Origin of the sequence: Fulvimarina endophytica (assembly GCF_003403015.1) — a bacterium.
Classification (GTDB): domain Bacteria; phylum Pseudomonadota; class Alphaproteobacteria; order Rhizobiales; family Rhizobiaceae; genus Fulvimarina; species Fulvimarina endophytica.
The window spans coordinates 230,057-285,274 of record NZ_QURL01000005.1; the positions used below are offsets into that span (position 1 = coordinate 230,057).

The following is a 55,218-nucleotide window of genomic DNA, read 5'->3' on the forward strand; positions in this document are numbered from 1 at the left end:
CTCTTCCACATTGTCCTGGTTCACGCCGAGTTCCTCGGCATTGAGCAGGGCGTAGTGGGTCCAGCGGACGATGTTCGCCCAGGAGTCGTCACCCTGGCGCACGGCAGGTCCGAGGGGTTCCTTCGAGATGATCTCGGGCAGGATGGTGTGGTCGTCCGGATTGGCCATCTCCAGACGCGAGGCGGCAAGGCCGGATGCGTCGGTCGTCAGAACGTCGCAACGTCCCGAATCATAGGCCGAGTTCACGTCGGACTGGGACTCGATGACGACCGGATTGTATTCCATGTTGTTGGTCTTGAAGTAGTCGGCGAGGTTCAGCTCGGTCGTCGTGCCGGACTGAACGCAGATCGTCGCGCCCGACAGTTCCAGCGCCGAGCTGACGCCGAGGTCGTTCTTCACCATGAAGCCCTGGCCGTCGTAGTAGTTCACGCCGACGAAATCGAGACCGAGCGCGGTGTCGCGATCCATCGTCCAGGTGGTGTTACGGGCGAGGAGATCGATCTCGTTGTTCTGGAGGGCCGGGAAACGCTGGACGGCCGACAGGGGCGAGAAGGTGACCTTGCTCGGATCGCCGAGGACGGCGGTCGCGACGGCGCGGCAGTAATCGACGTCCAGACCCTGCCATTCGCCCTGATCGTTCTGCGATGCGAAGCCCGGCAGACCGGTGTTGACGCCACAGCGCAGCGTGCCTCGATCCTTCACCGTCTGGGCCGTCTGCGCCGCTGCACCGCTCGCGACGAGGGTGGCGACGGAGAGTCCGAGGGCGGCGGTCAGGAATTTGAGCGACATATACACTTCCCCTACACGGTTCTTGTTATCGTATTTCTGGAAGATCGACCCGCGAACCCCTATGGATGGGCTCTCGCAATTCGATGCGGACGGCGGCGCGCGGCACCAACCCGTTTCGCTTCTCGTCCGGTCGCTATGTCATGATAAATTTTTGTGCAGGTCAACCTTGTGCATAAATTCCGGAAGGCGTTTCCTCATCAAAATGGTGGGAAGCGTTAACGAAGAAGACCCGGGGTCCATTTCTTGAGCCATAAGAACAATCCGAACAAACCGAAACGCGGCGTCGAGACGCGGCTGGCCCATCCGCCCTACGACCCGATGACCATGCACGGTTTCGTCAATCCGCCGATCGTGCGCGGCTCGACGGTCCTGTTCGAATCGACCGCGGCGATGGAGGATCGCCAGTCGCTGAGATACAGCTATGGTCTTGCCGGTACGCCGACGACGCGTGTCCTCGAGGATGCCCTGAGCGACCTCGAAGGCGCATATGGCACGGCCCTCGTTCCATCGGGGCTCGCCGCGGTGACGCTGCCGCTTCTCGCCTTCGCCTCGGCCGGCGATCACGTGCTCGTCGTCGACTCGGTCTATGCGCCGACCCGGCGCTTCTGCCATCAGGTGCTGAAGCGCATGGGCGTGACCGTCGAATATTACGATCCGCATATCGGATCGGACATTGCCGGCCTCATGCGCCCGGAAACCAGCGTTGTCTTCCTCGAAACGCCTGCCTCCAACACGTTCGAGATCCAGGATGTCCGCGCGATCTGCGATGCGGCGCATGCGGGCGGTGCGGTCACCATGCTCGACAACACCTGGGCGACGCCGCTCTTCTTCCGCCCGCTCGACCACGGGGTCGACCTCTCGATCCACGCGCTCACCAAGTATCCGGGCGGACATTCGGACCTTCTGATGGGCTCGGTCTCGGCGAACGAGGCCAGCTGGGGCAAGCTTCTGAAGATGCAGACGGCGCTCGGCATCAATGCGGCACCGGACGACTGCTCCCTCGTCCTGCGCGGCTTGAAGACGATGGCGGTGCGCCTGCACCATCACCAGCAGGCGGCCCTCGATCTCGCCCATTGGCTGGAAGCCCGCGAGGATGTTCTCGAAGTCCTCCACCCGGCGCTCGCCTCGTTCAGCGATCATGAGGCCTTCAAACGCCAGTTTTCGGGGTCGACGGGGCTTTTCGGCGTGGTCGTCGACGGCGACCGCGACGCGGCGAGACGCTTCCTCGACGCCCTCGAGATCTTCGGTCTCGGCTATTCCTGGGGCGGGCACGAAAGCCTTGCCGTGCTCGTGGATCTCTCGGACCGCACCATCGCGAAGGGTCCCGACAGAGGCTCGCTTCTTCGGCTCCAGATCGGCCTCGAAAACGTCGGGGATCTCCAGGCCGATCTCGAACGGGGCTTTGCCGCCATGGCCGGCGGAGACGCGCAGTAGACGGGTCTTCGGCCCAGACGGGCGGGCTGGCTCAGGGGGTCAGCCATTCGCCTTCGACTTGCGCATCCGGACCGCGCCGGAAACGTGAACGGCGATGGCCCTCCCGGGCGAGGTAGAGAACCTCGATCTCCTCGCAGTCGACGGTGATCGCGGCGAAATTCGGCGCCCCCGGATCCGCATCGGGATCGCCGTCCTCGGTGCTGGCGACGTCGGCGTGATCGTATCCGCCCGGCTCGTCGAGCCGCGTGCCGGGACCGGGGCGCACCCTGTAGCAGACGCGGCTCATCGAATTGGCATCGGTGAAGGCCCGGGCGGCAACCGGCGCACCGCCCTGCCCGGCATCCCCGATCGCGTGGACCGTCGCCCGGCCGCGAAGGCGCAGCTGAAGCTTCAAATCCTTGTCGTGGAACAGGAGAGCGACGCGGCCTTCCCGTTCGAGTTCGCCGATCTTGGCGGAGCGAAGATCGGAGTTGAAGCGAAGCCGCCAGGCGCCCTCCTCCACCTCGCGCAATACGACGACCCGGGACCGCGGTGATCCATCCTCGGCAAGCGTCGCGAGCGAGAAGGTCCTGAACCCGTGCTCTCGCTCATCGACCGCGCTCGCCATTTCCCGCAGCGCATTGGCGAGCGTACCGTCGAGGTCGTCATACCAGTCGGGGCGGCCGGCCGTGGTCATCTCGTTTTCCCGTCCATCGCGTTCCGTAATGGCATCGGGATGGTTCGAATTCGCCGATGCCTCGACGATCAAACTGGGAGAAGACGGCGCGGCGACCATCCTCGGCAACGAGGATGCTCTTCCTCGATCCGCGTGGATTGCGCGTTCGCAGCGCCTGCCGATGACGACGGGCAAAAAAAGAGGCGGCTCGGAGGCCGCCTTAGAGTTTGGCTGGAGTATCAGGTCATGAGAAACCTGATGCCGGTCAATGCGCGATGTGATGCAAGGTTGCGACGGTCGCGATATTTTTCCGAACACGGTGAATCAGCCGCTGCGACCACGTGACCGTGGAACCCGCCTTCCCAACGAGCGCAGCGGTTTTTGTTCCGCATCGCAACCAACTCCACAGGCTTGGCGTTGGCGGTGGGAGATTGGCCGTTCGCTTTCTGAAGAGAAGCCGGACGGCAGAGAGACACCAGACCGAGCAGGAGTACGAGATGAGCCGCGATCGTTCAATTATGGACGGATTGTCCGACAGCATGCATTCGATTGGTGAACGACTGGCGGATCTGGAACACGACCTCGCCCATCGCTTCGACCCCCGGCCCTCGCGCTTCGAGCGTGTTCGCCATGCGGTCGCGCGCGCGACCCCGTTCTACAACGAACCGGCCTATGGCAGCTATCTGCCGAGCTTCCTGACCGGCTGGCATACGCCGTCGAAGTCCGATGCCAAGCGCCAGCTGAGGGCTCTCCGCGACACGACGGAGGACGGTTACGATTCGGCGCGCGGCGCCCTTGCCTCGCTGGCATCCTCCATGCCCGACCTGCGTCTGCCCAGGGCGACGAGCTTCAAGCGCGGCATGCAGAGCCAGCGCGGGATCGACAAGCTGCGCAATAGCGCCCGCGATCACGACCGGGAACTGACCGCTCTCCTCATCGCAGGTGGTGCCATCGCGGCGGTCGGCGCGGCCTACTACATCACCAAGAAGATCCAGGAAAGCACCGAGGAACCCGGTTACGACGTCGTTCGCGAGGATGGTGACATCGAGATCCGCGACTACGAGTCGATGATCATCGCGGAGACGGTGAAGAGCGGATATCACGAAAAGGCCCGCAGGGCTGGCTTCGACACCCTCTACGACTACATCGCGGCCAAGAATCGCGGCGGCAAGTCGATCAAGATGACGGTGCCGGTGCTCCAGCAGCTCGCCGACTCCGATGGTCACACGAAGGGCTGGGCCATTCGCTTCGTCATGCCGAAGAAGCACACGATGGCGACCCTTCCGTCACCGGAGCAGGGCGATGTCGCCTTGAAGGAAGTCGCAGCGCGCCGCGTCGTCTCGGTGCAGTTCAGCGGAAACTTCAGCGCGACGCTCGCATCCAAGAAGCTGATGACCCTCTACAATTACATCGCGGACAACAACCTGACCCAGAAGGGCGATCCGGAATACGCCTTCTACAACCCGCCCTGGACGCCCGGTTTCATGAAGCGCAACGAGATCATGATCGAGATCGAGCGCTGAGCCGTCCGAGACCCGAACCGCGAAGGACATTGAAACATGGCTGAACGAGACGACACCGCTCCCAAGGGCGGCGACAAGCCGGCCGGTACGATCGATCCGGATATCCTCAGCGAGGATCAGATTGCATCCGACCGGATGGGCGACAACAAGCTTCAGGCCAAGGACCAGATCGCGCAGCACAACGAGCGCAAGGCCCAGGCCGGGGTCAAGCGGGAACCCGACGAGAACACCCTCGACGCGTTCCGCAAGATGGACGACAAGTAACCGTTCCGTCGGATCGCATCAGACGAGAAAAAGCCCGGTTCAGGCCGGGCTTTTTCGTAGGCGATAGGCAAGGCCGAGTAAGGCGGATCAGAACGCCGCCAGGGCCTGATCGAGATCGGCGAGGATATCGTCGATCGCCTCGATCCCGACCGACAGCCGAACCACGTCCTCGCCGGCTCCGGCGGACTTCCTCTGCTCCTCCCCCAACTGCTTGTGCGTCGTGGAGGCCGGGTGGATGACGAGCGAGCGCGTATCGCCGATATTGGCGAGGTGCGAGAACAGCTTCAGGCTCTCGACGAAAGTGACGCCGGATTGGTAGCCGCCCTTGACGCCGAAGGTGAGAACCGCGCCGGCTCCGTTCGGAGCGTAGCGCTTCATGTTCTCGTGGCTCGGATCGCCTTTCAGACCGCCATAAGAGACCCAGGAAACCTTGTCGTGAGACTTCAGGTGCTCGGCCACCTTCACGGCGTTCTCGCAGTGGCGCTGCATGCGCAGCGGCAGGGTCTCGATGCCCTGGAGGATCATGAAGGCGTTGAACGGCGAGATGGCCGGCCCGAGATCGCGAAGACCGAGGACCCGTGCAGCGATCGCGAAGGACATGCCGCCGAAGGTCTCGTGGATCTTCACGCCGGCATATTCGGGCCTTTCCGCGGACAGCATCGGATACCGCCCCGAGGCCGACCAGTCGAAATTGCCGCCATCGACGATGATGCCGCCCATCGAATTGCCGTGGCCGCCGATGAATTTGGTCAGGGAGTGGACCACGATATTGGCGCCGTGTTCGAGCGGACGGCACAGATAGGGGGTCGCCATCGTATTGTCGACGATGAGCGGAAGGCCGTGCTTCCTCGCGATCTCCGCGATGCCCGCGATATCCGTGACGACGCCGCCGGGATTGGCGATCGATTCGATGAAGATCGCCTTGGTGCGATCGGTGATCGCCGCCTCGAATGTCGACAGATCCGTGATGTCCGCCCACTTCACGCGCCAGTCGAAACTCTTGAACGAGTGGCCGAACTGGTTGATGGAGCCGCCGTAAAGCTGGCGAGCGGCCACGAATTCGTCGCCCGGCGACATGATCGTGTGGAAGACCAGAAGCTGGGCCGCGTGACCGGAGGCGACCGCGAGGGCCGCAGCGCCGCCTTCGAGCGCGGCGACGCGCTGCTCGAGCACCTCCTGCGTGGGGTTCATGATGCGCGTATAGATGTTGCCGAAGGCCTGAAGGCCGAACAGCGAGGCGGCATGGTCGACGCTGTCGAACTGGTAGGATGTCGTCTGATAGATCGGTGTCACCCGTGCGCCCGTCGTCGGATCGGCTTTCGCACCGGCATGGATCGCCTTGGTCTCGAAGCTCTGCTCGCTCATCGTCGGTCTCTCCCCGTCTTGTCCCAATCCGCCATCCCTAACCCACGAGGCCGGGCTTGGACAGGACCGGCGTGGATGTCGCACGCCAAGCTTGCCTGCCGGGTGGTTCAAAGCGCGGCCCCGCGCACTACCATCGCAGGCAATGCCCGCCCACTCCGAGGCGGCCAGACATTCACGGAGTTGTCCCATGCCCAGTTTGGAAGGCAAGATCAGATACGGCGTCGTCGGCGCCGGCTGGATCTCGCAATGCGCCTTCATGCCCGGTGTCGCCCAGACATCGAACTCGATCCTGACCGCCCTCGTTTCCGGAACGCCCGAGAAGAACGATCGGCTCGGCAAGGATTACGGGCTCGAAACCTACACCTACGAGCAGTATGACGAACTCCTGAAGAGCGGGACGATCGACGCGATCTATATCGGCCTACCGAACGACCAGCATCGCAAATTCGCCGAGCCGGCCCTGAAGGCCGGCATCCACGTGCTTCTGGAAAAACCGATGGCGACAAGCCTTAAGGACGCGGAAGCCATCGAGGCCGCGGCCAAAGCATCGGGCGCCAAGCTCATGATCGCCTATCGTCTCCATTGCGAGCCTGGCACGATCTCGATGGTGGAGGCGGTTCGCAAGGGCGAGATCGGCAAGCCGCGCTTCTTCACCTCGACCTTCTCCCAGCGGGTGAGAGCGACGAACTACAGGGCGAAATCCGGCTATTGGGGCGGCCCGGTTCCCGATATGGGCAATTATCCGCTGAACGCCGTGCGCAATCTGTTCGAGGCCGAACCCATCGCGGTCTCGGCGACGGGGACGCGGACGGAGCGCGGTCTCGATTGCGAGGATATCGTCTCGGTGACGCTGACCTTTACCGAAGGCCGGCAGGCGAGCTTCACCGTCTGCTATTCGGGCGCCGGCGCCGACACTTTCCACCTCATCGGATCGGAAGGCTCCATTCGCGCCGATCCCGCGTTCGGGTTCTCACCGGACCTTGCGATCACCTATGAGATCGAGACGGCAGCCGGTGAAAGCGAGACGCGGAAGGCGGCCGTCACCGATCAGTTCGCCGGAGAGACGGACTATTTCTCCGACTGCATCCTCAACGATCGCGAGCCCGAGCCGAACGGCGAGGAAGGCGTCCTCGACGTGCGCGTTCTGGAAGCCATCCAACGCGCGCTCGAGACGGGAGAAGTCCAGACGCTGGAACCCCGGTCGCGCCAGCGGCGGATGGATGCCTCGCTGAAGCGCGAACTGTCCTACGGCAAGCAGCCGGACATGGTCGCGGGCGAGCCGCCAGTGGAGTGAAAAGCGTGAGGCGGGGCGTTCGCAAGGATGCGAACCGCCCTGCCCTGATTCCGCCGGCTGGTCGTTCGGGCGGTTACGCCTGTCGACCGGCTGCGCAGTCTGATCTTCCGGCCGCTATTGCCCGGTCCATTCGGGACTGCGCTTTTCCAGGAAGGCACCGATTCCCTCCTCGGCGTCCCTTGCCAGCATGTTCTCCACCATCACCTGCGCAGTCTGCTCGTAAGCCTCAGAAAGCGGCAGTTCGAGCTGGCGATAGAAGGCCTCCTTGCCGGTCCTCACCGTCAGCGGCGATTTGGCGGCGATCGTCGTTGCGTATTTGCCGATGATCGTTCCGAGATATTCCGGCGGCACCACACGGTTGATCAGACCGAATTCTCGCGCCGTGCGCGCGTCGATCCGCTCGCCCGTCAACAGCATCTCCATGGCGTGCTTGGGCGCGACATTGCGCGAAAGCGCGACCATGGGCGTCGAGCAGAACAGGCCGATATGGACGCCCGGCGTCTGGAACTGGGCTTCTTCCGAAGCGATCGCGAGGTCGCAGGAGGCGACGAGCTGGCAACCGGCCGCCGTTGCGAAACCGCCCACCTCCGCAATCACCGGCTGGGGCAGGCGCACGATCGTCTGCATGAGATCCGAGCAGAGCCGCATGGTCCTCTCGAAGAAGGCACGGCCCCGGTCCTCGTCGGAACGATGCGCGGTCAGTTCCTTTAGGTCGTGTCCCGCACAGAAGGTCTCGCCCTTCGCCGCGAGAATCACGACGCGGCAGTCCGGATTGGCGGCGCAAGCCTCGAAGGCCGCCTTCAGAGCCTCCATCACCTCAATGGAAAGCGTGTTGGCCGGCGGGTTGGACAGGACGAGCCGGGTGATGCCTGGTCCCTCCTGCACCTCGACCGGGCCGGTCTTGCGCGGTTCGGGCGACAGTTCGACGATCTCGGCCATGGCAGGAAGTCTCCGTTTCGAGGCGCTCTGTTCGCCGGCCGCGAACCATCTGCGACCGGATGAGCCGTTCCTTGCCGAAGCGCTTCGACGCTTTCAAGACCGAGCGCCTCGACCTCAGAGCGTCACCAGCCATAACCATCGGGGTTCGCCGTACAAACGAGCGGCCTCGGCCCGGAGAGAGCCGCACCGGGTGGTCATCCATCCCTCTGCAGGCGATACAGGGCAAAGCTGCCCGAAGCGGGCGCAAGGGGAGACAAGCCAATGCCGGGCATCGATGACATCGACGCAATGAACGCCTTCCTCGCGGACCAGTTTCCCGAACTCGAACAATCCCTCGGTGGCTACACGGTCGTGGAGCTTTCCCCGGGGCACCTGACGGCGAGGCTCGACGCGGGCAGCCGGCATCTTAGACCAGGCGGCACCGTATCGGGCCCGACCCTCTTCGCCATCGCGGACGTGACCCAGTGGCTCGCCATCCTGACGCAGATCGGACCGAAAGCCCTGACGGTCACCACCAATCTCAACATCAACTTCCTGCGCAAGCCCCAGCCCGGCGCCCTCCTCGGCAAGGGGTCCGTCCTGAAACTCGGCAAGCGCCTCGCAGTGACCGAGATCTCGATCCTCAGCGAGGCCGATGGCGAAGCGGTCGCCCACGCGACCGCGACCTATTCGATCCCCCAGACCTGATCGGGGATGCAGGCACGCCCGCGCGCCCGCACCGGAAGCCGACGGTCCGAGAGGCGGAGGGCAAGCAGGTTCGGCCCAATTCGTTGCGCCGCCCCGCCGGTCTGACAGACAAGCCGGAACCGCCTCGGATCGATGCGGTATCCAAATACCAATGCGGCGCGAACCGCGCAGATATGGGTTCTTCGGCACGCCAGTCATTTCCATTTGAGCTTGACAGGGCGTCTCTGAGCCCGTAGTGCGACCGTCATGAAGCGCGGGTCGATGGCCCGCTCTTTTTTGTATGGCGCGCGATCATGCCGGCGCCGACCGCAATTCCAAGCACCGGGATCACCCCATGAAGACTTTCATCCAGAAGGTCGAGACGATCGAGAAGAAGTGGATTCTGATCGATGCCGAAGGCCTCGTCGTCGGCCGTCTCGCTTCCCTCGTCGCGCTCCGCCTCCGCGGCAAGCACAAGGCCACCTTCACCCCGCACGTGGACGATGGCGACAACATCATCATCGTCAATGCCGAAAAGGCCGTGTTCACGGGCAAGAAGTTCTGGAACAAGACCTATTACTGGCACACCGGCTATCCGGGCGGCATCAAGGAGCGCAAGGCGCGCGAGATCATGGAAGGCCGCTTCCCCGAGCGCGTCCTCGAAAAGGCCGTCGAGCGCATGCTCCCGCGCGGCCCGCTCGGCCGTCGCCAACTCAAGAACCTGCGCGTCTATGCCGGCGCCGAACATCCGCATGAGGCTCAGCAGCCGACGACCCTCGACGTCAAGGCGATGAACTCCAAGAACGCGAAGGCCGCTTAAGACCCATGTCCCAGCTCTCCTCTCTCGAAGAACTCGGCTCGGCCGAAACGGGCCTCCAGTCCGACGCGCCGGTTCATGTCCAGAAGCTCGACGCCTACGGCCGCGCCTATGCGACCGGCAAGCGCAAGGATGCGGTCGCCCGCGTCTGGGTGAAGCCCGGCACCGGCAAGATCATCATCAACGACAAGGACTTCTCGGCCTATTTCGCCCGTCCGGTCCTGCAGATGGTGCTTCGTCAGCCGATCGTCGCGGCCGATCGCGATGGCCAGTTCGACATCATCGCCACGGTCGCCGGCGGCGGTCTCTCGGGTCAGGCCGGTGCGGTTCGCCACGGCATTTCCCGCGCCCTCACCTTCTACGAGCCGGGCCTGCGTCCGGTCCTCAAGAAGGGCGGCTTCCTGACCCGCGACAGCCGTGTGGTCGAGCGTAAGAAGTACGGCCGCGCGAAGGCCCGTCGCTCCTTCCAGTTCTCCAAGCGCTGATCGAGGGCGCCCGCGCGGCGCTTCTTTCGAATGCTTCCTTCAAAGGGCCGCCGGTCGACACCGGCGGCCCTTTTCGCATCCGCGACCGGACCGGCGGGAGATCGCGGGCGAGCCTCAACGGGTCGTCAACCCTCTTCATTTCGGAAGGCTTAGGACAGAACCGCTATTCCAGTCGTCGAGACGAATGCTCACGAACGGATATGCGCATGTCGACGACGACGCTCAACGATCCCGCAAGCTGGTCCAAGCCCGACCCCATGAGCGACCCGAAAAGCCTCGAACGCGGCTTCCGGTCGAAGCGCTTCGCCCATGTGCGCGAACTCATCGAAGCCTCCGTTGCGAGGACCGGCCGGGCCGACATCCTCGATCTCGGCGGCACCGAATCCTATTGGGTCATCGGCGCCGACTACCTGAAGAGCCTCGGGGACCGGGTGTCGATCACCATGGTCAACAACGAGGAAGCGCCGGACGCGGTGGGCGCCCAGTTCACCAATATTCTCGGTGACGGGTGCGCGCCCGATCTCTTCGCCGGCCGCCAGTTCGACATCGTCCATTCCAACTCGGTCATCGAGCATGTGGGCGAGCGCGACAAGATGAAGGCGTTCGCCGACAATGTCCGCCGGCTCGGCCGCAACTATTACGTCCAGACGCCGAATTACTGGTTCCCGCTGGAGCCCCATTTCCGCGTCGTCGGCTTCCAGTATCTCCCCCTCGCGGTGCGCGCGGGGCTGATGCGGCGGTTCAACATCGGCTTCTTCCCGCGCGCCAAGACCGCGGAGGAAGCCTGGGACAATGTGCGCGAGGTTCGCCTCCTCGACCGGCGCATGATGCGCGAATTCTTCCCCGATGCCGACATCCGAATGGAGAAGGTCGCGGGCCTCAACAAGTCGATCATGGCGGTGAAGCGGGCCGACTGAACGACTTCGTCACGCAACTCGTCCGGGGCGGCCGCCCGTGCCGCCTCTTTTTGCGTTCGCCGATCTGGCGCCTATCCGTTCGAAACTGCGGCGACGTACTCCATATCGCAGGTCGTCACCGCCAGTTTCAGGACGCGCCTCCATCGTGCCCATTCCATCGCCTGACCACGCCTTCACGGCCGCGAACGATCTCGGCCCCTCCGCCGATCCCACCTATGCCGGCGCCCTGTCGTTCATGCGCCGCCGCTTCTCGAAGGACGTCGAGGGCGCGGACGTCACGGTCTGGGGCGTGCCGTTCGACGGCCTCGTCTCGAACCGTCCGGGCACGCGGTTCGGCCCGCAGGCGATCCGGCGCGCATCGGCGATCTTCGACAACGATCCGCAATATCCCTTCCATCACGACATCTTCGAACATCTGCGCGTCGTGGACTACGGCGACTGCGCGCTGGACTACCGGTTTCCCGAGCGCGCGCACGAGGCGATCCGGAAAGAAGCCGGCGATCTCCTTTCGAAGACGGGCTTTCTCCTGACGCTGGGTGGCGACCACTCGATCACACACCCGCTGCTTCAGGCCCATCACGACCGCCACGGCCCGATCTCGCTCGTGCACTTCGACGCCCATCAGGACACCTGGCCGATCCCGCGCCGGGCCGAGGACGGCACGCCCCGCTCGGATCACGGTTCCTTCCTGACCGCCGCGATCGGATCCGGCCTCGTCGATGCGGCTTCGTCGATCCAGATCGGCATCAGGACGCATGCGCCAGAGACCTGTGGCGTCGAGATCCTCCATGGCTACGATGTCGAGGAGATGAGCGCGACCGCGATCGCCGAGCGCATCTATGCCCGCACGGGCGGAACGCGGGTCTATCTGACTTTCGATATCGACTGTCTCGATCCGGCCTACGCACCGGGAACCGGAACGCCCGTCGCGGGCGGCCCCTCCTCCGCCAAGATGCTCTCGGTTCTGTATCATCTGAAGAATCTCGACTTCATCGGAGCCGACGTGGTCGAGGTCTCGCCGCCATACGACCATTCGGATGTGACGGCGATCGCCGGGGCGAGCGTCGCGATGTATGTGCTCGGCATTCTCGCCGGGAAGAAGGCGGTGGCCTGATTGTGCCGGAGCACGCCGGCGGTGGCGCATCCGACGACCCCGCAAGCTCCGCGCAAGCTGCCGTTCACGCACCGGTCCGACGCCAGAGGCGGCGTGATGACGCCATATTCGGCGCCGATAGACGGGCATCGCCATCGAAGGCCAGTCTCCCGCAACCCGTTCCTTCGCCATCTGGTAAGGAAGCGTCACGTTTTTTGACTGGCCTTATCGCGCCGTCTCGGCCACCCCTCGCGCCGAACCTTTTCATCGGACGAAGCTCATGAACCGCACCCCTCCGCCCCAGGCCATTCCCTTCATCGATCTGGCGACCCAGCAGGCCCGCATCCGCGAGAAGGTGGACCGGCGCATGGCGGCGGTGCTCGATCATGGCGCCTATATCATGGGCCCGGAAATCGCCGAGCTCGAGGAGAAGCTCGGCGCGTTCGGCAAGGCGAAGCACACCCTGTCCTGCTCCTCCGGCACGGATGCGCTCGCCCTGCCGCTGATGGCCTGGGACCTGCGGATGGGAGACGCCGTCTTCTGCCCGAGCTTCACCTTCGCGGCGACCGCCGAGGTCGTCGCCTGGCTCGGAGCGACACCGGTCTTCGTGGATGTGGACCGGGACACGATGAACATGGATCCGGCCAAGCTCGACCTCGCCATCGAGGCCGTGAAGCGCGAGGGCAAGCTCAAGCCCCGTGTCGTCATCGCCGTCGATCTCTTCGGACTGGCAGCCGACTACGCCGCGATCCGCGCGGTCTGCGACGCGCATGGGCTGAAGCTCGTCTCCGATGCCGCGCAAGGATATGGCGCGACCACGGACGGCAAGCTCTCGATCGAATGGGCGGATGTCGTCTGCACGAGCTTCTTCCCGGCAAAGCCCCTCGGCTGCTACGGCGATGGCGGGGCCATCCAGACGAATGACGACGACCTCCAGCGCATCATGCACTCGCTCCGGGTCCATGGGCAGGGCAAGGACAAGTACGATTGCGTGCGCATCGGCATGAATGCGCGCATGGACACCCTCCAGGCCGCCATCCTGATCGAGAAGCTCGCGATCTTCCCGGACGAGATCGAGGCGCGGATGCGGATCGCACGGCGCTATGGCGAGCTTTTGAAGGGACATGTCGTCCCGCAGGCGCTTGCCGAGGGCGCGGTCTCGACCGTTGCGCAATACACCGTTCGCCTGCCCCAGCCGGAGCGGCGCGAAGCGGTCCAGGCCGCCCTGCGCGAGGCCGGCGTGCCGACGGCGATCTACTATCCGATTCCGCTCCATCGCCAGACGGCCTATGAGCGCTTCGAGGTCGCTGGCGGGGAGCTGACGGAAACGGACGGATTGTCCCGCGAGGTCATCAGCCTGCCCATGCATCCCTATCTGTCCGAAGAGACCCAGGACCATATCGTCGAGGCTCTGATCGGAGCCCTTTGAGGGGTCCGACAGAAAGCCGGTTCACAGGGGTCGGTCGGATGCTTTAAAGCGGGACTTCAAGACCGGACGATCACGGGAAAGCAGCATCATGGAAAAGATCAAGGTCGGCGTCCTCGGCGCCAGTGGATATACCGGGGCGGATCTCGTGCGCCTCGCCCTTCGCCACCCGGCGATCGATCTCACGGTGCTGACGGCCAACAGCCATGCCGGCAAGCCGATGCGGGACGTGTTCAAGCATTTCTCCCATGTGGACCTTCCGGATCTCATCTCCATCGACGATGCCGACTGGAGCTCGGTCGACGCGGTGTTCTGCGGCCTGCCCCACGGCACGACCCAAGCGATCGCGCAGCAGATCTTCCGGAACGATCCGAAGGTGAAGATCGTCGACATGTCGGCCGATTTCCGGCTGCGGGACCCGGACGTCTACAAGGAGTGGTACGGCCTCGATCATGTCGCGACCGAGATCCAGCCCGAGGCCGTCTACGGCCTGACGGAACATTACCGCGACGAGATCGCCGGTGCGCGGCTCATCGCCTGCCCCGGATGCTATCCGACGGCCGTGCTCCTGTCGCTCCTGCCGCTCGCGACCGCCGGCCTGATCGACACCACCGATATCGTCATCGATGCGAAGTCGGGTGTTTCCGGCGCCGGGCGGGGCCTCAAGGAGAACACCCTGTTCTGCGAGGCAGGCGAAGGCCTGTCGCCCTATGCGGTCGGCAAGCACCGGCACATGGCGGAGATCGAACAGGAAATCGGGAAGGCCAGCGGCAGGCAGGATCTGCGCGTCAACTTCACCCCTCACCTCATTCCCATGAGCCGGGGCGAACTGACGACCAGCTATGTGCGTCTGGAAGGCGGCAGCACCGCTGCCGATCTGAAGGAGACCCTTCTGACGGCCTATGCGAGCGATCCGTTCGTCACGATCCTCGACGGGGAGACCCTGCCGCAGACCCAGATGGTCCGCGGCTCCAACTATGTCGCGACGAACGTCATTCCCGACCGCATTCCGGGACGGGCCATCGTCATCTCCACGCTCGACAACCTGGTCAAGGGATCGGCCGGACAGGCACTCCAGAACTTCAATCTGGCCTTCGGTCTCGACGAGACGCTGGGACTGGAGCAGCTGCCCCTCTTCCCCTGAGCTGGGCGCCTGAAATCGAAAAGGCTCCGCGCATCGACGGGATACGCGGAGCCTCGTGACGGGACGGTCTCAGCCGAGACCGCGACGGCGTCGCCTCAGCCGAGATTGTCCTTCAGGAACTGCTGGAATACGAGCCAGGAATTTTCGTCGGCACGCTGCTGGTAGCGGTCCGATCCGAACACCGTGAAGGCATGGGGCGCGCCGGAATAGACGTGCAGGCCGTAGGTGATGCCCTGCTTTTCCAGCGTATCGGCGAGTTCGTAGGCCTCCGAAGGCGGCGTCGAATCGTCGGCTCCGCCCTGGAGGATGAGGATCGGCGCGGTATCGTCACGATAGCTTTGGCCTTCGGGCGTCGTCAGGCCACCATGGAAGGCGGCATAGCCCGCGATGTTCTCGGCACTGATGGACCGGGCCGCCTCCATGGCCGCCGCACCGCCGAAGCAATAGCCGATGATCACGGCCTGGCCGGCATCGGACTGGCCGCGCGCAGCTTCCAGGCCGCCGACGATCCGCGCCCGCATCGCCTCGCGATCCTCGTAGAGCTTGTTCGTCTCCGCCTTCTTGGCCTCGGTCGATTCGGGACGATTGCCCGCACCATAGAGATCGACCGCGAAGGCATCGTAGCCGAGTTCGGCGAGCATGTCGGCACGCTCCATCTCGTAGTCGTTGAGGCCGTCCCAGTCATGGATGATGAGGACGAGGCCGGCAGGCTCGCCATCGCCCGAGGCCGGCGCGTAATAGCCCTGATAGTCGCTGTCCTCGACCTTGTAGTCGACGCTTTCGCCCGCGAAGGCACCACCGGGGAACAGCGCCAGCGAGGCCGTGCCGGCGGCGGCCATCAAACGTTTGCGCATCTGCATGACGTGTCACTCCTGAATAAGGTTCGATCACAGGTCAGGCTAGGGCGCGCGGGGGCCACCTCAACCCGGCGGACTGTCGCGGCCTTGGCAGGGGGCTCGCCCAAGCTTCAGGCTGCGACCCGTTCCGGCCGCGGATACTCCCCGATGAGCCCGCGCGCATGGATGACGGCGAGCGCCAGCACCGCAACGCCGCCGAACTGGTGCAGGAGGCCCCAGGAGATCGGAACGACGAGTAGAAGAGTGACGATGCCGACCATCGCCTGACACACGACGCCGGCAAACAGCAGCCAGGCCGTCAGAGCATGGCGGGTGCCGGGCGCGATCACTTGGGCGGCGATGGCGTGGACGAGCGTGACCGCGAAGAGCGAATAGGCCGTCATGCGGTGGACGAACTGGATCGTCAGATGGTCCTCGAAGAGACTGACCCAGGCCGGGTCCATCGCGAAGAGGTTGGACGGGATCCAGGCGCCGTCCATCAGGGGCCAGGTGTTGTAGATGAGGCCGGCATTGAGGCCCGCGACGAGCCCGCCGAGATAGATCTGCAGGAAGACCAGCGCGAGGATGAAGAGCGCCACCGCCAGGGAGCCCTTGGTTGGCGCGGCCTGGAAGTCCCGTCGCTTCAGACCCTCCGCCACCCACAGACAGGATGCGAGGATGAACGAGGCGATGATGAGATGGGTCGCCAGGCGGTACTGGCTGACATCGGTCCGGTCGACGAGCCCGCTTGCCACCATCCACCAGCCGATGCCGCCCTGGATCGCACCGAGAACGAAGATCCCGCTCAATCGCGGCTTGAGGAAGGGTTCGAGCCGGCCCGTCGCCCAAAAGAAGACGAGAGGAACGGCGAAGACCACGCCGATGGTGCGCGCGAGAAGACGGTGCGCCCATTCCCACCAGAAGATGGTCTTGAACTCGTCGAGGCTCATGCCCCGATTGATTTCCTGATATTGCGGAATGCGCTTGTAGAGATCGAACTCCTCCTGCCATTCGGTGGCGGAGAGAGGCGGAACGACGCCGTGGATCGGCTTCCATTCCGTGATCGAGAGACCGGATTCGGTCAGCCGCGTCGCACCGCCGACCGTGACGATCGCGAAGACCATCACCACGACGATAAGGAGCCAGAGGCGGACCGCGCGTCGGTTTTGCTCGATCCGGGTGTCGGAGGGGGCCTGTGCCCTGTCGAAAGTCGCCGTAGTCATGGAAAAAGCGTCTGCACCCGAACTTGGGCGGAAGCAAGCTGGCCGAGCGTCGCACGTCCTTGCTCGATCACAAAAATTGCGGGCCCGTGCCCGGCCGCGAACCGATGCCATCGGTCGCGGCGGGAAGGTGCTGGAAACCGCCACGATCTTCGCCCATTAAGGGCCGACGCCACGAACGCGCCAAGGAGCACCATGCCCGTCCGCCTCAAGAAGTTCATCGGCACGATCGTCATCATCGTGCTCGTGACCCTCTACGCCCTCCTTGCGACGACGATCGCCGTCGGCTTCCTCGGCGAGTCGAGCGGCTGGGTGCACCTCGCCTATTTCTTCTTCACGGGCTTCCTCTGGATCATTCCGGCCATGGTCGTGATCAAGTGGATGGAAACGCCGCCCCGGCGCGAGCGCAGATAAGGACCGCTCAGGCGGCCTTGCCCGAAAAGGCCCCCGGATTGCGCTGCCAGACCGAATAGTTGAGACAGGCGGCCGCCGTGACCCAGACGAGATACGGCACGAGAAGAAGGCCTGCCACGAGATCGATCGGCAGGAACAGGACGATGTTCGCCACGACCGTCAGCCAGAGCAGGACGACATCGCCGAAAGCGAGATCGGCGCGTCTCGCCCCGAAGAAGAAGGCCGACCAGGCGGCGTTCAGAACGAGCTGCACGCCGTAGACGAGGAAGGGAAGCGCGACGAGGCCGTCCGCCTCGTAGACGCGCCAGCCCGCGATCGCGATGAAGAGGTAGAGGACCGACCAGACCGTCGGAAACGCCCAGTTCGGCGGCGTCCACGAGGGCTTTTCGAGCCGCTGATACCAGGGCCCCGGCTTGAAGACCGCACCACTCGACGCAACGACCAGCACGATCGCGAGGAAGGCGAGGAAGCTCATGACGGAACCCGTAAACATCGCCTGATCCGATCGTTACATCATTACTGTGCCCAACATCGGCGGTCTCGGCGCCGGGCGCAAGGGTGTGCGGCTGCGAAAGCCGATCAGTCCCGGCTGACGAAGCGGCTGAACTGCTGATTGTCGCCTGAGGCGTCGATCAAAAGGGCGAGCTTCTGGTCCTCGAAGATCTCGAAGAACCGGTCCCAGGAGATCGGCTCCAGCCCGTCATTGTCCTGGCCATGGTCGAAGCGCAACAGCCCCGGCCCCTTCGATCCGTCTTCGGTATCGGCGACGATCGCCGGACGCCCTTCGGAGTCCGCCGCCCAGGCCTTGATCTTGTCGTGATCGGTCAACTGCTTGGAATCGGCCATCGGATGATCTCCTCGAAATCCCGTTTCGTTCTTTGAGTAGACGCCTCCGGCCGCGTTCCGTTCCAGCCTTTGCATCATCCGTCTTGTCGGATCGGCGCCAGGATCGCTCAGTTGTGCAGCCGGATCGACCATCTCAGCAGGAAGGGAAGCGGCGTCCACATCCCGGTCGTCGCCCCCGCCTCGCGGAGCATCTCGCCCGTCCAGGTATTGCAGCCGAACAGGACCTGGAACCAGCCGACGGCCGGATAGAACCGGTCGACCGAGCCATAGCCGGGGAAGGTGGAGCCGGCTTCCGTCGCCGCGAAACTCGAAGCGATCGCGTCGAGCATGCGCCGATAGCCGGCCTCGGTCAGTTCGATCGGCATGAGGAAAGGAGCATCGGATGCAAGAGGCCCGGCGAGATCCACATGCAGCACCGATCGGTCGCCCAGAACGGAACGCAGGACCGGCCAGACCCTGAAATCGGCCCAGGTCGGTGTCGTGACGTAGAACGTCTCCCCACCCCAGCCGACGATCAGCCAGCGCGCGTCCGGCCGGGCGATGTCGACGCCGCCCTCTTCGAGGAAGGCGAACCGGGCGCGCGTCTCGGCATCGAGGGGAACCGCGATATCCGTGTGGATCGGATTGGACAGGACGTAGATCTGCCGCGCCGGAGCGTCCGCGTCGCCGGTCCGAATACCGGCTCGCGGCACGACCACGCCGAGTGCGAGCGCGAGGACGACAAGACCGAAGACGGCCGCGATCCATCCGAGGACGGAGCGCGTGCGTGACGCCCCCCGGCTCACGATATCGGAAAGGGGTGTGCCCCCGGAAATGGACGCACCCTACTGTTCGCCGAGCTTCATGTTGGGATCGTAGGTCTTGCCTTCCACTGTCTTCACGACGGCCTGGCCGCAGCGCATCGTCCCGCTCGCCTGATCATAGGCATAGGTCGGCGACCCGTAGAGGTCCCAGCCCTTCGACAATGCGAGCGAAACCTTGTGGCAGAACGAGGAGTCGTCCGGGCCGGACAGAAATCGGTAGAGGATCATCGAGGCTCTCTGTTCGTCGCGACGCGGGCGGCGATCGCATCCTTCAGCTTCAAGATATGGTCGGCGACGCCGAGATGAAGGCGGTCGATGCTGCGACCATCGAGGCTCGCCGTTCCGCTTTCGAGATCGGGCGAGGACTGGAAGGCCTCGATGACCCGCTCCGCCCAGGCGACCGCATGGGGTTCCGGGCTGAACCGTTCGTTGACGGTCGCGATCTGCGTCGGGTGAACGACGATCTTGCCATCGAAGCCGAGGCGGCTTGCGGCCGTGCATTCGCGTTCGAGCCCATCTGCGTCGGACACGTCGCCGAACGGCGCGTCGATGGCATCGAGCCCTGCGCTCTTGGCGGCAAGGATCAAGCTTGCGAGCCAGGGCAGGAGCTCGGTCCGCTCTGCGTCGGGGCGGATCCCGGCCGCGAGCTTCAGGGTCGCCGTCCCCGCGACGAGCGCGCTCAGGCGGCCGGGAGCCTCCTCTGCGATCGCGGCGACATTGACGATGCCCTTCGGGGTCCCGATCAGAGCCCAGAGCTTCAACCCCTCTGGGGCATCCGTCTCCGTGAGCGCCGTCGCGATCTGGGACACGACGCTTGCATCCTCCACCTGCGGCAAGAGGATTGCGTCCACGCCGGCACCCCGTGCGGCCAGGAAATCCTCCGTTCCCCAGACCGTATCCAGCCCGTTGATCCTGACGATCCGCTCGCCCCGGAACCGGGATTGGCGAAGATGGTCGCGCAGCCGCTCGCGCGCGGCCGGCTTTTCGCCCGGCGCGACGCTCTCGGTCAGATCGAAGATCAGGCCGTCGGCGTCGAGAGTGTCGGACGCTGCGAGCGCCCGCTCGTTGCCGGCGGATACGAGAAGCAGGGATCGGCGGGGACGTGGGGTATTCGGCATGGTCTCACATCGGGATCGTTACGTTTTCAGTCGGCAACCAAATCGCCGCTCGGTGATCTCGGCATCGCGCCTGCTCCGCCTTAGGTAGGACGGCGGTGGTTCGAGGACGGGAAGCGATCGAATGGGGTTCTGGAGCTGGATCGAGGAGCATACAAGTCTCGTCGGCCTCTTCGTCAACATGGCGATGCTGGTCGTCTGGATCATGTATCTCCAGCTGCTGCTCAACGGCTATCGCCGCCTTCGCCAGGCCTCGATCCTCGTCACGCGCGGGGCGGGTTCCGGCCTCGGCGCGCGCTGCCTGATCACGAATATGAGCCAGGAGCCGATCTACGTCACGAGCCTCATCGTCGAGGTTCGATCGAACGGAACATGGAACGAGACCCAGCTGACGGATATGCGCGATCTGCCCGAAGAGCTGGGTTCCGATCCGACCTCGGCGATGCGGCAGGGCAGTCTGGAGCGGGGACAATATCTCGATATCGGCCATTTTAGTTCGCTGCTCGATCAGCTGGCGAGCAACGATCCCGAAATCAGGAGTGCCCGCGATATCGACGCCGTGAAGATCACGGTCGTCGCACTCTACGGACCCGAGACGCTTCCCGTCGGGGCAAAGCGGATGTTCACGATCGACCGCAATCACGAGAACGGCTCGCGTGTCATACCGAACAGCGTGAGGACCGAGCAGATCTACCGCAAGAGGGAACGTCGACGCCTTCTGAAAGAACTCGAAAAATATCTTTGAACACCCGGCCGTGAGCGAAAGGGACCGGGAGACTGCGTCACAGAAGGAGGTTCAAACCGAATTGGAACTCGTCTAAGCTGCGCAGAACAGCGGGAATGGTCGCGGAGGGAACGTCACATGTGCCATCTGTTCGCCGGGATACCGGCCGAGGATATCGAGGGTGAGACCCGTTCGGTTCGGCTGGGCGGTCATTCCACGTCGATCCGGCTCGAAGCCGCTTTCTGGCGCACGCTCGAGAGCCTCGCCGAAGGCCAGAACATGAGCCTTGCGAAATTCCTGACGACGCTTCACGACGAGGTTCTGGATCTCAATGGCGAAGTGCGCAACTTCGCGTCCCATCTGCGTTGCGCCTGCCTCGTCTATCTGGAGCGCCGGAGCCAGCAGCAATCGGCCCGCCATGCGGCCGCCCGCATCGATCGGCTGAGGCAGGAACCGGCCGAGCCCCTTCCCCTCGCCAGCTGAACGATCGGGCCGACCGAGCGTGCCGGGCCCTCGCCGGCCGGTTCGCGAGATCGATGCGCCTGCTGCCTTCCGCAGCGTCCAGCGAGGTTGCGCGCGATCATCGTAGCGGCCTCGGTCCGAGCAGTCGTATCCACCGCAGGCGGAGGTCGATCTCATCTGCCGGAACCGGGCGGATGGGCGGGCCCCAAACGCTGCGCATTTCGCGCCGGACAACCCTCGCCGCCATCGGCCGAGCCGGGCACCGCGAGGGTTCGAAAACCCGCGAACGGCGATCCCGCCGTGTCACACGATCCTACTACCCGCTGTTTTTACAATCATCCTAAGATCGACATCCGACGCATCGCAAAGGTCGGGCGACGGCGGCTTCGTCCACCGCGAGGATCTGCCGTCGGATCTGAATGAAAGGGCGAGGACGACAGTTTTGGCAAAAATGATCCACACCATGATCCGGGTTCTCGAAGAGGCGCGCTCGGTCGCGTTCTACGAGAAGGCGTTCGGCCTGAAGGTCGCGGACCGCTACGCATTCGACGGTTTCACCCTCGTCTACATGTCGAATGCCGATGCCACGCACGAACTCGAACTGACCATCAATGCCGACCGGACGGAGCCCTACGATCTCGGCAACGGTTACGGCCATATCGCGGTCTCGGTCGGCGATGTCGAAGCCGAGCATTCGCGCATGTCCGAGGCAGGGCTTCAGCCCAAGGACGTGAAGGAGATCAAGCACGAGGGCACGCTCCTCGGCCGCTTCTTCTTCATCGAGGATCCGGACGGCTACAAGATCGAGGTTTTGGAACGCGCCGGGCGCTTCCAGTAAGTTCCGACGGCGCGCGCTCCGGGGGAGCGGAGCGTGTGCCCGACGGGTCAATCGCCATCGGGAGGAAACGATATGGCGCTTCATGACGAAAGACTGGCATCCAACCGACGCGGCTTCCTGAAGGGCGGCATCGGCCTTCTGGCGATGACGATCATGCCCTCGGGCCTCGTCGTCGGGCAGGCCTGGGCCAACATGCCCCGGTCCACCCAGCCGCAGACCTTCGCGACCCTCGTGCAGATGTCGCGCGACTGCTATCCCCATCCGCAGATCGAGGACAAGTTCTACGCGAACGCCGTCAACATCCTCGACGAGGCCGCCCGTGCGTCGGCCGAGGAGCGCGATCTTCTCGAGAGCAATGTGGCGGAGCTGGACAGGAGCGCGCAGGAAGCCCACGGCACGCGCTATTCGGAGATCGAGTCCGAGGACGATCGCACGGCCCTCCTCAAGCTCATTGAGGACGGCGACTTCTTCCGGAAGGTGCGCAGCAATCTGACGGTCGGCCTCTACAACCAGAAGGAGCTCTGGCCGCTCTTCGGCTACGAGGGCGCCTCCGCCGACAAGGGCGGCTATCTGGATCGCGGCTTCAACGACATCGACTGGATTTCCTGAGCGCGCCGATCGCCGGCGCCGGATGGACCGGCGCCGTGCGAACGGCCTTCCGTCATCAAGCATGAAGCCCTGTCCGTCCCACGCCTCGAGGAGAAGGCCCGGACGGAACGGCTTCGGGAGGAACCCCTATGCCTGCACCTTTTGATCTCAACGATTCCAACGTGGTCGTCATCGTCGGTTCCGGCGCGGGCGGCGGCACGCTCGGCACGGAACTCGCCATGAAGGGGATCGACGTCGTCATCCTCGAAGCCGGTGCTCGGCACGAGACCTGGGATTTCATCAACGACGAATGGGATTCGTTCAACCAGCTCGCCTGGAAGGACAAGCGTCTGACCTCCGGCGACTGGCGCGTTGCCAAGGACTTCCCGAACCTGCCGGCCTGGATCGTCAAATCGGTCGGCGGATCCACCGTCCACTGGGCGGGCGCTTCCCTGCGCTTCCAGGAGCACGAGTTCAAGACGCGGACCCATTACGGCGAGATCGCCGATGCCAACCTCCTCGACTGGCCGATCGACCTGAAGGAGATGGAGCCCTGGTACGAGAAGGCGGAATACCGGATGGGTGTGACGCGCACCAACGGCATTCCGGGGCTTCCCGGCAACAACAACTTCAAGGTCCTCGAAGCCGGTGCGAAGAAGATCGGCTACAAGGAAGTCCATACCGGCAATATGGCGATCAATTCCGAGCCACGCGACGACCGCTCGTCCTGCATGCAGATCGGCTTCTGCTTCCAGGGCTGCAAGTCGGGGGCAAAATGGTCAACCCTCGTCGCCGAGATCCCGAAGGGCGAGGAGACCGGGCATCTGGAAGTGCGGCCCGAATGCATGGTGCTGAAGATCGAGCATGACGCCTCCGGCAAGGTCACGGGCGTCGTCTATGCCGACAAGGAGGGTCGCCAGCATCGCCAGAAGGCGCGCGTGGTTGCCGTCGCCGGCAATTCGATCGAAAGCCCGCGCCTTCTCCTCAACTCCCATTCGTCCATGTTCCCGGACGGGATGGCCAATTCGTCGGGTCAGGTCGGGCGCAACTACATGCGTCACACGACGGGCTCGGTTTACGGCGTTTTCGACAAGCCGGTGCACATGTATCGCGGCACCACCATGGCCGGCATCGTGCGCGACGAGGCAAGGCACGATCCCTCGCGCGGCTTTGCCGGCGGATACGAGTTCGAGACGCTTTCGCTCGGCATCCCGTTCATGGCTGCGTTCATGATGCCTGGTGACTGGGGCAAGGGGTTCGCAAGCGACATGGAGGCCTATCGCAACATGGCCGGCCTTTGGATCGTCGGCGAGGACATGCCGCGCGCCGATAACCGGATCACGCTCGCCGAGGAAACGGACGAGAACGGCATGCCGCTTCCGAACGTCCATTTCGACGATCACGAGAACGATACGAAGATGCGCGAGCACGCCTATCAGCAGGGCGCTGCGATCTACGACGCGGTGGGGGCGATCCGCACGATCAAGACGCCGCCCTACCCCTCGACCCACAATCTCGGCACCAACCGCATGAGCGAAAAGGCGCAAGACGGCGTCGTCAACAGGTTCGGCCAGACCCACGACATCCCGAACCTCTTCGTCTCGGACGGCTCGCAGTTCACGACGGGTGCTGCGGAAAATCCGACGCTGACCATCGTGTCGCTCGCTCTTCGTCAGGCCGATCACATCGCCGGGCGTATGGGTCGCGGCGAACTCTGACGATCGACGGCCTCTCGCTTATGCCGCGGGAGGCCTCGTTTGAAAGATCTTTCAAACGGCGGACATCCGATATCGAGATATCGGATGTCCGCCGAATTCATTGGGTCACTTGCTCTTGCAGACGTTGCACTGCTCACGACCACTCGGCCTGTCCTGGGATTTCTGCCATCCGGACGACGGGTAATTGTTGAGGTGGCAGGACGTCTCCCAGTGATAAGTGTCCCCGGATGTCTTGTAATAATAGGGCGCGCTAGGCGAACTCATGGTATATATCCTTATGGTTGCACGCCCATAAGATATGCACGCAGTACGAGAATGACAAGATGCGAAGCTGTGCCGGGATCGATTCCGAACGTCGGCGTTCATCGCGCAAAAAAGGCCGGCCCGCTTCAAGCGGACCGGCCTTTCTCGTCGATCTGTAAAATTCGGGCGGTTTACCGGTTCAGGAAGCCCGCGACGCCGGAGCGGATGCGGTTTCCGTCCTTGTCGTAGCCCGGACGGCGATGCTGTTCGATGGCGTAGGCTTCCGGCGTGATCCGGTCGCCGGTCTTGTAGCTAAACGAGGAATAGGTCGCGAATTCGCTTTCGCTCATCGTGGAGGCGATCTCGTCGACCTTCACCCGGTCCTGCATATGCTTGGAGACGACGACCTCGGGCAGGGATTCGGCGGGGCACGGCCCGTTCGGCGCGAGCTGGGAGACCGTCTCGGCCGACTGATCGAAGATGTATCGGCCTTCGCACACGCCCACATGGGGCGGCTTCTTCGTCAGTTCGAAGTAGTCCGATCCCTTCTTCAGCATCTTCCAGAACTCGAAGTGTTCCGAGTTGCGGTGACGCGCGAAGTTCTGCGGCGTCATGCGGAAGGGATAGGCCTGGATCTGGAAGTTGCGCTGGCCGCCCTTGAAGGAATGGCGGGCCAGCCCGTAGATCTCCTGAACCTGCTCGTCGTCCATGGCATAGCAGCCGGAAGAGGAGCACGAGCCGTGGATCATCAGATGGCTGCCGGTGCGGCCGTTCGCCTGATCATAGGCGTTCGGATAGCCCATATTGATCGCGAGATGGAATTTGGAGTTTGGGTTCAGCTGGGCCGGGGTGACGTTGTAGAAGCCTTCGGGCGCCTGGCGGTCGCCTTCGGCCTTCTTCGGCCCGAGCTTTCCCGACCAGGCGCAGATCGGATAGGTCTTCAGATAGGCGTAGGTCCCGTCGGTCTTCTGCTTCCAGACTTCGAGCTCCGACTCTTCCTTGTAAAGCCGCACCAGCATCGGCGAATTCACGCCCATGCCGTTCGATGCGATCATCTTCACGAGTGCGGCCGGAAGCGGCGCGTCGGCAGGCAGAAGGTCGCCGTATTTGCAACTCGTAACGGTGAACATCGCGGTTGCGAGAAGGGCTCCGGTCAGGAGGCGGCGAATGGTCATGGCAGTCGGCTTCCCCGAAGAGGAACGCGGGCCTCCCATCCCCATGGGCGGCGCCCCGCGATCGGTCTCAACCGCGACCGGACGATGGCGAACCGACCGATCGCATCACGCCGAAAGGCTCCGATTCGGCTCGGATGCCTCCCTCGCGTTTTCCCGCAACCCTATCATAAACCTATGAACGAGTTGTAAACCCTGACATTTCGCTAAGAACCGGTCCCTCGCCATCCCATGCGGACCTGTCCGGGACGACAAAGCCGCAAAACAAAGGCGGGATTGGGGCAGCCTCACCCAAGGTCACCCCGCCCGCTCGCCACGATCGGCATATCTACAGATTGCGGCCGATCGACAGGAACTTCTCGCGCCGCATGGTCTTCAGCGTGGCGCCGTCGACGGCGGAAAGTTCCGCGAGCCCCTCGCGGATATGGCCCGCCGCGGCATCGATCGCCTTGCCGGCGTCGCGATGGGCGCCGCCGAGGGGCTCCTCCACGATCGCGTCGATGATGCCGAATTCCTTGAGGTCCTGGGCCGTGATCTTCATGGCCTGGGCGACGTCCTTGGCCCGCGTCGCATCGCGCCAGAGGATCGATGCGCCGGCCTCCGGGGAGATCACGGAATAGATCGCATGCTCCAGCATGTAGACCTTGTTGGCGGTCGCGATGGCGATTGCACCGCCCGAGCCGCCCTCGCCCAGAACAACCGAGACGATGGGCACTGTGAGATTGAGGCAGGTCTCGATCGAGCGGGCGATCGCCTCTGCCTGTCCGCGCTCCTCCGCACCGATCCCCGGATAGGCACCTGCCGTGTCGACGAGGGTGAGCACCGGGATCGAGAAACGTTCGGCAAGCTGCATCACGCGCACCGCCTTGCGATAGCCCTCGGGCCGGGCCATGCCGAAATTGTGCTTGAGGCGGGTCTGGGTGTCGCTGCCCTTCTCCTGCCCGATCACGGCGACCGACTGGCCGTCGAACCGGCCGAAGCCGGCGATCATCGCATAGTCCTCGGCATAGTAGCGGTCACCCGCCAGCGGCGTGAAATCCGTGATCAGCCGCTTCAGGTAGTCGGTGCAGTGGGGCCGGTCCGGGTGACGGGCGACCTGCGTCTTCTGCCAGGGCGTCAGCTTCTGATAGAGGTTCGCGAGCGCGTCGCGCGAGCGTGTCTCGAGCCGCTCGATCTCCTCGTGCACGTCGACGGCATCGTCTTCCGTCTCGATCTTCCGCAATTCGAGGATCTGGCCCTCCAGGTCGGCGACCGGCCGTTCGAAATCCAGATAGGTGTACATTCGCTTCCGCTTCTCGCCCGGCGCCGACGGTGATGGAACGGTCGGGCCTGCCGGAGTGTCAAACATGATGTGTCGCGTCTGTTATCAGTCCCCGCGCCCCACCGAAAGAGGATGGTGCTCGCTGACCAGCCTGTGCAGCCGCTCTTCCAGAACATGGGTATAGATCTGCGTCGTGGAAATGTCCGAGTGCCCGAGAAGCTCCTGGACGGCACGCAGATCGGCGCCGTTCTGGAGAAGATGGCTGGCGAAGGCGTGGCGCAGGACGTGCGGCGAGATCTTCTCGGCGTTGATTCCGGCGCGCACGGCAAGGTCCTTCAATTCGCGCGCGAAGACCTGACGGCTGAGATGGCCGGTTTCGGATGCTGCAGGAAACAGAAAGGTCTCGCCTTCTCGCATCCCAGCCTGTTTCCAGACGGCCCCATAGGCATCGAGCGCCGCGCGGGCCTCCGCCCCGATCGGCACGAGACGTTCCTTTCCGCCCTTGCCGAGAACCGTGATCGTGCGCGAGCGGGAGGCGAGAAGACTGCGCGGCAGGGAGACGAGTTCGGAGACGCGCAGACCGGTGGCATAGAGAAGCTCGACGAGCACCCGCAGCCGCGCGGCGCGAAGGCGGGTTTCGAGCGGCCGCTCCGTCTCGCCCACCTCGCCCGTTCCACCCGCCTCGCGCTCGGCGAGCGCCAGCAGACGGTCCACCTCGTCCTCGCTCATGATCTTGGGCAGCGGCCGCTTCTTGCGCGCGCCCTCGATCGTTCCGGTCGGATCGTCCTCGCGGCTGCCTTCGGTATACAGAAACCGATAGAGCTGGCGCAGGGCCGAGAGGCGGCGCGAGCGGGTCGCTTCGGAAAGCCCCTGGGCTGAGAGATCCGCGAGATAGGCCCGGATCGCGTCGGGCCCCGCCGCCATGAGACCGCCATGGGGCCGCAGGAACCCACGGGCTTCTTCGAGATCGCGGGCATAGGCCTGGAGCGTATTGTCGGCAGCGCCCCGTTCCACCGCCATCATCTCCAGAAAGGCCTCGATGATCGCGCCGTCACCGGGAGAAGGACGCGGTGCAGGCGTCGCACTCATTCGGGTGCGTTCCCGTTCGCGCCGCTCACCGGCGCCCCCTCGCCCTCTCCACCGCCGGAAGGCGACACAGGCTCGCTGCCTGCCTCGGGTTCCGGGGCCGGGGCCGGACGCTCGATCTGGCGCAAGGGCGGAAGCGGCACGTCGATGGTCAACTCGCTGCGCGTCGGCTGCACGAAATAGACGAGCGCCGCCATGATACCGTAGATCATGAGCGCGAAGAGGGCGAGGATCGTCAGAAGTCGAAAGAGAGTCGGCATCGCGGCATTCGGCGAATTTCGTGCAGCGGCCGGAGAGACGCGGCGTATCAGCGGGGTACTGGCGGATCTGACGACCTTCTAGCGTCTCGCGCGCCGCTTGCAAAGCAAAACTCCGTCAGGTCGTCGACCAGCCGTGTGGGAACCGGGCACGGGAAGAATTGCGAAAGGCGGAGCGATCGGGCATTCAACTAGACCGAAGAGGAGAAAGACGATCAGAATGACACCGGTTTCGACCAAGCCCGATTACGCCACGATCCGCGAGGGTTTGAACGGCCGCTCGATCGCGCTCGTCGGCTTGATGGGCGCAGGCAAGACCACGGTCGGACGCCGGATCGCCGCGCTTCTCGGACTGCCCTTTTCCGACAGCGATCAGGAAATCGAGGACGTTTCGCGGATGAGTGTCGCCGAACTCTTCTCGGCCTATGGCGAGCCGGAGTTCAGGGCGCTCGAGGCGCGCGTCGTCTCGCGCCTCGTCCAGGACGGGCCGCGCGTTCTCGGCACGGGCGGCGGTGCCTATATGAATCCAAACACACGCCTGATGCTGAAGAACCACGCCATCACGGTCTGGCTGAAGGCCGATATCGATACGCTGATGGCCCGCGTCTCGCGACGGTCCAACCGGCCGCTCCTCAAAACCGGATCCCCGCGTGCGACGATGAAGAAGCTTATGGACGTCCGTTACCCGATCTATGCCGAGGCCGATATCGTGATCAATTCGCCGCGCGAGGCCAAGCGCGACATGGTCGCCGAGGACGCCGTCGATGCCTTGAGCCGCCATCTTTTCGAAAGGGCCCGGGCATGAGTGCGGTAATCGACGGCAACGGGGCGAACGCGCTTGCCCCGAGGATCGTCGGCGTATCTCTCGCCGAACGCTCCTACGAGATCGTCATCGGCCCCGGCATTCTCGACGAAGCCGGCCGGCGCATCGCCGAGGTTCTCCCCGGCGCCCGCATGGCCGTCATCGCCGACGAGACCGTGGCGGGCCTGCACCTCGACCGCCTCGCGCTCTCGCTGACGGCAGCCGGGATCGGCTTCGAGACGATGATCCTGCCGGCCGGCGAGACGACCAAATCCTATGACAATCTGATCACGGTGGTCGAGCGCATCATCGGGGGCCGGTTCGAGCGCGGCGACGCGGTTCTTGCTCTCGGCGGCGGGGTGATCGGCGATCTTGCAGGCTTTGCGAGCGCCATCGTCAAGCGCGGCATGGCCTTCGTTCAGATGCCGACGAGCCTCCTCGCCCAGGTGGATTCGTCCGTCGGCGGCAAGACGGGCATCAACTCGCCGCAAGGAAAGAATCTCGTCGGCGCCTTCCACCAGCCGAGCCTCGTTCTTGCCGATACAGCCCTTCTCGACACGCTCTCTCCCCGCGAATTCGCCGCGGGCTATGCGGAGGTCGTCAAATACGGCCTCATCGACCGGCCGGAGTTCTTCGCCTGGCTGGAGGACAACCGGGAAGCGATCTTCGCGGGCGGCGAGGCCCGTATCGCGGCCATCGCGACCGCCTGCGAGGCGAAGGCCGCGGTCGTCGCCGAGGACGAGACCGAACAGGGCGCGCGCGCCCTCCTCAATCTCGGGCATACCTTCGGCCACGCCCTCGAGCGGACCGCGCGCTACGATGCGTCGCGGCTGGTTCACGGCGAGGGTGTCGCGATCGGCATCTGCCTCGCCCACCGGTTCTCCGAAACGCTCGGCCTTGCCCCGAAAGGCGATGCCGCCCGCGTCGAAGCTCATTTCGCCGCCGCCGGCCTGCCGACCCGCATCGGACAGATTCCCGGTGAGACGCCAAAGCTCGGCGAGCTGATGGATGCGATCGGCCAGGACAAGAAGGTGACGCGCGGCACGCTCACCTTCATCCTGACGCGCGGCATCGGCCGCGCCTTTGTGGAAAGGAAGGTGGATCCGGACAAGGTCGCCGAATTCCTGACGAGGGAACTCAACCCATGACGCTCGGTCTCTGGATCCTCCTCGCTTTCGTCATCGTACTCATCTGTTTCTCGGCCTTCTTCTCGGGCTCGGAAACGGCGTTGACGGCGGTCTCCCGCGCCCGCCTCATGAGCTACGAGAAGAACGGCGATGTCCGTGCGACGCTCGTTCAGAAGCTGATCGAGAAGAACGATCGGCTGATCGGCGCGCTCCTCATCGGCAACAACCTCGTCAACATCCTCGCATCCTCCCTCGCGACCACCGCGTTTCTCGGCATTTTCGGCCAGTCGGGCGTCGTCTATGCGACCATCGCCATGACGATCCTCGTCGTGATCTTCGCGGAAGTGCTGCCCAAATCCGCCGCGATCGCGGCTCCCGACGGGTTCGCCCTCAGGGTTTCGCGCCCGGTCTCGGTCGTCGTCGCGACGCTTGGGCCCCTGACGCGAATCGTCAACTGGATCGTTCGCCAGCTCCTGAAGCTGCTCGGCGCGGGACGCGACTCCTCGGCCTCTCTGCTGACGGCCCATGAGGAACTGCGCGGCGCCGTGGAAGTGCTTCACCGCGAAGGCTCGCTCGTCAACGCGGACCGCAACCGGCTCGGCGGCCTTCTCGATCTCCATGAACTCGAGGTCTCCGATGTCATGGTCCATCGCACGGGCATGCGCCAGGTCAATGCCGAGGACCCGCCCGCCGATATCGTCAAGCAGATTCTCGAAAGCCCCTATACGCGCCTGCCCGTCTGGCGCGGCCATTACGACAACATCGTCGGCATCGTGCATGCCAAGGATCTGCTGCGCGCACTGAACGAGGTGGGCAACGATCCCTCGAAGATCGATATCTTGAAGGTCTGCTCCAATCCGTGGTTCGTGCCCGAGACGACGACCCTTCAGGACCAGCTCAACGCCTTCCTGCGCCGGAGGACCCATTTCGCCGTCGTCGTCGACGAATATGGCGAAGTGGAAGGGCTCATCACGCTCGAGGACATCCTCGAGGAGATCGTCGGCAACATCGCCGACGAACACGATATCGACATGCAGGGCGTCACCACGGAGGCGGACGGGGCCGTGGTGGTCGACGGCCAGATTCCGATCCGCGACCTCAACCGCGCGCTGGACTGGAACCTGCCTGACGAGGAGGCCGTGACGATCGCCGGCCTCGTGATCCACGAGACCGGCACGATCCCGGAGGAGCGTCAGGCCTTCACCTTCTTCCAGAAACGCTTCACCGTTCTCAAGCGCGACAAGAACCGGATCGCCAAGCTTCGCATCCGCCCCGCCACCGTTCTCGTGCCGCCGAAGAAGGGCGCCCTCACGGCGCTCGCGATCGGTGCCGCCCATTCGCCGACGGATGACGACCTTTACGATCCGGACACCGCCGAGAGTACCGTCTTCGAGGACGACGAGGGCTCGCCGGACACCCCGCCGGAAGAGGCGCGCCACGAAGCCGATATCGAACGGGACCGTCGCTCGGACAGTCCCTCTTCGAACTGACCCGGCAGATCCCCGATAAAAGCGAGACGCCCTCGCCTCGATACAGGCGGCGATGCGTGCGTGGCTCGATCAGACCGCGACGGCGCGCTTGCCGTATTCGGGTTCGCCGAAGACGCGCAGATAGCGCTGGACTTCGGACTGCGTTCCGGTCGCCTTGGCCGAGTTGTCCGAGAGCTTGACGGCCGGACGCCCCTCGGCACTCACGACCTTGCAGACGAGCGAGATCGCCTTCAGCCCGTCGGAGGGTTCGGGCGCCACCGCGCGGAAGTCGTTGGTGAGATTGGTTCCCCAGCCGAAGCTCATCCGCACCCGGCCGTGGAAGTGGCGATAGACCTCTTCGATCGTATCGGAATCGAGCCCGTCCGAGAAGACGAGCAGGCGGTTGCGCGGATCGACGCCCTTCGATTTCCACCAGGCGATGATCTCCTCTCCGCCCTGGATCGGCGGGGCCGAATCGGGCCGGAAACCGGTCCAGTCCGCGATCCAGTCCGGTGCCGCCCGCAGAAACGCGCCGGTTCCGAACGTGTCGGGAAGAACGATCAGCAGATTGCCCGCATAATAGCTCTGCCAGTCCTCGAGCACCCGGTAGGGTGCCGCGCGCAGTTCGGCCTCGTTGCGCGCGAGGGCCGCGATCACCATGGGCAGTTCGTGGGCGTTCGTTCCGATCGCCTCGAGATCGGTCTCCATCGCGAGGAGGACGTTGGAGGACCCGATCAACCGATCCCCGAGCCCTTCCTTGAGCGCTTCCACGCACCAACGCTGCCAAAGGAAGGAATGCCGGCGGCGCGTTCCGAAATCCGACAGGCGCAGATCGGGCAGTTCGCGCAGGCGCTCAACCTTCTCCCACATCTTCGTCTTGGCGCGGGCATAGGCGATATCGAGCTCGAACCGCTTGAAGCGCCGAAGCGCCGCGCGCGAGCGCATCTCGTTGACGATGGCGAGCGCCGGGATCTCCCACATCATCGTATGGGTCCAGGGACCTTCGAAGGTCAGTTCGAACTGCCCGTCCACCACCTTCAATTCGTAGGGCGGGAGCGAGAAGTCGGCCAGCCATTCGAGATAGTCGGGGCGGAAGATCTGGCTGGTGCCGTAGAAGCTGTTACCGGCAAGCCAGATCATCTCGCGCTTCGTAAAGCGCAGGGAGCGGGCGTAGTCGAGTTGGGCCCGCAACTCGTCCAGATCAATCTCCTCGGCGAGCCGGACGGTCCGGGTGCGATTGATCAGCTGGAACGTGGCGGAGACATCGGGATAGAGGCCGAGCACCATCTGCTGCATCAGCAGCTTGTAGAAGTCCGTATCGAGCAGAGAACGAACGATGGGGTCGAGCTTGAAGGTATGGCTCCAGACCCTCGTCGCGATATCCGTGGTGACCATGCCTGCCCGTCTTCCCTCTGACGACCCCGATCTGCGTCGTGTCCCGGTCTCCGTCCCGGACGACCCGCGCCTCGGCGGATCTCTGCCGAAACGTCGAACCCTCCGCAAAGATGAGATTGCGGGATCGGAGACGACGGGGCCACTCCTGCGGGCGGAATAACAGATACGAAGGGGAAAGCCAGTCCCGGCAAACGAAAGCGGGCATCGGACGCGCTCACGAGAACCCGCCGAAGCCGCATAAGCGTCCGTGCCGACCTGCGGACAGCCGCGAGTCGTGCCTGACGATCGGGCCGTTGCCGACAGACGGGCCTATTCCACAGCCCGTTTCTGTTCCAGCCGCGCGGCCACCCGTTTCAGGCTGCGCATGGATTGGGAAAGATTCGCGCAGTCGTGGACCGCGGTCTTCAAGGCCGCCTGGTCGACCGGCTTGCCGTCGTCCAACTGCTTCAGAAACCCACAGATTTCATCGACACGCTCGGTCACCTGATCGATCGCACTGTCGAGCACATCGGCCATTCTTTGATACTCCCCGCGCACGTCCCCGGCGGAATCTATCCGATAAGCCGATCCTCAAGCCAGCGAATTTTCGCGGTTCACGTGCATGCCGAAAGCATCGCGACAGCATCGGGCGGCGTGAAGGTCCACGACGCAAAAAAGGCGGACGATCGCTCGTCCGCCTCTCCTTTTGATCGTCTCGCTCCGCTGCGGAGCGCAGGCCCGTCAGAGTTTGCGGGCCACATGCTCCACGCGGAAGCACTCGATGATGTCGCCCTGGCGGATATCCTCGTAGTTCTGGAACGCCATGCCGCATTCCTGACCACTCTGGACCTTGGACACCTCGTCCTTGAAGCGCTTGAGCGTCTTGAGCGTGCCTTCGTGGATGACGACGTCGTCGCGAATGAGGCGCACGCCCGCACCACGCTCGACTTCGCCTTCCGTGACGAGACAGCCCGCGACCTTGCCGACCTTGGTGATGTGGAAGACCTCGCGGATCTCCGCATTGCCGAGGAAGGTCTCGCGGCGCTCGGGGCTGAGAAGGCCCGACATCGCATCCTTCACGTCGTCCACGAGATCGTAGATGACGTTGTAGTAGCGGATCTCGATGCCCTCGCGGCTCGCAGCGTCCCGTGCCTGCTTGTTGGCACGCACGTTGAAGCCGATGATCGCCGCGTTCGAAGCCTCCGCGAGCGCCACGTCGGACTCGGTGATCGCACCGGCGCCCGAATGGATGATCCGCGCCTGCACCTCGTCGGTGCCGAGCTTTTCGAGCGCATTGTCGATCGCCTCGATCGATCCCTGCACATCGCCCTTGATGACCAGCGGGAAGGTCTTGAGACCCGTATCCTGGAGCTGGCTCATCATCTGCTCGAGCGAACCGCGCTGGCCGGCGGACTTCGCCACCTGCTTCTCACGGGTCACGCGCTGGCGATATTCGGAGATCTCGCGAGCCTTGGCTTCCGATTCCACGACGGCGAAGCGGTCGCCGGCGAGCGGCGTGCCGTTCATGCCGAGGACTTCCACCGGAGCCGAAGGCAGGGCCTCCTTCATCTGCTCGCCCTTGTCGTTGACGAGAGCGCGCACGCGGCCCCACTCGTCACCGGCGACGACGATGTCGCCGCGGCGCAGCGTACCGGTCTGGATCAGGACGGTCGCAACCGGACCGCGTCCCTTGTCGAGCTGGGCCTCGATCACGACACCCTCGGCGGTCCGGTCAGGATCGGCCTTGAGGTCGAGAATTTCGGCCTGAAGCAGGATCGCTTCGAGCAGCTTGTCGAGATTGGTGCCGGCCTTGGCCGAAACCTCGACGTCGAGGACCTCGCCGCCCATGCTTTCGACGAAGACTTCGTGCTGGAGAAGACCCGTCCGCACCTTGGAGGCGTCCGCTTCCGGCTTGTCCATCTTGTTGATCGCCACGATGATCGGCACGCCGGCCGCCTTCGCGTGATTGATGGACTCGATCGTCTGCGGCATCACGCTGTCATCGGCAGCCACCACGAGAACCGCGATGTCCGTCGCCTGCGCGCCTCTGGCACGCATGGAGGTGAAGGCGGCGTGGCCCGGCGTATCGATGAACGAGATCTTCTGGCCGTTCTGCTCGACCTGGTAGGCCCCGATATGCTGGGTGATGCCACCCGACTCGCCGGATGCCACCCGCGTCTTACGGATCGCGTCGAGAAGGCTGGTCTTGCCGTGGTCGACATGGCCCATGATCGTGACGACGGGCGGGCGAACCTGAAGGTTCTCCGACTTGTCCTCGACGTTGAAGATGCCCTCTTCCACGTCCGATTCGGCGACACGCGTTGCGGTGTGCCCGAATTCGCTCGCGATCAGTTCGGCCAGATCCTGGTCGATGATATCGCCCGGCTTCATCATCTGTCCCTCTTTCATGAGGTACTTGATGACGTCGACCGAACGCTCCGACATGCGGTTGGCGAGTTCCTGAATCGTAATCGTCTCTGGAATAACCACTTCGCGCGAAATCTTCTCTCTCGGTGCATTCTGCTGCGAGCGCTTGGCCTTTTCCTGCCGCCTGCGAATCGACGACAGCGAACGTCCGCGTGCGCCGTCCTCGCCGGACAGGGCCTTGTCGAGGGTCAGCTTGCCACGACGACGATCCGTCGTCTTGGCACCGCGAGTGACCTCGGGGCCGGCAGGACCCTTGCGTCGTGCACGATCGTCGTCGTCGGCCGTCTTGCCACGCTTGGGTGCGCGCTCGCCACGTGCCAGCGCGGCTTCCGCGTCGGCAGGCGACATCGGATCGGGCTGGGCGCGAACGGTACCTGCGGGACGCGGTCTCGCTGCGGCCGGCTTGGCCTTGGCTTCTTCCTCGGCGCGGCGCTTTTCGGCGGCCTCGCGCTCCTTGCGCTCGGCCTCCTCGGCTGCCCGCTGTTCGGCCTCGGCCCGCTCGCGCTGGCGACGCTCGTCCTCGGCCTTGCGGCGTGCCTCGTCCTCCTGGAAGATCCGGCGAGCCTCGACTTCGCGCTGCTTAGCGAGCTCGAGAGCCCGCTTGCGGGCATCCATCTCGCGCGAGGAGAGGTCGGACAGGACGGCACCACGCGGAGAACGCTGCGGCGCACCCGAACCCGGACCGTCGCGCCGGTCGTTGCGCTGACCGCCCGGACGGCGATCGTCGCGACCACGCGGCGCGTTCTGGGCGTTGCGCGAGGCGGGACCCGCATCACGCCCGCCCTGCTGGGGACGCATGCCGGGGCGCGCTGCGGCAGGAGCCGAAGGCGCACCGGTTCTGACCGGAGCCGAAGGAGAAGCAGCCGGAGCGGAGGGCGCGGAAGCTGCGGGAGCCGCCGGCTTGACCGGTTCGGCCGCCTTGGCTTCGGCGACGGGAGCCGCCTGAGCAGGCTTGCTTTCGGCCGTTGCCGGCTGAGCGTCCGCCTTGGCTGCGGGCTGCGGAACGGCCTCTGCCGCAGGAGCCGGAGCGTCGACGGCAGCAGCCGAAGGCGCTGCGTCGGCCTTTGCCTCGACCGGCGTCTCCACCGTCTCGGGCTCGGCAGCCTGGGGCTTGGAGAATTCGATGTTGCGCGGCTTTCCGCTCGGCGCCTGAGGGCGCGGCGGCGGCGGCGTCACGCCGTGACCGGCCGTTCCCGGCGCGGGCGCATCGGCAGGCCTCTGCGGAGCACGCGCAACCGGGGTTGCAGCGGGCGTCTGCTGCGGGGCGCGCGGCTTGAGGCCCGCAGCCACCGCAGGAGCGGCTTCCGCTTCGCCACCCGGCTTGGTGACGCGTCGCTTCTTCGTCTCGACAACGACGTTTTTCGTGCGCCCATGGGAGAAGTTCTGCCTGACCGTGGACTGCTCGTTGCCGCCACGCTTCAGGGAAAGCGTCTTCTTCTGGTTCACACTCAACGTCTTGTCGTCGCCGGACTTCGTATCGCTCATCTATGCTTCCGTTTCCTGGCGCAGGTCGTTCACCGCGCCCGTTCAGTAAAGGGAATGCAGCCTCCCGAGGGACTGTTCCCGAATTCAACTCAGTTCATCGCTGGACCTCGCCCTGCGTGTCTGTCCGTAGATCCGTATCACCCGCCCCGGGCCATTCGCCCCGATAGGTCAGAAGTGCCACGAGGCGCCTTTCGGCGGCTGATCCGGCATCTCCGTAGAGGATTGCCGCATGTATCACATTTCCACCCCCGAGCGCCAAATCCAATTCTTCGCCGAAGAACGGACTTGCCGCGGGGATCGCGTCTTCCATGACGCCGTCGGCGCCCGCATAACGCGCGCCGGTCACTTTCCGCCGCCCATCCTCGCTCGCTTCGCGTGCGTGAAGAACGAAGATCGCCTGCCCAGAACGGGCGGCCGCTTCGACCTTCGCGGTGCCCGTCACCAGCTGCCCCGCCTTCTTGGCGATGCCAAGGGCGCCCAGGGCCGATTTCGCGAGAAGTCGATCGAGATCAGCACCAAGGTCGGCCGGGCCGGTCACGGGAGCGCGGAACGCACGGGCGAACAGCTTTCGCCGCATCGCCTCGTCGACCGCGGCCCGCTCGCAGACCACATGGGCTCCCCGTCCCGGAAGCCGGCGCCTGAGGTCCGGCACCACCGAACCGTCCGGAGCCCGCACGAACCGGATCAACCGATCGGGTTCCATCGTGTCGCGGCTGACGATACAGGTCCGGTCGTTCAGAACCAACTCCTCTTCGTCTTCCGGCTCACGCGTCACCTGTTCCCGGTCAGCGACCATTCGTCCTTACCTTCCGAGCAAGACGGCCCGATCTCGATTGTTCCGTGCCGCCGCGTCCTTGCAGAAGCGCGGGACAGATCCGGTTCAGACCGTCTCGGTTTCCTCGTCCCCGGAGACCTCTTCGTCATCGCCACCGAGATCGTCCTCGCTGATCCAGCCGGCCTTGAGGCGGGCTGCGAGAATCATCTGCTCGGCATCGGCGCGGCTGACATCGAACCGGCTCAACGTCCCGTCGAAACGCTTGGTCTCGCCCTTCGCGCGCTCCGTCCAGCCGCAGAGATCGTCGACGGCGTAGCCTGCGAAGTCCTCGAGGGACTTCGTGCCGTCCTCGCCGAGCGCCACGAGCATCTCGGTGGTCAGGCCCGGAATTTCACGCAAGTCGTCGGAGACACCCAGTTCGACGCGCTTCGCGTCGAATTCCGCCTCGCGGCGATCGAGATATTCGCGCGCCCGGCTCTGCAGTTCCTCAGCCGTATCCTCGTCGAAACCTTCGATCGAGGAGACTTCCTCTGCATCTACATAGGCGACCTCCTCGACGCTTGCAAAGCCTTCGGAGGCGAGGAGCTGGCCGACCATCTCGTCGACATTGAGCGCCTCCATGAAGATCTCGGAGCGCTCGTTGAACTCCTTCTGACGCCGCTCGGACTCTTCTTCCTCGGTCAGGATGTCGATGTCCCAGCCCGTCAGCTGCGAAGCCAGACGCACGTTCTGGCCGCGCCGGCCGATGGCGAGGGAGAGCTGGTCGTCCGGCACCACCACTTCGATGCGCTCGGCATCCTCGTCGAGGACGACCTTCGCGACCTCGGCAGGCTGAAGCGCGTTGACGATGAAGGAAGCGGCGTCCGGAGACCAGGGAATGATGTCGATCTTCTCGCCCTGGAGTTCGGCGACCACCGCCTGGACGCGCGAGCCGCGCATACCGACGCAGGCGCCGACCGGATCCACGGACGAATCGGACGAGATCACGGCGATCTTGGCGCGCGAACCCGGATCGCGGGCAACCGATTTCAGCGTGATGATGCCGTCGTAGATCTCCGGCACTTCCATGGTGAAGAGCTTCGCCATGAACTGCGGATGGGTGCGCGACAGGAAGATCTGCGGCCCGCGCGGCTCGCGGCGCACGTCGTAGACATAGGCACGCACGCGGTCGCCCGGACGATAGAGTTCGCGGGGGATCTGCTCGTCGCGGCGGATGATCGCCTCGCCCTTGCCGAGATCGACGATGACATTGCCGTATTCGACGCGCTTGACGGCGCCGTTGATGATCTCGCCGACGCGATCCTTGTATTCCTCGAACTGCATGTCGCGCTCGGCTTCACGCACCTTCTGGACGATCACCTGCTTGGCCGACTGGGCGGCGATGCGGCCGAAATCCATCGGCGGCAGCTGCTCGGCGATGAAGTCGCCCGGCTCGGCGTCGGGGTTCTTGTCGCGGGCGAGTTCGAGATAGATCTGAGTCGCCGGGTCCTCGACCTCCTCGACCACTTCGAGAAGGCGCTGCAGCTTCATCTCACCCGTCTTGGTGTTGATGTCGCAGCGGATGTTGGTTTCCTGGCCATAGCGGCTGCGGGCCGCCTTCTGGATCGCGTCGGCCATCGCCTCGATGACGATCTCCCGGTCGATCGTCTTCTCACGGGCGACCGCATCCGCAATCTGCAGAAGCTCCAGCCTGTTCGCACTCACTACCATGGGTCTGTCCTCCGATCAGGATCCGGCGGACGCACTCGGCGGCACCAGGATCTGGAATTCGTCTCTGCGCGCGGACGAGCGGTCCTGCGCGGGCAATCTTGAGGCGGCCCGGAAGGCCGCCGTCCGGTCAGTGGGAGCGCGGCTCGCTCTCATCCCCATCCGCGGGCTCTTCGATGTCGCCGGTCCCGTCCGCGACCCGGCCCTTGCGGCGCGCCTTGTCGGCCCGCAGGGAAGCCGAGATCAGTTCGTCCGTCAGGACAAGGCGGGCATCGGCGATGGCATCGAGCGGAATCTCGACCGACGCGGGCTCACCATAGGCCGGCTGGTCGCGCTCGATCCGGATCGCGCCGTTCTCCACCTTGATGACCTTGCCGCGAAACCGCTTGCGTTCGGCGACGAGCCGAGAGGTCTCGACCTTCATCAGGAAGCCGGCCCAGGTTTCGAAATCCGATTCGCGAACGAGCGGACGGTCGATGCCCGGCGAAGACAGCTCCAGATGATAGGCGCCGTCGACGGGATCCTCCGTCTCCAGCACGGGCGATATCGCGCGCGAAACCTCCTCGCAGCCCTCGACATCCATGGTCCCGTCGGGACGCTCGGCCATGATCTGCACCGTCTTGCCGTTCATGCCGGAGACGCGCACGCGCACGAGGCGGTAACCGATCTCTTCGATCACGGGCTCGACGATGGCGGCAATCCTGGCCTCAAGGCCGTCTTCGGTCACGATGCGGGTTTCGGCTGCGGTCATTTTGCTCCAGATATCGGTTGCGGGCGCGGGCCGTGTCACGGCGGCGCAGGTCTCGGCGGTCCGGCCGCGTCGAGCGGGCCGATGGATGCCCGATAACAAAAAAGAGCGGGACCGGGTGGACCCACTCTCTCGAAACGACCGTAGAGAATATGTGAGCGATATACGCCGTTTGGCGCCGACGTTCAAGTCCGAACATTCGCGGCGCCTCGTGCGGAACGTGCCGCGCGCCCCGACCGCTGGTTCAGGCTCGCGCGCGCACGAATGTCAGATAGGCGGGCACCCGCCCTTCCCGCTTGGCCTTCGCCTCGTAGCGCGTTCCCGGCCAGGCCTCGTAAGGCGTCTCCCAGTCCGCCGGCCCCTCGGCGAGCCATTCGAAGGCGCTGTGATCGCGGCAGTGAAGGAGCGTCCAGTTCACATAAGTGTCGATATCGGAGGCGAACCGGAATTTCGCACCCGGCTTCAACACCCGCGCGAAGCGATCGAGATTCTTCTCGTTCACGAAGCGGCGTTTGAAATGTCGCTTCTTCGGCCACGGATCGGGGTAGAAGAGATCGATTCCCGCAAGGCTGCTGTCCGGCAGCCAGTCGAGCAGCAGCGTCGCATCGTCGTCGAAGAGGAGGAGATTGTCGCGTGGGCTCTCGTCCAGTGCGCCGAGCAGCTTCGCCATGCCGTTGACGAAAGGCTCGACACCGATGAATCCGGTTCGGGGGAACCGCGCCGTCTCGTGGTGAAGATGCTCGCCGCCGCCGAAGCCGATCTCCAGCCGGACATTCTCCACCGCCGTATCGAACAGAGAGGCCGGATCCGCCGGTGCCTCCTTCGCCAGATCCACGCGCCGTGTCGGAAGGACCTCCTCGATCAGCTGGCGCTGGCGGTCCCGCAGCTTCGGCCCCTTCAACCGTCCGAAGAAGGCTTCGCGAGCGCGTGTGCGATAAGGCGACGTCCCGGTGTTCATCCCCGATCATACCTTCTGGCTGCATGGTCTTGATTTGAAACCGGATCCCGTAGCCCCGGCGCGGATCGAAGCGCGCTGCCGGCATCGTCCGGCCGTGGGGTTCCGATATGAACGAAGCCGCCATCCGGACGGAGGCGGCTTCGAAGCTGTCAAAGTTCGGCAGTGCCGATCCGCGCCGGTCAGGCGGCCTTGATGGCCGCCTTCAGCTTCGGTCCGAGATCGGTCTTCTCCCAGGAGAAGGAACCGTCGCGGCCGGGCTTGCGACCGAAATGGCCATAGGCGGCGGTCTTTGCGTAGATCGGCTTGTTCAGATCGAGATGGCGACGGATGCCCGTCGGCGAGAGGTCGACCGTCGCACGGATCGCCTTCTCCACTTCCTCCTCGCTCACGCCCGACCCCGTATCGTGCAGGTTGACGTAGAGCGAGACCGGCTGGGCGACCCCGATCGCATAGGCGATCTGGATGGTGCACTTGTCGGCAAGCTTGGCCGCGACGACGTTCTTGGCGAGGTAGCGCGCCATATAGGCGGCCGAACGGTCGACCTTGGTCGTGTCCTTGCCGGAAAACGCACCGCCGCCATGGGGCGCTGCGCCGCCATAGGTATCGACGATAATCTTGCGGCCCGTCAGGCCCGCATCGCCGTCCGGTCCGCCGATCACGAACTTGCCGGTCGGGTTGATGAACCAGACGCAGTCGTCGGCAATCGGCAGGTCTCCGAGCGCTTCGCGGATGAAGGGTTCGCAGACCTTTCGGACCTTGTCGGAATCCCAGCTCGGATCGACATGCTGGGTCGACAGAACGATCGAGGTGACCTCGACGGGCTCGCCGTTTTCGTAGCGGATCGAGACCTGGCTCTTGGCGTCGGGGCCGAGCTTGGCGACCTCACCCTCTCCCTTCTTGCGGGCGGAGGACAGGAGTTCCAGGATCTTGTGCGCGTAGTAGATCGGCGCCGGCATCATGTCGGGCGTCTCGCGGCAGGCATAGCCGAACATGATGCCCTGGTCGCCCGCACCTTCGTTGATATCGTTGGCGTTCGCGTCCCGGGTTTCGTGGGACTTGTCGACGCCCTGGGCGATGTCCGCCGACTGGGAGTGAAGAAGAACGTCGATCTTCGCGGTCTTCCAGTGGAAGCCGTCCTGCTCGTAGCCGATATCGCGAATGGCGCGGCGAGCGGCGGAGCGGATGCGACCGGCATTGACGATCTGCTCGCCCGACTTGTTCTCCTTCATCAGGCTTTCGGGCAGACGCACCTCACCGGCAATGACGACGCGATTGGTCGTGGCCAGCGTCTCGCACGCGATCCGCACCGACCAGGGATCCACTCCGGTCTTGCGTGCCTCACGATAGATGAGATCGACGATTTCGTCGGAGATGCGGTCGCAGACCTTGTCCGGATGTCCTTCGGACACGCTCTCGCTCGTGAAGATGTAATCGGCGTGCGCCATACAGCACGGCTCCTCTTTATATCGTTCAATCCTGAGTGGCGGCCCGTTCTCGGCGTCGAGGCATGGGATACCGATCATTCGGGCATGCATTGATGCGAACGAGCCCAAGAGGTCAAGGTCGTCGAGGTTTCACAGGAGCAATATTATGCACTGACGTTCGCAGCGCAGAAACGCTCAACGGGAGAAGACCGGGATCGAACCGACGGTCCGCAGGGCGAACCGGCAAAGCTCCGCAAGCGAACCGCTTCCGCATCCCTGGCCGCGAGACGAGCCCGGACGAACGACGGACGGCCCCTCGCCGCCACGCGAGCGAACGGAGTCCGACCCCTTGGCAGGGTTCAGCTGTCGTCCTCACCCTCGGCGAGCGAACGCACCAGTTCGATGACCCGGCGCCGGACCTTGGGGTCGGAGATCTTCACGAAGGACTTGTTCAGCTGCAGCCCCTCGGAGGTGGACAGGAAGTCGACCACGTAGTCGCCGCCCTCGGGCTCGCGCAGACCGCGCAGGGGTGCCGCGGCTTCGGAGGGAGCGTCCTCGAAGAAGAACGAGACCGGGACGTTCAGAACCTCGGAGATGCGCTGCAGGCGGCTCGCCCCGATCCGGTTGGTGCCTTTTTCGTACTTCTGGACCTGCTGAAATGTGATGCCGAGCGACTCGCCCAGCTTCTCCTGGCTGAAGCCAAGCATGTTCCGCCGGAGGCGCACGCGGGAGCCGACATGAGTATCGATCGGATTCGGCGTCTTCTTGGTTGCAGCCATCTCGGGCCCTTGCGTTGCGTTACAGACTTCGCAGAACCTCCTGCGGGTTTCAAGTCGTCGCTTCGGCCTGCGCAATCCATGGGATTCTTGCCGGCCGGCAACGAGGACTCTCCTTCGGTAAAGACCGGCGCACCGGCGAGGTGTCAACCAATCCTCGGACGTATTGTCATCCGTTTTACGAGAGAAACGAGAGAAAAAACGAAACAGAGCAAGAAGAACGTAAGCTCTCCGTAGCTTCTGAAGGCCGTGACTTCGGAATTCGACGGTAGGCTGGAGACGAGATTGCCGGCGATACCGAGCGGCAGCCCCCCGATCTCGCGTCCGAAAGCATCGGTCACGACGGAAATGCCGGTATTGGCGCTGCGGATCAACGGAAGTCCGAGGGCGACAGCCGTCACATTCGCCATCCGCACGTGCTGGTAGGGGCCGGGCGTATTCCCGTACCACGCATCGTTCGTGACGTTGAGGATGAAGCCGGGCGCATCTTCGCCGAGCGCGATCTCGCCCGGGAAAATGACCTCGTAGCAGATCAGCGGCAGGAAGGACGGGGCGTCGTCGAGCGGAATGGTCCGGAGGCCGGGACCGGCCGAGAAGCCGCCCGGCATATTGACGAGGTTGGAGATGCCGAAGCTCTCCAGAAGGTCCTGGAAGGGAAGATATTCGCCGAAGGGAACGAGATGGACCTTGTCGCTCGCGGCCCGGATCGTGCCGTTGTCATCGATGACATAGACCGTGTTGTAGACCCGTTGGGGCTCCGTCTGCGAGCGCTCCACACGGGCCGCGCCCGCGATCAGGGTTTCCCCCTCGCCCAGCGTTTCGGCGAGGCGCGCGATCGCCTCGGGCCGATCGGTGAGGACGAAGGGAAAGGCGGTTTCCGGCCAGACGATCAGGCGCCTCGGTGCGCTGGCGCTCGCCGCGCCGCGGCCCTCCTGCGGCGATCCGGGCGAGGCCTCCTTCGACAGCGTCATCTCGATCAGCGTCTCGAAATTGCGCTCGGCCGTATCGGGGTCCCATTTGAGGCTCTGCTCGATATTGGGCTGAACGACCTGCATGACCACGGTCTGATCGAAGAAGGTCGGATTGGCGTCGAGACGCCAGAGGCCGTAGCCGATCTGGCCTACGACGAGGAGGACGGCGAGGCCTCCGACCGGCAGGCGTCCCCGCCTGTCGACGAGAACGGCCGGCGCCGAGAAGACGAAGACGGCGAGGACCGTCAGCCCGTTGATGCCGACGAGGCTGACGACCTGCATCATCACGGGATGGCTTGCCGCCATGTAGCCGATCTCGTTCCAGGGAAAGCCGGTCAGAACGAAGGAGCGCAGCCACTCGGCAAGTCCGAAACAGGCGGCGAGCCCCATGATTCGCCAGGCCGAGTCCGACCAGAACAGACGCGAGGCCGCAGCCGCGAGCCCGAAGAAGACGGCCAGCACTGCCGGAAGGCCGAGGACGGCGAGCGGCAGGAACCAGACGAAGCTTCCCGCATCGACCAGCAGCGCCGCGCCCAGCCACCACAGGCCGGCGACGAAATATCCGAACCCGAAGAGCCAGCCGACGAAGAACGGGCGCGCCAGACGCCGCAAGGGCCCGGCTCCGAGATCGACACCGAGGCCGTCCAGCAGCCAGACCAGGACCGGAAAGGCTAGAAAGCCGGCAAAGGGAAAATCGATCGGCGCGAGGGCCGCCGTCCCCGTCGCCCCGGCCAGAACCGCGACGAGGGCACGCCGCCAGCCCGAGAGCAGCATCACGCGCCCTGCCAGACGGGAGAACAGGGAATCCGATTGTCCGCGTTCGTTCATCGTCCTGCCGTTTCAACCGCCGGACCGGTATCCGATCAGGCGCAAATCTCTGCGAAGGGCCTCGATACGATGCGGGACTTGAGCGAAACCGGCGGGCGGGCGGGCGTACCCGCCGTGCCTTCGGCACGCACCTAGGACGCTGCGGCCAGCCCCTCGACGATGCGCCGGCGCTTCTCGCCCTGGCGGAAGCGGACGATTCTCACCCGGCGAACCCGGCGCGGATCGGCTTCCAGAACCTGGAACTCGAAGCCCGGAACGGCCTGCACGACTTCGCCCCTCGTCGGAACGCGGCCGAGCTCGGAGAACAGGAGCCCGCCGATCGTGTCGGCCTCCTCCTCATATTCGGAGATGTCGAAATCGTCGCCGATCAGGGTGCGCACCTCCTGAAGGCCGGCGCGGGCATCCGCCGTATAGATACCGTCGCCCGCCTGACGGATCATCGGCGCCTCGTCGTCATGCTCGTCCTCGATATTGCCGACGACCATCTCGATCACGTCCTCGAGGGAAACGAGACCGTCGGTTCCGCCATATTCGTCGATGACGAGGGCCATCTGCGTGCGTGTCGCCTGCATGCGCGCCATCAGGTCGGAGGCGAGCATCGAGGGCGGCACGAACAGGACCTTGCGAAGGATGCCGAGACTTTCGACCGTGCGGGCGAGATTGATCTGGCGCAGGTCCAGTCCGGTCTTCGCCTTGCGCTCGCCGCCCTGCCCGTTCTTCTCGCCATTGCCGCGATCGCCGCCGCTGGTGCGTCCCGGCTGATGGCGTTCGCCCTGGGCTCGCTCCTGGCCGTTGCGGCTGCGGGCGGGTCTGGCGACACGGGTGATATGGGCGACGACGTCGCGGATGTGGATCATCCCGCGCGGATCGTCGAGGCTTTCGCCATAAACCGGCATGCGCGAATGACCGCTCGCCTCGAACAGCTTCATCAGATCGCCGAGCGTGGTGGTGATGTCGGCGGCCTTGATGTCGGCGCGAGGCACCATGATGTCCTCGACCCGCACTTCGCGCAGGGCCAGGATGTTGTTCAGCATCGCCCGCTCCTCGGGCGAGAAGCTGTCGGCACCGTCCCCGTCGTCGCTATGCTGCGAAAGGGCCTGTGTCAGATCCTCGCGCATGAGCCGCGGCATGCGCGGGCGAAATCGCCACAAGACGTTGGACAGGAACCCTTCCCGGTTCCGGACCTCGCCTTGCGGCCGACTTCGGTCCTCGCCGGCGGGGGGTTCGGATCTCGGACCGCCGCTCTCGTCGGCGCCGGTCTCGTTCGGCGCGCCTGTCGGGGCCATGGCAGTGCTTGAATCGCTCATCGTTCGTCTATGTCGTGGTGTCCGAAAAGCCCATCATATCCGGCGTCGATCGCTGCCGGCCCTATGAGGCTCGTCCTCTCCTTCGGTGCGATTATCGCGCGAAGGCCGTTCGTCCGCAATCGCGTAAGGGTCGGGAATATCGAGCCCTGAGAGAATTACGATCTCGAGGGCTTCCATCGCCTCCGCTTCCTCGTCGTCCATGTGGTCGTGGCCGAGGCAATGGAGCAGTCCGTGGACGAGAAGATGGCGGGCGTGATTCAAAAAGGGTTTACCGTCACGAGCCGCCTCCACCTCGCAGGTCTCGTAGGCAAGGACCAGATCGCCGACGAGCGGGCCGGGCGAATCGCCGGGCTCGAGATCGAGCATCGGAAAGGAAAGCACGTTGGTCGGCTTGTCCTGATTCCGCCATTCGCGGTTGATCTCCCGAACGCTCGCATCGTCGGTGAGGGTCACCGAGATCTCGCTCGTCACCGGACGATCGACATCGATCCCCTTCGCGGCATGGTCGAGCGTCGCGGCCACGACCTCGTCCGGATCGCCGAAAGCCGCCTCCCATCGGGGATCCTCGACCGAGAGGACGAGGGTCAGCGACAGGCCGCTTCGAGCTTCGAGGCCTCGCGCGCCATCGGACGGTGCGACGGTCTCATGGCTTCCGCCGGATCGAACCTCGTCGCCGCTCATTCGGGGGCCGGCCTTCGCGGCGCCCTGACCGCCGCCTGGGCCGCGTTCGGACGGCGCTGGGAGGCATCGTCCTCGTAGGCCTCCACGATCGACTGGACGAGCGGATGGCGCACGACGTCGGCCGCCTTGAACCGCACCGTCACGATCTTCGGGACGTTGTCGAGAACGCGCAGCGCTTCGACCAGCCCCGAGACCTGGCCGGGCGGCAGGTCGACCTGGGAGGGATCGCCCGTCACCACCATCCGGGCGTTCTCGCCCAGACGCGTGAGGAACATCTTCATCTGCATGGATGTGGTGTTCTGGGCCTCGTCGAGGATCACGGCCGCGTTGGAAAGCGTGCGCCCGCGCATGAAGGCGAGCGGCGCGATCTCGATGGCGCCGGCGGCGAGCGCCCGCTCCACCTTCTCGGCGGGGATCATATCGTAGAGCGCGTCGTAGAGAGGCCTCAGATAGGGATCGACCTTCTCCTTCATGTCGCCGGGCAGGAAACCCAGACGCTCGCCGGCCTCGACGGCGGGACGCGACAGGATGATGCGATCGACGGCACCGCGCTCCAGCAGCATCGCGGCATAGGCGACCGCGAGATAGGTCTTTCCCGTTCCCGCCGGCCCGACGCCGAAGACGAGCTCGGAGCGGTCGAGCGCGCGCATATAAGCGTCCTGGGTCGGGGTGCGCGCATGGATGGTGCGCCGGCGCGTCGAGATCTGCGCGAGCGACATCCGGCCCTTGTTCTCGAGCGTCGGCAGATCGAGCTGATCGTCCTGCGCGACCGCCATGCGGATCGCGCCCTCGACGTCCTTCCGGCCGATCTCCGCTCCGCCCTGAAGCCGCTCATAGAGGCTTTCGAGGGTGCGCCGCGCCTGTTCGGCGGCCACCGCCTCGCCCCGGATCTCCACCTGATTCCCGCGTGCGGCCGCCTCCAGCTTCAGCTTCTCCTCGATGATGGCCAGATGTTCGTCATATTGGCCGAAGAGCGAGCCGGCGAGCCGGTTGTCCTCGAAGGTCAGCATGATGTGCGCCATGTCGGACGCGCCGGCTCTCGCCGACTTTTCGCGGGTGTGGCTCAAGCAACGGACCTCATGGTGGGAGCTTCGTCTTTGCGGGAACTGGCAGGATCGGGCTTCGTCATTCCCTCGGCAAGCAGGGAATTGGGGCCGGTGGATGTGATCGTGACGTCGACGATGTCGCCGATCTCGCCGATCGCCTCGGGCAGCACCACCGGCTGGAGATAGGGCGAACGCCCGGCGATCTGTCCGGGGTGACGACCGGGCTTCTCGACGAGGACGCTGAGGCGCTTGCCGACGAGGCTCTCGGCGAATTCGCTCTGGTGCCGGCGCAGAAGGGCGTTCAGCTCCTGAAGGCGTGCATCCTTCACGCTTTCCTCCACATGCCCGTCCATGCCCGCGCCCGGGGTTCCAGGCCGCGGCGAATATTTGAAGGTGAAGGCGGAGGCGTAGCGGACCTCGCGCACGAGCCGCATGGTCGCTTCGAAATCCTCGTCCGTCTCGCCGGGGAAGCCGGTGATGAAATCACCGGAGAGAGCGATATCCGGACGCGCCTCCCGGATAGTGTCGAGGAGGCGGAGATAGTCGTCGGCCGTGTGGCGCCGGTTCATCGCCTTCAGGATGCGATCGGACCCCGACTGAACGGGGAGATGCAGATAGGGCATCAGGCTCGGCAGATCGCGATGGGCGGCGACGAGTTCCTCGTCCATGTCGCGAGGATGGGAGGTCGTGTAACGCAGGCGGGCAAGGCCCGGAATGACCGCGAGCTTGTGAATGAGACCGCCGAGCCCGATCGCCCGGCCCGTCTCGTCCTCGCCCGCCCAGGCATTGACGTTCTGGCCGAGAAGCGTGATCTCGCGCACGCCGGCATCGGCGAGCGCCCTCGCCTCCTCGATCACCTGGGCGAACGGGCGCGAGACCTCCGCGCCCCGGGTGTAGGGCACGACGCAGAAGGTGCAGAACTTGTCGCAGCCTTCCTGCACCGTGAGGAAGGCCGTCACGCCCCGCCCGATGATCTGCCGGCGCTCGGATTTGGGAAGCTCCTCGAACTTGTCCTCGACCGCGTATTCGGTCTCGACCACCTTTTCGCCGCGCGCCACGCGGGCGAGCGCATCCGGCAGGCGGTGATAGGTCTGGGGTCCGATCACGAGATCGACGACCGGTGCCCGCGAGATGATCTCGCGCCCTTCGGCCTGCGCCACGCAGCCGGCGACCGCGACGCGAGTCTCCAGCCCGCGAGCGGCCCGTTCGGCTTTCAGATCACGGATGCGACCGAGTTCGGAATAGATCTTCTCGGCGGCTTTCTCGCGGATGTGGCAGGTGTTGAGGAGAACGAGATCGGCATCCTCGATCGATTGCGTCGGCTCGTAACCGTCGCGACCCAGGGCATCGCCCATGCGCTGGGAATCGTAGACGTTCATCTGGCAGCCATAGGTCTTCACGAAAACCTTGCGCGTGTTGGCACCCGTCTTTCCGGTCTCGCTTGTGCGGTCCGTCTTCAGATCATCGCTCGTCAATGCGCCGTCGTCCATATCGCCTTTCGAGCGCTTCCGGCTGTTGCCCGATCAAACGTGCGGGGCGCCGGAAACGATCCATCCTCTTGTCCGTTTCATATCGCTTTTCCGCGTCTTAATCGTTCGCGTCCCCGCCTTGCAAGCAAGCGCGTCCGAACCCCGCAGATGCGCTCAGGATCTGGCGATTTCAAGTTTGCCGCAAAGCGCATCGGCGAGGAGACGTCTGGCCTCCTGCTCGCACAGTTTCGCGACGGTCTTGCGATCGCTCCGCGCATCGAACCGGACGGGCTCGCCGAATGCGACCGTCACGTCCACCCGCCCCTCGATGAGGAAGCGGGCGAGATGAGGAGCGAGTTCGACATCGCCGGGCCAGGCGGCGAGTGGCCGGCCAGACCGCCCGAGCGGAAATCCGTTGGAATGGGTATAGGCGATCGCGACCGGTTGGACGAGAACCGTTTCGGCCTCCGACAGTCGCAACGAGGACTGGGCGGCACCGAAGAGCGCGGTCTTGAAGGCGCGCACTTCGTTGCCGTCCGACGTGGTTCCCTCCGCAAACAGCACCATGACGTCGCCGGCCGAAAGCCGCGCGGCGATCTCGTCGGCCTGCCGGCGCGTTTCACCGCGCGCCTTTCGCTCCACGAAGACTGTCCGCTGCAGGATGGCGAGCCAGCCGAAGACCGGCCACGACTTCACCTCGGACTTCGCGATGAAGGACAGGGGGAGGACCGAGCCGAGCACGGTGATGTCGGCCCAGGACACGTGATTCGAGACGAGGAGCAGGGGCCGCTCGCGCGCCGGCGCGCCGGCGACGAAGACACGCAGGCCGATGATCCGTCGCGCCACCCGCTGCCAGACCATCGGGAGGACATTGGCGAGCTTCCAGCCGAACCGCATGGCGAAAAGCTGCGGCACGATGAGGAGCGCCGTCGTCGTGAACAGCGCGAGGATGATCGCCGCAAGGCGCAGACGGCCCGCAAACCGACGCAACGGGGACCGTCTGTTCGCGTCCGGTTCATTCAGTGAGGACAGGGACAAGGACGCTCTATTGCTTGATCGACCGGCTGAGTGTGAGGGCGCTCGTGCGCCGGCCGTCCGCCTGGGCGTAATAGGCCGGCCGACGCCCGACCTCCTCGAAGCGAAGACGGCGATAAAGGGCGAGCGCGGCCTTGTTCTCCTCGTCGACTTCCAGATGCAGGACCGTGGCACGCTCCGCATAGAGATGGGCAAGAACCGTGTCCATCAGGAGCCGTCCGACGCCCCGCCCGCGTGCCTCGCCCGCCACCGCAAGCGTCAGGATCTCCGCTTCGCCCTCGACGAGGCGGGCGAGGACGAAACCCACCGGCGGCTCCTCGGGCGAGCCCACCCGGCGGGCGGCAAATCCGAAGGAGCCCTTCTGGGCGAGGAGCGAGCCGAGCTCGTCTCCCGACCAGGGATGGGAGAACGCGTTCGCGTGCAGTTCGGCGGCGCGGTCGAGATCGGTATCGATCAGAGGGGTCGCGACGATCTCTCCGCGCTGGATGAACCCGTTCATCACGGACATGGACCAGATCCAGGGCAGCATCCAATACATCGTGTCTCCTCCCGCTCAACTCGTTCCCGGCCATCCGGCACGTCGAACCGAACCGGTCGTCCGCGCCATCCGGCCGGAACGTTCCGCTCCGGACGAGAGACGGGCGGGGGACCTTGCCTTCGACGCCTTCACCGAAGCGGCAAGGCTACCAGAACGCCGATCCGCCTGACCATAGAACCCGAAACCCGTCTCAAGCTTTTTGCGCAAACAGGCTGAACGGACGGGACGCCGGCTTGGCATCCGCGCTTCGAAGGTAGAGGGGTTTGGCAGCCTCGACGCCGACTGATCCGCAGGCGAGCCGTGCAACCGTCGCGATATCGATCTCGCTTCGGGCCGAGGAGATCATCGTTTCATGATGCGGCAAAGTGCCGAGAATCATCTCGGCGGCCGATCCCGTCAGATCGATCGGACCGTCTATGCCTGCGAGCATGTCGCCAATGCTTTCGGGTGCAAGCGCGCGCGGAGGGCTGAGGATCGACCCGTCGGCGCCGAGCAACAGCGCGTAGACCTCGCCGCGCTTGGCGTCGTGCACCGCCAGAACGGCATGGGTCGTCCGCACACCTTCGGCCATGGCGTGGAGGCTGGAGATGCCGACCGAAGGGATTCCGAGGGCCAGCGCATAGCCGCGCGCGGCCGAGACGCCGACCCGGACACCGGTGAAGGAGCCCGGACCGATCGTGACGGCCACCATGGCGATGTCGCGGAAGCCTGCCCCGGCCTCGGCGAGAACCCCGTCGATCAGCCCTGGCAGGCGCTCCGCATGCCCGCGCCCGATCCGCTCGGTCCGCGCCGCGACAATCCGATCCCCGCCGCCCGCCGCGATGGCGGCGGAGCAGTCGTCGAGGGACGTGTCGATCGCGAGGACCAGACGTCCGTCATCGCTCACCATGGCCTGCCGATCCGGTCAGGCCGCTTCGACTTCCTGAACCTCCGGCACGAAATGCCGCAACAGGTTCTGGATGCCGTGCTTGAGGGTCGCCGTCGACGAGGGACAGCCGGCGCAGGCGCCGCGCATGTTCAGGTAGACGGTACCGTCCCGGTAGCCCTTGAAGGTGATGTCGCCACCATCCTGCGCCACCGCGGGACGCACGCGCGTCTCGAGCAGTTCCTTGATGGTTGCGACCGTCTCCTCGTCGCCCTCGTCGAAGAACTCTTCGCCGGAGGCGGCGTCCGATGCGCCGGCTTCCGCCATGACTGGGCGGTTGGAGACGAAATGCTCCATCAGGCCGGCGAGGATCGCGGGCTTCAGATGGGCCCAGTCGCCGCCGTCCTTCGTCACGGTGACGAAGTCGAAGCCGAGAAACACGCCCGTGACGCCGTCCACTTCGAACAGGCGGGCAGCGAGCGGCGAGCGGGCGCTCGCATCCTCGAGACTGGTGAATTCCTCGGTGCCACGCTCCAGAACGACGCGGCCGGGAAGGAATTTCAGGGTGGCCGGGTTCGGCGTGACTTCGGTCTGGATGAACATCGGGAGGATCCTTTCGTGAGGGCCTCGGCATGAACCGACGGGGCAGGACATGGCCCACCCTGTTTGGAATTGTTCTAAACTAATCGCCGCGGGACATTCCCGCAAGCCGCCCCTCATGTGGGGACGAAAGGCCTCCGCGCGAACCGGCCCGTCAGCAGAGGCTGCGAATTTCGTCGTCGCCGAGGGAGGCCGGAATGACGGTGACCGGGATCGAGAAGGCCGCGCCCCGTCCGACCGCTGCGGAGACGAGGGGTCCGGGCCCTTCCTTGCCGTCGGCGGAGGCCAGGACGAGGATCGCGATCTCCGGGTCCTCGTCGATCACCTCGCCGATCTTCTCGACGATCTCGCCCTCGCGAACGAGCGTCTCGGGCTCGACGCCCACCTTCTCGCGCAGGGCGTCGGCGATCCGGTCGAGCCGGGTTCCTGCCTCCTCGTGCGCTTCCGCCCGCATGATTTCCTCGACCCCGCGCCACTGACCCTGAAACTGGTCGGTTCGGATCACGAAGAGGAACACCGCCGCTCCGGCCGAGGTCTTGGCGCGCCAGGCGGCGTATTCGGCCGCGCGCAGACATTCGGGCGTGTCGTCGATGATCGCGAGAAACTTGCGCCTGCCGCCCTCTGAGGGGCCTAGTCGTTTTGTTACCATGACGGATTCAATGACAGCGATGGACGCCGAGGGCAAGCAGACCCTCGCCGCCCGCCGGCCTCAATCGCGAAGCATGCCGATGATGTCCTTGACGTCCTTGATCGTCTCGGAGGCGATGGCGTTGGCCTTCTCGCCGCCGGACTTGAGCACGGCGTCGATATGGCCGGGATCGTCGAGAAGGCGGCGCATCTCGGCGGTGACGGGTCCGAGCGATTCGACGGCAAGATCCACCAGCGCCGGCTTGAAGGCCGAGAACTGCTGCCCGCCGAACTGCCGCAGTACCTCGTCGCGGGTCGTTCCGGCTAGGGCTGCATAGATCCCGACGAGGTTGTCGGCTTCCGGTCGACCGGCAAGGCCGGCGGTTTCGGAAGGCAGCGCGTCCGGATCGGTCTTGGCCTTCTTGACCTTGCGCGCGATCGCCTCGGCATCGTCCGTCAGATTGATGCGCGAGAGGTCCGACGGATCGGACTTCGACATCTTCTTCGAGCCGTCCTTGAGGCTCATCACCCGCGTGGCGGGGCCCTCGATGATCGGATCGGTGATCGGGAAATAGCCGTTCACGACCTCCTCGCCCATGGGGATCTCGCGGCCCAGTCCGCTGGCCGCGATCCGCTGCGAGAAGTCGTTGTTGAACTTGATGGCGATGTCGCGGGTCAGTTCCAGATGCTGCTTCTGATCGTCGCCGACCGGCACATGGGTCGCCCGGTAGACGAGAATGTCCGCCGCCATCAGCGAAGGATAGGCCAGAAGCCCGAGGGAGGCGTTCTCCCGGTCCTTTCCTGCCTTGTCCTTGAACTGGGTCATCCGGTTCATCCAGCCGATCCGGGCGACGCAGTTGAAGATCCAGGCGAGTTCCGAATGGCCGGAGACGCGGCTCTGGTTGAAGATAACCGAGCGCTCGGGATCGATGCCGGCTGCAAGATAGGCGGCCGCGATCGAGCGGGTCTGGTTCGCCAGATCGTCCTGGACGAGCTTTGCCGTGATGGCGTGCAGATCGACGACGCAGAACAGGCAGGGCATCTCGTCCTGCATCGCGACGAACTTGCGGATCGCCCCCAGATAGTTTCCGAGATGCAGGTTTCCGGTGGGCTGGATGCCGGACAGGACACGCGGCGGGAAATCGCTCATCACCTGCTGGGCTCCTTGAACGATGAGAGGGGCTTTCTGGACGACGCGGCGCTTATGGACGACAGGCAGGATGCGATCAAGCGGCCACCGTTCCGCACCCCTACGAACGCCTGCGGACACCCATAGCCGGCGTCCTGCCGTTCAGGCGGGATTCATCGGCCTTCTGCCATCGGGGATAGAAGTGCATCAGGACGAGCAGGAACCATGTCACGATTCAAGACGACGATCCCCGCCACGGTCGCCCTCATGGCCCTCGCGACGGCAGGCGCCTCCGCCGAGTCCGTCGACTACGCGAATGCGCGTTACGGGACGAGCGCGACCTTTCCCGCCGAGCTCTTTCCCGACCCGCTCCCGGAACCCACCAGCGGCGACGGCTTCGGCTGGAGCGCGCCGAACGGTGCGCAGATCTTCATCTATGCGCGCCAGAACGAAGGGGCCGAGACGCCGCACTCCGTCATCTCGGCGCGGTCCGACATGGACGACGTGACCTACGAGGCTTCGGGAAAGCGGTGGGCCGTCGTCTCCGGCTATCGCGACGACCGGATCTTCTACGAGCGCTACATCTTCCGCGGCGATCTCGTCCACTCGGTCGCGATCCTCTATCCCGAGGACGTCCGTGAGACCTACGATCCGAT

General features: G+C 64.8%; 58 protein-coding genes and 1 pseudogene (2 of these 59 only partly in view). 22 read left to right on the forward strand and 37 right to left on the reverse strand.

The features are described 5' to 3' along the window. A protein-coding gene (locus tag DYI37_RS13085; protein ID WP_116683703.1) for an amino acid ABC transporter substrate-binding protein crosses the window boundary here: on the reverse strand, positions 1-789 show its 5' portion. It extends 231 nt beyond the left edge of the window; 789 of the gene's 1,020 nt are visible here — the first part of the coding sequence; its start codon is at positions 787-789; its stop codon lies beyond the left edge, outside the window. Positions 790-1,032: 243 nt separating this feature from the next. On the opposite strand from DYI37_RS13085, the gene metC reads away from it, so the two are divergent. After that, complete coding sequence (metC, locus tag DYI37_RS13090; RefSeq protein WP_116683704.1) at positions 1,033-2,223, forward strand: cystathionine beta-lyase; 1,191 nt, start codon at positions 1,033-1,035, stop codon at positions 2,221-2,223. Positions 2,224-2,254: 31 nt separating this feature from the next. Here metC and DYI37_RS13095 read toward each other — a convergent pair whose 3' ends face one another. Further along, entirely contained in the window at positions 2,255-2,899 is a 645-nt protein-coding gene (locus DYI37_RS13095) for a pyridoxamine 5'-phosphate oxidase family protein (protein WP_158555173.1), read from the reverse strand. Positions 2,900-2,927: 28 nt separating this feature from the next. Between DYI37_RS13095 and DYI37_RS20020 the strand changes: the two genes are divergently transcribed. The 3 genes from DYI37_RS20020 (at position 2,928) to DYI37_RS13105 (ending at position 4,665) form a co-directional block, all read left to right on the forward strand. Next, positions 2,928-3,128, forward strand: coding sequence for a hypothetical protein (locus DYI37_RS20020; protein WP_158555174.1), 201 nt, complete (start codon positions 2,928-2,930; stop codon positions 3,126-3,128). A 289-nt stretch (positions 3,129-3,417) separates the two neighbouring features. Beyond that, a complete protein-coding gene (locus DYI37_RS13100; protein WP_245413905.1) occupies positions 3,418-4,401 on the forward strand; it encodes an SOUL family heme-binding protein in 984 nt (327 codons plus the stop codon). 36 nt (positions 4,402-4,437) lie between these two features. Further along, on the forward strand, positions 4,438-4,665 hold the full coding sequence (locus tag DYI37_RS13105; protein WP_116683707.1) for a hypothetical protein: 228 nt from the start codon (positions 4,438-4,440) through the stop codon (positions 4,663-4,665). 87 nt (positions 4,666-4,752) lie between these two features. Here DYI37_RS13105 and DYI37_RS13110 read toward each other — a convergent pair whose 3' ends face one another. Next, positions 4,753-6,030, reverse strand: coding sequence for an O-acetylhomoserine aminocarboxypropyltransferase (locus DYI37_RS13110; RefSeq protein ID WP_116683708.1), 1,278 nt, complete (start codon positions 6,028-6,030; stop codon positions 4,753-4,755). A 187-nt stretch (positions 6,031-6,217) separates the two neighbouring features. On the opposite strand from DYI37_RS13110, the gene DYI37_RS13115 reads away from it, so the two are divergent. Then, positions 6,218-7,324, forward strand: coding sequence for a Gfo/Idh/MocA family protein (locus tag DYI37_RS13115; protein WP_116683709.1), 1,107 nt, complete (start codon positions 6,218-6,220; stop codon positions 7,322-7,324). 114 nt (positions 7,325-7,438) lie between these two features. On the opposite strand, the gene DYI37_RS13120 is transcribed toward DYI37_RS13115, so the two are convergent. Further along, positions 7,439-8,263, reverse strand: coding sequence for an enoyl-CoA hydratase (locus DYI37_RS13120; RefSeq protein WP_116683710.1), 825 nt, complete (start codon positions 8,261-8,263; stop codon positions 7,439-7,441). A 261-nt stretch (positions 8,264-8,524) separates the two neighbouring features. Here DYI37_RS13120 and DYI37_RS13125 point away from each other — a divergent pair, with 261 nt between their 5' ends. The 7 genes from DYI37_RS13125 (at position 8,525) to argC (ending at position 14,811) form a co-directional block, all read left to right on the forward strand. Beyond that, positions 8,525-8,950, forward strand: coding sequence for a PaaI family thioesterase (locus DYI37_RS13125; RefSeq protein WP_116683711.1), 426 nt, complete (start codon positions 8,525-8,527; stop codon positions 8,948-8,950). A gap of 334 nt (positions 8,951-9,284) precedes the next feature. After that, positions 9,285-9,749: a 50S ribosomal protein L13 gene (gene rplM, locus DYI37_RS13130; RefSeq protein ID WP_116683977.1), complete on the forward strand. Its 465-nt coding sequence runs from the start codon at positions 9,285-9,287 to the stop codon at positions 9,747-9,749. Between the two features lie 5 nt (positions 9,750-9,754). Then, entirely contained in the window at positions 9,755-10,231 is a 477-nt protein-coding gene (gene rpsI, locus DYI37_RS13135) for a 30S ribosomal protein S9 (protein ID WP_116683712.1), read from the forward strand. A gap of 206 nt (positions 10,232-10,437) precedes the next feature. Next, complete coding sequence (locus DYI37_RS13140) at positions 10,438-11,148, forward strand: class I SAM-dependent methyltransferase (RefSeq protein ID WP_116683978.1); 711 nt, start codon at positions 10,438-10,440, stop codon at positions 11,146-11,148. Positions 11,149-11,293: 145 nt separating this feature from the next. Continuing rightward, positions 11,294-12,262 (forward strand): agmatinase, encoded by a 969-nt coding sequence (gene speB / locus DYI37_RS13145; protein WP_116683713.1) that lies wholly within the window; start codon positions 11,294-11,296, stop codon positions 12,260-12,262. Between the two features lie 259 nt (positions 12,263-12,521). Then, a complete protein-coding gene (locus DYI37_RS13150; RefSeq protein ID WP_116683714.1) occupies positions 12,522-13,670 on the forward strand; it encodes a DegT/DnrJ/EryC1/StrS family aminotransferase in 1,149 nt (382 codons plus the stop codon). An 88-nt stretch (positions 13,671-13,758) separates the two neighbouring features. Then, entirely contained in the window at positions 13,759-14,811 is a 1,053-nt protein-coding gene (gene argC, locus DYI37_RS13155; RefSeq protein WP_116683715.1) for an N-acetyl-gamma-glutamyl-phosphate reductase, read from the forward strand. Positions 14,812-14,906: 95 nt separating this feature from the next. Here argC and DYI37_RS13160 read toward each other — a convergent pair whose 3' ends face one another. Together DYI37_RS13160 and DYI37_RS13165 are read right to left on the reverse strand one after the other, a co-directional pair. Then, the gene (locus DYI37_RS13160) at positions 14,907-15,671 is read right to left on the reverse strand and encodes a dienelactone hydrolase family protein (RefSeq protein WP_116683716.1); all 765 of its coding nucleotides are present in this window, start codon (positions 15,669-15,671) and stop codon (positions 14,907-14,909) included. Between the two features lie 107 nt (positions 15,672-15,778). Beyond that, a complete protein-coding gene (locus DYI37_RS13165; protein ID WP_116683717.1) occupies positions 15,779-16,870 on the reverse strand; it encodes a COX15/CtaA family protein in 1,092 nt (363 codons plus the stop codon). A gap of 192 nt (positions 16,871-17,062) precedes the next feature. On the opposite strand from DYI37_RS13165, the gene DYI37_RS13170 reads away from it, so the two are divergent. Beyond that, positions 17,063-17,281 carry a DUF2842 domain-containing protein gene (locus tag DYI37_RS13170; protein ID WP_116683718.1) on the forward strand — a complete coding sequence of 73 codons (219 nt, stop codon included), beginning with the start codon at positions 17,063-17,065 and terminating at the stop codon, positions 17,279-17,281. Positions 17,282-17,288: 7 nt separating this feature from the next. Here DYI37_RS13170 and DYI37_RS13175 read toward each other — a convergent pair whose 3' ends face one another. The 5 genes from DYI37_RS13175 to DYI37_RS13195 all read right to left on the reverse strand — a co-directional run bounded on the left by DYI37_RS13175 (position 17,289) and on the right by DYI37_RS13195 (position 20,048). Then, on the reverse strand, positions 17,289-17,774 hold the full coding sequence (locus DYI37_RS13175) for a TspO/MBR family protein (RefSeq protein ID WP_116683719.1): 486 nt from the start codon (positions 17,772-17,774) through the stop codon (positions 17,289-17,291). An 86-nt stretch (positions 17,775-17,860) separates the two neighbouring features. Then, entirely contained in the window at positions 17,861-18,127 is a 267-nt protein-coding gene (locus tag DYI37_RS13180) for a hypothetical protein (RefSeq protein ID WP_116683720.1), read from the reverse strand. A 107-nt stretch (positions 18,128-18,234) separates the two neighbouring features. Continuing rightward, positions 18,235-18,912, reverse strand: coding sequence for a TIGR02117 family protein (locus DYI37_RS13185; RefSeq protein ID WP_116683721.1), 678 nt, complete (start codon positions 18,910-18,912; stop codon positions 18,235-18,237). A 39-nt stretch (positions 18,913-18,951) separates the two neighbouring features. Beyond that, entirely contained in the window at positions 18,952-19,158 is a 207-nt protein-coding gene (locus tag DYI37_RS13190) for a DUF1737 domain-containing protein (protein ID WP_116683722.1), read from the reverse strand. After that, the gene (locus DYI37_RS13195) at positions 19,155-20,048 is read right to left on the reverse strand and encodes an HpcH/HpaI aldolase/citrate lyase family protein (RefSeq protein ID WP_116683723.1); all 894 of its coding nucleotides are present in this window, start codon (positions 20,046-20,048) and stop codon (positions 19,155-19,157) included. The genes DYI37_RS13190 and DYI37_RS13195 overlap by 4 nt, the downstream gene beginning before the upstream one ends. A 121-nt stretch (positions 20,049-20,169) precedes the next feature. On the opposite strand from DYI37_RS13195, the gene DYI37_RS13200 reads away from it, so the two are divergent. The 5 genes from DYI37_RS13200 (at position 20,170) to DYI37_RS13220 (ending at position 24,375) form a co-directional block, all read left to right on the forward strand. Further along, positions 20,170-20,790 (forward strand): hypothetical protein, encoded by a 621-nt coding sequence (locus DYI37_RS13200; protein ID WP_245413906.1) that lies wholly within the window; start codon positions 20,170-20,172, stop codon positions 20,788-20,790. 117 nt (positions 20,791-20,907) lie between these two features. Further along, positions 20,908-21,252: a ribbon-helix-helix domain-containing protein gene (locus DYI37_RS13205; protein WP_116683724.1), complete on the forward strand. Its 345-nt coding sequence runs from the start codon at positions 20,908-20,910 to the stop codon at positions 21,250-21,252. A 421-nt stretch (positions 21,253-21,673) separates the two neighbouring features. After that, complete coding sequence (locus DYI37_RS13210) at positions 21,674-22,069, forward strand: VOC family protein (protein ID WP_116683725.1); 396 nt, start codon at positions 21,674-21,676, stop codon at positions 22,067-22,069. Between the two features lie 72 nt (positions 22,070-22,141). Further along, positions 22,142-22,678, forward strand: coding sequence for a gluconate 2-dehydrogenase subunit 3 family protein (locus DYI37_RS13215; RefSeq protein ID WP_116683726.1), 537 nt, complete (start codon positions 22,142-22,144; stop codon positions 22,676-22,678). A 128-nt stretch (positions 22,679-22,806) separates the two neighbouring features. Then, complete coding sequence (locus tag DYI37_RS13220; RefSeq protein ID WP_116683727.1) at positions 22,807-24,375, forward strand: GMC family oxidoreductase; 1,569 nt, start codon at positions 22,807-22,809, stop codon at positions 24,373-24,375. 105 nt (positions 24,376-24,480) lie between these two features. Here DYI37_RS13220 and DYI37_RS20025 read toward each other — a convergent pair whose 3' ends face one another. The 5 genes from DYI37_RS20025 to DYI37_RS20310 form a co-directional block, all read right to left on the reverse strand. Further along, positions 24,481-24,639, reverse strand: a complete 159-nt coding sequence (locus DYI37_RS20025; RefSeq protein WP_158555175.1) for a hypothetical protein — start codon at positions 24,637-24,639, stop codon at positions 24,481-24,483. A gap of 170 nt (positions 24,640-24,809) precedes the next feature. Then, a complete protein-coding gene (locus DYI37_RS13225) occupies positions 24,810-25,793 on the reverse strand; it encodes a L,D-transpeptidase family protein (RefSeq protein ID WP_116683728.1) in 984 nt (327 codons plus the stop codon). 325 nt (positions 25,794-26,118) lie between these two features. Then, positions 26,119-27,072: an acetyl-CoA carboxylase carboxyltransferase subunit alpha gene (locus DYI37_RS13230; RefSeq protein ID WP_116683729.1), complete on the reverse strand. Its 954-nt coding sequence runs from the start codon at positions 27,070-27,072 to the stop codon at positions 26,119-26,121. Between the two features lie 84 nt (positions 27,073-27,156). After that, a complete protein-coding gene (locus tag DYI37_RS13235) occupies positions 27,157-28,140 on the reverse strand; it encodes a site-specific tyrosine recombinase XerD (protein WP_116683730.1) in 984 nt (327 codons plus the stop codon). After that, a complete protein-coding gene (locus DYI37_RS20310) occupies positions 28,137-28,397 on the reverse strand; it encodes a hypothetical protein (protein ID WP_116683731.1) in 261 nt (86 codons plus the stop codon). Before DYI37_RS20310 ends, DYI37_RS13235 begins: the two co-directional genes overlap by 4 nt. Positions 28,398-28,614: 217 nt before the next feature. Here DYI37_RS20310 and DYI37_RS13245 point away from each other — a divergent pair, with 217 nt between their 5' ends. Genes DYI37_RS13245 through DYI37_RS13255 form a run of 3 tightly spaced genes read left to right on the forward strand, consistent with a single transcriptional unit; the run spans position 28,615 to position 31,813 of the window. After that, positions 28,615-29,199 carry a shikimate kinase gene (locus tag DYI37_RS13245; RefSeq protein WP_116683732.1) on the forward strand — a complete coding sequence of 195 codons (585 nt, stop codon included), beginning with the start codon at positions 28,615-28,617 and terminating at the stop codon, positions 29,197-29,199. Continuing rightward, complete coding sequence (aroB, locus tag DYI37_RS13250; protein ID WP_116683733.1) at positions 29,196-30,344, forward strand: 3-dehydroquinate synthase; 1,149 nt, start codon at positions 29,196-29,198, stop codon at positions 30,342-30,344. Before DYI37_RS13245 ends, aroB begins: the two co-directional genes overlap by 4 nt. After that, positions 30,341-31,813 carry an HlyC/CorC family transporter gene (locus tag DYI37_RS13255; protein WP_116683734.1) on the forward strand — a complete coding sequence of 491 codons (1,473 nt, stop codon included), beginning with the start codon at positions 30,341-30,343 and terminating at the stop codon, positions 31,811-31,813. The genes aroB and DYI37_RS13255 overlap by 4 nt, the downstream gene beginning before the upstream one ends. 69 nt (positions 31,814-31,882) lie before the next feature. On the opposite strand, the gene pncB is transcribed toward DYI37_RS13255, so the two are convergent. The 21 genes and pseudogenes from pncB to trpS form a co-directional block, all read right to left on the reverse strand. After that, entirely contained in the window at positions 31,883-33,187 is a 1,305-nt protein-coding gene (pncB, locus tag DYI37_RS13260) for a nicotinate phosphoribosyltransferase (RefSeq protein ID WP_116683735.1), read from the reverse strand. Between the two features lie 309 nt (positions 33,188-33,496). After that, positions 33,497-33,703, reverse strand: a complete 207-nt coding sequence (locus tag DYI37_RS13265) for a hypothetical protein (RefSeq protein WP_116683736.1) — start codon at positions 33,701-33,703, stop codon at positions 33,497-33,499. Between the two features lie 204 nt (positions 33,704-33,907). Beyond that, positions 33,908-36,679, reverse strand: a complete 2,772-nt coding sequence (infB, locus tag DYI37_RS13270; protein ID WP_425365049.1) for a translation initiation factor IF-2 — start codon at positions 36,677-36,679, stop codon at positions 33,908-33,910. Positions 36,680-36,931: 252 nt separating this feature from the next. Further along, positions 36,932-37,078, reverse strand: a pseudogene (locus DYI37_RS20480) (translation initiation factor IF-2 associated domain-containing protein); the annotation flags it as partial. 94 nt (positions 37,079-37,172) lie between these two features. Beyond that, a complete protein-coding gene (locus DYI37_RS13275) occupies positions 37,173-37,874 on the reverse strand; it encodes an RNA-binding protein (RefSeq protein WP_116683737.1) in 702 nt (233 codons plus the stop codon). Positions 37,875-37,958: 84 nt separating this feature from the next. Continuing rightward, positions 37,959-39,563 (reverse strand): transcription termination factor NusA, encoded by a 1,605-nt coding sequence (gene nusA, locus DYI37_RS13280; RefSeq protein ID WP_116683738.1) that lies wholly within the window; start codon positions 39,561-39,563, stop codon positions 37,959-37,961. A 127-nt stretch (positions 39,564-39,690) separates the two neighbouring features. Beyond that, positions 39,691-40,311, reverse strand: a complete 621-nt coding sequence (rimP, locus tag DYI37_RS13285; protein ID WP_116683739.1) for a ribosome maturation factor RimP — start codon at positions 40,309-40,311, stop codon at positions 39,691-39,693. Positions 40,312-40,552: 241 nt separating this feature from the next. Further along, positions 40,553-41,266 carry a tRNA (guanine(46)-N(7))-methyltransferase TrmB gene (gene trmB, locus DYI37_RS13290; protein WP_116683740.1) on the reverse strand — a complete coding sequence of 238 codons (714 nt, stop codon included), beginning with the start codon at positions 41,264-41,266 and terminating at the stop codon, positions 40,553-40,555. 179 nt (positions 41,267-41,445) lie between these two features. Next, on the reverse strand, positions 41,446-42,711 hold the full coding sequence (gene metK / locus DYI37_RS13295; protein ID WP_116683741.1) for a methionine adenosyltransferase: 1,266 nt from the start codon (positions 42,709-42,711) through the stop codon (positions 41,446-41,448). A 338-nt stretch (positions 42,712-43,049) separates the two neighbouring features. Continuing rightward, complete coding sequence (locus DYI37_RS13300) at positions 43,050-43,469, reverse strand: helix-turn-helix domain-containing protein (RefSeq protein WP_116683742.1); 420 nt, start codon at positions 43,467-43,469, stop codon at positions 43,050-43,052. A 143-nt stretch (positions 43,470-43,612) separates the two neighbouring features. Beyond that, on the reverse strand, positions 43,613-45,265 hold the full coding sequence (gene lnt / locus DYI37_RS13305; RefSeq protein ID WP_116683743.1) for an apolipoprotein N-acyltransferase: 1,653 nt from the start codon (positions 45,263-45,265) through the stop codon (positions 43,613-43,615). A gap of 131 nt (positions 45,266-45,396) precedes the next feature. Continuing rightward, the gene (locus DYI37_RS13310) at positions 45,397-46,572 is read right to left on the reverse strand and encodes a hemolysin family protein (RefSeq protein ID WP_116683744.1); all 1,176 of its coding nucleotides are present in this window, start codon (positions 46,570-46,572) and stop codon (positions 45,397-45,399) included. Positions 46,573-46,605: 33 nt separating this feature from the next. Continuing rightward, the gene (ybeY, locus tag DYI37_RS13315; RefSeq protein ID WP_116683745.1) at positions 46,606-47,253 is read right to left on the reverse strand and encodes an rRNA maturation RNase YbeY; all 648 of its coding nucleotides are present in this window, start codon (positions 47,251-47,253) and stop codon (positions 46,606-46,608) included. Further along, positions 47,250-48,275, reverse strand: coding sequence for a PhoH family protein (locus DYI37_RS13320; RefSeq protein ID WP_245413933.1), 1,026 nt, complete (start codon positions 48,273-48,275; stop codon positions 47,250-47,252). Before DYI37_RS13320 ends, ybeY begins: the two co-directional genes overlap by 4 nt. 41 nt (positions 48,276-48,316) lie before the next feature. Next, entirely contained in the window at positions 48,317-49,789 is a 1,473-nt protein-coding gene (gene miaB, locus DYI37_RS13325; protein ID WP_116683747.1) for a tRNA (N6-isopentenyl adenosine(37)-C2)-methylthiotransferase MiaB, read from the reverse strand. 153 nt (positions 49,790-49,942) lie between these two features. Further along, positions 49,943-50,758: a lyso-ornithine lipid O-acyltransferase gene (olsA, locus tag DYI37_RS13330; RefSeq protein WP_245413909.1), complete on the reverse strand. Its 816-nt coding sequence runs from the start codon at positions 50,756-50,758 to the stop codon at positions 49,943-49,945. 55 nt (positions 50,759-50,813) lie between these two features. Continuing rightward, positions 50,814-51,341, reverse strand: a complete 528-nt coding sequence (locus DYI37_RS13335; RefSeq protein WP_116683748.1) for a GNAT family N-acetyltransferase — start codon at positions 51,339-51,341, stop codon at positions 50,814-50,816. Between the two features lie 190 nt (positions 51,342-51,531). Further along, positions 51,532-52,230, reverse strand: coding sequence for a tRNA (adenosine(37)-N6)-threonylcarbamoyltransferase complex dimerization subunit type 1 TsaB (gene tsaB / locus DYI37_RS13340; protein WP_116683749.1), 699 nt, complete (start codon positions 52,228-52,230; stop codon positions 51,532-51,534). A gap of 15 nt (positions 52,231-52,245) precedes the next feature. Further along, on the reverse strand, positions 52,246-52,809 hold the full coding sequence (locus tag DYI37_RS13345) for a NifU family protein (RefSeq protein WP_116683750.1): 564 nt from the start codon (positions 52,807-52,809) through the stop codon (positions 52,246-52,248). Between the two features lie 151 nt (positions 52,810-52,960). Beyond that, positions 52,961-53,455 carry a universal stress protein gene (locus DYI37_RS13350; protein ID WP_116683751.1) on the reverse strand — a complete coding sequence of 165 codons (495 nt, stop codon included), beginning with the start codon at positions 53,453-53,455 and terminating at the stop codon, positions 52,961-52,963. 60 nt (positions 53,456-53,515) lie between these two features. Continuing rightward, the gene (trpS, locus tag DYI37_RS13355) at positions 53,516-54,583 is read right to left on the reverse strand and encodes a tryptophan--tRNA ligase (RefSeq protein ID WP_116683752.1); all 1,068 of its coding nucleotides are present in this window, start codon (positions 54,581-54,583) and stop codon (positions 53,516-53,518) included. Between the two features lie 204 nt (positions 54,584-54,787). Here trpS and DYI37_RS13360 point away from each other — a divergent pair, with 204 nt between their 5' ends. Then, positions 54,788-55,218 carry the 5' portion of a hypothetical protein gene (locus DYI37_RS13360; RefSeq protein WP_116683753.1) on the forward strand. It continues 52 nt past the right edge of the window, so the window shows 431 of its 483 coding nt (coding positions 1-431); the start codon lies at positions 54,788-54,790; its stop codon lies beyond the right edge, outside the window.

What these genes read in the sequence shown, in the direction of transcription:
- DYI37_RS13095 (WP_158555173.1), bottom strand. Translation starts at nt 2,899, where the DNA reads ATGACCACGGCCGGCCGCCCCGACTGGTATGACGACCTCGACGGTACG.
- DYI37_RS20020 (WP_158555174.1), top strand. Translation starts at nt 2,928, where the DNA reads ATGGCATCGGGATGGTTCGAATTCGCCGATGCCTCGACGATCAAACTG.
- DYI37_RS13100 (WP_245413905.1), top strand. Translation starts at nt 3,418, where the DNA reads ATGCATTCGATTGGTGAACGACTGGCGGATCTGGAACACGACCTCGCC.
- DYI37_RS13105 (WP_116683707.1), top strand. Translation starts at nt 4,438, where the DNA reads ATGGCTGAACGAGACGACACCGCTCCCAAGGGCGGCGACAAGCCGGCC.
- DYI37_RS13110 (WP_116683708.1), bottom strand. Translation starts at nt 6,030, where the DNA reads ATGAGCGAGCAGAGCTTCGAGACCAAGGCGATCCATGCCGGTGCGAAA.
- DYI37_RS13115 (WP_116683709.1), top strand. Translation starts at nt 6,218, where the DNA reads ATGCCCAGTTTGGAAGGCAAGATCAGATACGGCGTCGTCGGCGCCGGC.
- DYI37_RS13120 (WP_116683710.1), bottom strand. Translation starts at nt 8,263, where the DNA reads ATGGCCGAGATCGTCGAACTGTCGCCCGAACCGCGCAAGACCGGCCCG.
- DYI37_RS13125 (WP_116683711.1), top strand. Translation starts at nt 8,525, where the DNA reads ATGCCGGGCATCGATGACATCGACGCAATGAACGCCTTCCTCGCGGAC.
- rplM (WP_116683977.1), top strand. Translation starts at nt 9,285, where the DNA reads ATGAAGACTTTCATCCAGAAGGTCGAGACGATCGAGAAGAAGTGGATT.
- rpsI (WP_116683712.1), top strand. Translation starts at nt 9,755, where the DNA reads ATGTCCCAGCTCTCCTCTCTCGAAGAACTCGGCTCGGCCGAAACGGGC.
- DYI37_RS13140 (WP_116683978.1), top strand. Translation starts at nt 10,438, where the DNA reads ATGTCGACGACGACGCTCAACGATCCCGCAAGCTGGTCCAAGCCCGAC.
- DYI37_RS13150 (WP_116683714.1), top strand. Translation starts at nt 12,522, where the DNA reads ATGAACCGCACCCCTCCGCCCCAGGCCATTCCCTTCATCGATCTGGCG.
- argC (WP_116683715.1), top strand. Translation starts at nt 13,759, where the DNA reads ATGGAAAAGATCAAGGTCGGCGTCCTCGGCGCCAGTGGATATACCGGG.
- DYI37_RS13160 (WP_116683716.1), bottom strand. Translation starts at nt 15,671, where the DNA reads ATGCAGATGCGCAAACGTTTGATGGCCGCCGCCGGCACGGCCTCGCTG.
- DYI37_RS13165 (WP_116683717.1), bottom strand. Translation starts at nt 16,870, where the DNA reads ATGACTACGGCGACTTTCGACAGGGCACAGGCCCCCTCCGACACCCGG.
- DYI37_RS13170 (WP_116683718.1), top strand. Translation starts at nt 17,063, where the DNA reads ATGCCCGTCCGCCTCAAGAAGTTCATCGGCACGATCGTCATCATCGTG.
- DYI37_RS13175 (WP_116683719.1), bottom strand. Translation starts at nt 17,774, where the DNA reads ATGTTTACGGGTTCCGTCATGAGCTTCCTCGCCTTCCTCGCGATCGTG.
- DYI37_RS13180 (WP_116683720.1), bottom strand. Translation starts at nt 18,127, where the DNA reads ATGGCCGATTCCAAGCAGTTGACCGATCACGACAAGATCAAGGCCTGG.
- DYI37_RS13190 (WP_116683722.1), bottom strand. Translation starts at nt 19,158, where the DNA reads ATGATCCTCTACCGATTTCTGTCCGGCCCGGACGACTCCTCGTTCTGC.
- DYI37_RS13195 (WP_116683723.1), bottom strand. Translation starts at nt 20,048, where the DNA reads ATGCCGAATACCCCACGTCCCCGCCGATCCCTGCTTCTCGTATCCGCC.
- DYI37_RS13200 (WP_245413906.1), top strand. Translation starts at nt 20,170, where the DNA reads ATGGGGTTCTGGAGCTGGATCGAGGAGCATACAAGTCTCGTCGGCCTC.
- DYI37_RS13205 (WP_116683724.1), top strand. Translation starts at nt 20,908, where the DNA reads ATGTGCCATCTGTTCGCCGGGATACCGGCCGAGGATATCGAGGGTGAG.
- DYI37_RS13215 (WP_116683726.1), top strand. Translation starts at nt 22,142, where the DNA reads ATGGCGCTTCATGACGAAAGACTGGCATCCAACCGACGCGGCTTCCTG.
- DYI37_RS13220 (WP_116683727.1), top strand. Translation starts at nt 22,807, where the DNA reads ATGCCTGCACCTTTTGATCTCAACGATTCCAACGTGGTCGTCATCGTC.
- DYI37_RS20025 (WP_158555175.1), bottom strand. Translation starts at nt 24,639, where the DNA reads ATGAGTTCGCCTAGCGCGCCCTATTATTACAAGACATCCGGGGACACT.
- DYI37_RS13225 (WP_116683728.1), bottom strand. Translation starts at nt 25,793, where the DNA reads ATGACCATTCGCCGCCTCCTGACCGGAGCCCTTCTCGCAACCGCGATG.
- DYI37_RS13230 (WP_116683729.1), bottom strand. Translation starts at nt 27,072, where the DNA reads ATGTACACCTATCTGGATTTCGAACGGCCGGTCGCCGACCTGGAGGGC.
- DYI37_RS13235 (WP_116683730.1), bottom strand. Translation starts at nt 28,140, where the DNA reads ATGAGTGCGACGCCTGCACCGCGTCCTTCTCCCGGTGACGGCGCGATC.
- DYI37_RS20310 (WP_116683731.1), bottom strand. Translation starts at nt 28,397, where the DNA reads ATGCCGACTCTCTTTCGACTTCTGACGATCCTCGCCCTCTTCGCGCTC.
- DYI37_RS13245 (WP_116683732.1), top strand. Translation starts at nt 28,615, where the DNA reads ATGACACCGGTTTCGACCAAGCCCGATTACGCCACGATCCGCGAGGGT.
- aroB (WP_116683733.1), top strand. Translation starts at nt 29,196, where the DNA reads ATGAGTGCGGTAATCGACGGCAACGGGGCGAACGCGCTTGCCCCGAGG.
- DYI37_RS13255 (WP_116683734.1), top strand. Translation starts at nt 30,341, where the DNA reads ATGACGCTCGGTCTCTGGATCCTCCTCGCTTTCGTCATCGTACTCATC.
- pncB (WP_116683735.1), bottom strand. Translation starts at nt 33,187, where the DNA reads ATGGTCACCACGGATATCGCGACGAGGGTCTGGAGCCATACCTTCAAG.
- DYI37_RS13265 (WP_116683736.1), bottom strand. Translation starts at nt 33,703, where the DNA reads ATGGCCGATGTGCTCGACAGTGCGATCGATCAGGTGACCGAGCGTGTC.
- DYI37_RS13275 (WP_116683737.1), bottom strand. Translation starts at nt 37,874, where the DNA reads ATGGTCGCTGACCGGGAACAGGTGACGCGTGAGCCGGAAGACGAAGAG.
- nusA (WP_116683738.1), bottom strand. Translation starts at nt 39,563, where the DNA reads ATGGTAGTGAGTGCGAACAGGCTGGAGCTTCTGCAGATTGCGGATGCG.
- rimP (WP_116683739.1), bottom strand. Translation starts at nt 40,311, where the DNA reads ATGACCGCAGCCGAAACCCGCATCGTGACCGAAGACGGCCTTGAGGCC.
- trmB (WP_116683740.1), bottom strand. Translation starts at nt 41,266, where the DNA reads ATGAACACCGGGACGTCGCCTTATCGCACACGCGCTCGCGAAGCCTTC.
- metK (WP_116683741.1), bottom strand. Translation starts at nt 42,711, where the DNA reads ATGGCGCACGCCGATTACATCTTCACGAGCGAGAGCGTGTCCGAAGGA.
- DYI37_RS13300 (WP_116683742.1), bottom strand. Translation starts at nt 43,469, where the DNA reads ATGGCTGCAACCAAGAAGACGCCGAATCCGATCGATACTCATGTCGGC.
- lnt (WP_116683743.1), bottom strand. Translation starts at nt 45,265, where the DNA reads ATGAACGAACGCGGACAATCGGATTCCCTGTTCTCCCGTCTGGCAGGG.
- DYI37_RS13310 (WP_116683744.1), bottom strand. Translation starts at nt 46,572, where the DNA reads ATGAGCGATTCAAGCACTGCCATGGCCCCGACAGGCGCGCCGAACGAG.
- ybeY (WP_116683745.1), bottom strand. Translation starts at nt 47,253, where the DNA reads ATGAGCGGCGACGAGGTTCGATCCGGCGGAAGCCATGAGACCGTCGCA.
- DYI37_RS13320 (WP_245413933.1), bottom strand. Translation starts at nt 48,275, where the DNA reads ATGGCGCACATCATGCTGACCTTCGAGGACAACCGGCTCGCCGGCTCG.
- miaB (WP_116683747.1), bottom strand. Translation starts at nt 49,789, where the DNA reads ATGGACGACGGCGCATTGACGAGCGATGATCTGAAGACGGACCGCACA.
- DYI37_RS13335 (WP_116683748.1), bottom strand. Translation starts at nt 51,341, where the DNA reads ATGTATTGGATGCTGCCCTGGATCTGGTCCATGTCCGTGATGAACGGG.
- tsaB (WP_116683749.1), bottom strand. Translation starts at nt 52,230, where the DNA reads ATGGTGAGCGATGACGGACGTCTGGTCCTCGCGATCGACACGTCCCTC.
- DYI37_RS13345 (WP_116683750.1), bottom strand. Translation starts at nt 52,809, where the DNA reads ATGTTCATCCAGACCGAAGTCACGCCGAACCCGGCCACCCTGAAATTC.
- DYI37_RS13350 (WP_116683751.1), bottom strand. Translation starts at nt 53,455, where the DNA reads ATGGTAACAAAACGACTAGGCCCCTCAGAGGGCGGCAGGCGCAAGTTT.
- trpS (WP_116683752.1), bottom strand. Translation starts at nt 54,583, where the DNA reads ATGAGCGATTTCCCGCCGCGTGTCCTGTCCGGCATCCAGCCCACCGGA.